Raw genomic sequence first — 53,400 nt, 5'->3', positions numbered from 1 at the left:
GGGCGGCATTCTTAAAATGTAGATAAACTACAGGAGGCGAAAGCCTATACCAGTTGGATCCGAATCCAATGAACAATTAGAGAATATCACACAGCATCCAAACAGCGAAGCTGGTCAATACTTGAATACATTTTTAATAATACGAGGAGGTAATCTCATGAGAATTCACGTTGTCATGCACAACAAGGAAACTGGAGAAGAATACTTAACCACTAAAAATCGGCGGAACAATCCAGACCGATTGAAGTTGATGAAGTATTCACCAAAGTTGAGAAAACGCGTTTTGTTTGAAGAAAAGAAAAGCTAGAGCGCAATGAAGCCCGGCTTTCTCTCGTATACGTTAAGGGCTGGGCAACGTTTATTCTGAATAACAGTGGTGCACAAAAAAGCCGGAACATAACTAACCAATCGTTATGTTCCGGCTTTTTTGACCGATATTCATTGATCGTCTTTGCTAATCAATCGAACCTTTGCTTAAACTGATGTGTAACCACCGTCAGCAACCAGTGTCGCACCAATAACAAACGAGGCATCATCACTAGCTAGGAATGCCACTGCTTTGGCAATCTCGGATGGCTTCCCTAATCTGCCAAGTGGATGAAGCTTTGCCAATCGCTCTTTAGCACCCGGGTTCACCTTATCCAGCAGTGGGGTATCGATGTAACCGGGCGCAATCGCGTTGACTCGGATTCCCTGCTTAGCGTATGTGGCTGCCAAGGTTTGGGTTAAGATCTTTACCCCACCTTTAGCTGCCCCATAAGCGGTCACATTCGGCAACCCAACCAAGCTGTGAATGGAGCCAGCATTGACGATGGCCCCGCCAGTCCCCTGCTTAATCATCTGCTCCAAGGCATACTTGTCGCTGAGAAAAATTCCGGTCAGGTTGATGTCGATCGTTCGCTGCCATTTATCCAGTGGTAACTCTGTAATATTGGCATCGTTGGCAATCCCGGCATTGGAAAACATAATGTCTAAATGCCCAAATGCATCCACCGTTTTGGCAATTAAATTCTTGATATCAGCCTCTTCAGTCACATTAGTTTTCACAAATAGAGCATTCCCACCAGCGTTTAAGTCAGCCACCACTTCGTCACCTTTTGGCGAAAAGTCACCGATAACTACTTTTGCGCCCTCATTCAAGAATAACTTAACGGTCTCTAAACCAATTCCCGATGCACCACCAGTAACGATCGCAACTTTATTATCAAATCTTGCCATGAATAACACGTCCTTTCTTCAACGAATCACTGCTTTTCTATAACCATTATTGTATCCGCTTACATATCGATTAGCAATTAACTTGGCTTTTCATTTTTCAACAAAAATAGCCCCAATATTACAATCCCCCCTTGACAGTTTTGGCAAAATTGGTTTATGATTCTAAATCGTAACTGTTACCATTTAAAGAGAAGGGGCTGATTGCTAACTTGGACAATAACTATCTCTTGCTCTGTACACTCGTCATGCTGCCGATGATACTATTCGTACCGGTTATGTACGCCAATCGGTATCCAAAGGCTGAACTCGATCACCATTTAACGACGATGATGGTTGCCGTTCTCATCGGGATTGCCAGTTGGCTTAGTTTTGGCAATGTGGAAGCCTTTCACTTGGTTTCTCACCAGTTATTCAATCTTGCCCAGCCGCTAGACATTAATTTAGTTGTGCAAATGGCCTTTTATCTGTATGCGGTGATTATGTTTACCGGAACGGTCCTTCAACGTCTGAACTGGCAGTTCTTCGCTGGCTTCGTACCACTATGGACACTGTTGGTCTACGCTCCGCTGGCAAATTTAATCTGGTCACCTCATGGCCTGTTAAACCAACTCGGCGCTTTAGATTTTCCGGCGGTTTGGTCGTCCATTTATCAGCGGGCATCACATCACTGATATTGGCAGCCTTAGTCAGAAATCAGCCGGTTGACGACGCTCTTGATCATCCCTACTTGGACTATGTTGCCACGCTATTTATTTTAACCGGCTGGTTAGGATTTAACTTGGCACCAGCTGGCAGCTTCAGGCATTTAGGTCCATTAATTATTGTCAATACCCTTACTGCCGTTCTGGGCGCAACCTGTGGCTGGCTGATACTGGCGAACCGAAACAAGCTGCGGATTACCGATATGAGTAATGGCATTATCTGCGGATTAGTCACCAGTACCGCGCTAGTTGGCTACGTCTCAACCAGCGCTATCTTGTTGGTTGCCCTTGTGAGTGGCGTCGTCTGCCACTGGAGCTGCAATTTGTTGGCGGGGTCCAGCAACCTGTATGACCCGGTTGATTCATTTGCCATTAACGGTGTCGGCGGCTTGATTGGCACAATTGGATTAACCTTATTTGCATCCCTTAACATTAATCCACAAGGGGCCAGTGGCTTAATCGCCGGTAATCTGCAGTTTACGGTGGCTGAATTAACCGCCATTCTGACCACAATCACCATCACAGTCGTTGGAACACTGATTAGCTATGGATTAATCAAGTCTATTTCAGTACTCGTTCCTCAATCTAGAAAGGATGAAGTATTTTGAACGATCGCTACTCAATTGTCATCATTGGTGCCGGCCCAGCAGGAATTGGCCTGGGGGCTGCCATGCAACATTATGGCCTTAGTAACTTTGTCATTTTGGATAAGGACGGCGTCGGAGCAACCTTTGATAAATGGAATCCAGAAACCCACTTCATTTCACCGTCGTTTACTTCCAATGGCTTCGGCTTCCCCGATCTAAACGCCATTACCCCTGACACTTCACCGGCATTTTCTCTGAACGCTGAGCACCCAAATGGCCATCAATACGCTGAATATCTCCGTCAGGTCGCCCTATTGAAACATCTGCCCGTGATTGGCAATGCAAATGTCATCAACGTTAAGCCCCAAAATGGCGGCTATGAACTGCTCCTCTCGTCTGGTGAACACATTGATGCTCAATACGTCTTCTTTGGCCTTCGTGATTATTCGTACCCGCTCCGGCCACAGATCCCCGGCAAGGATGATGGCCTCCACTACGCTGATATTCGAGATTATGGCACGTTTGCCAAACAGCCGCAAGCAATTATCGGCGGCAATGAGTCTGGAATTGACGTCGCCGTTAACTTGGCAAAACGAGGTATCCCATCGACAATCTATACGGAAACAACCGGTCTGCAATCAAATGATGCCGATCCAAGCAAACGACTTTCAACCTACACCATGAATCGCTTTTTAGCCCATGGTGAAATGATCCACGTCATTTCGAATAAACAAGTGGTTGCCGTTAAACGGACACTTTCAGACTACCAACTGAGATTTAGTGATGAGACAACGGCCACTTCCTTCACGAGACCAATCTTTGCCACCGGCTTTGCGGTCACTAAGAGTCCCCTAATCAACCGATTATTTAAGGTCGCTCATAATCGGCCCGTCCTAAATAACATGGATGAATCAACTATCAGTCCGAATGTCTTCTTAATCGGTCCTCAAGTCACCCATGATCAAGTCGTACTTTGCTACATTTACAAATATCGACAACGATTTGCCCAATTAGCTGAAGAGATGATTCGAAGAAAGGGTCTACAGCCGAATCCCGAAACGCGGATTGTTTATCAAAATGCCAATATGTACCTGGATGAATTTGATGACTGCGACGTTAACTGTGAGTGCTAATTGGATTACGACAATCATATTTGAAAGAAGGAATTTTAAAATGGAAAAACAAGACTTAGCTTCGGCATACCGGAGAATGAAAAGTCCAAATATCAAAACCCGAAAACGGGCGCTTAAAATTATCCACGAAATCAAACGGGCCAAACAAAGGAACTTATTAAAAGAAAAATAACCAGATCAAAAACGAGTTGGGATGATGAATTCCAACTCGTTTTTTGCAGTGCCACCATACTGATTGTTCTCATCAATTAATGGTTTGCTGAACAACTGGCAGTCTCAGTGTTAAGTCTGGCAATCTGCCAACGCCACCTTCAATCACACTGACCCATACTTTTAGGATTTTCCCGATTTCTGGTACTCCATGAATTGATACAGCAATAATTCCATAATCACAATCAAGGAAACATGAGAAGTCATATCCACACCACTGATCTTGAGTTCATCGGTAAACAAGTACAAATTCTCGTCACTCATATTTTGAATGGTATTGTTATTCGCACCCGTAATCGACACCAGCATGGCATAGCTGCGTTTGCTCTGCAAGTTTTGGATAATTTGAATTAATTCGTCATCCTCGCCCTCATAGTCAAAGACAAAGATCACGTCATCCGGCTGGACATTACGATAAGCCAATCGCCGCTGCTCGTGGTTTTTGGGAAAAATAACGATAAACCCGTTCAAGGTATATAGGTATTCGATGTATTCGGCTGAATATTTACTGAAACCCTTGGCAAAAAAATACAGCTTTGGTCGATGGTCCAAGACCTGGCAAATTTTCAGCAATTTACGTTCATCCAGTACCCGGACGGTCTCCTCGATATTCTTCAGATACTCGTTTCGATAGGCAGACTGTTCTTCAACGAATGGTTCCGTTTGATCTTCCGCCTTGTTGCTATTCAAAACCGTGTATTTGATCACGGTACTGAACTCACTGTAACCGGAAAAACCAATTTTACGGACAAAACGCAAAAAAGTGGTGGTCGAAACGTAACAGGCAGCCGCCACTTCGCGAATACTCTTATTCTGAATTTGAGTCATATTTTTGATAACGTAATCCAAAAGGCCGTACTCATTCTTATTCAATTTTTCAACATACGGTTTAATAATTTCAAAAAAGTTCATAGATAGCCTCTAATCCGGAACCCCAAGGACGATTGAGTGAATATCACCGCCGCCCAGTAACAGTTCACGGGCATAGATGGGTTCAATTTTTCGGTTGGGGAAAATTTGCTGATACTGCTCAATGGCCGCCTGGTCATGAACGTCGCCAAAGATTGGCAGAATCACCGCTCCGTTAGCTAGGTAACAGTTAATATAGGTCGCCATCAGCCGGTCACCAGCATACCTCGGCAGGCGCCCGTTGACCGGATCAACCCCCTCACTTTCCTGTTTGGTAATCAAGAGCGGTTTGGGCATTTGGACTTTGTAAATCGTCAGTGGCCGATTATGGGCGTCTTTTGCCGCACTCAAAATAGCCAGTGCTTCGTGGCAAATCTCATACATCGGATCGGTCTGGTCTTCGGTCCAGGTCAGGGCAACTTCGCCAGGGCGGACAAAATTCACCATGTTGTCAACGTCACCGTTAGTTTCATCCATGAAGTAGCCGCGTTTGAGCCAAATGATTGTAGAAACGTTCAAATAGCGTTTAAAAATCGCTTCAACAGCTTCCTTGTCAATTTGCCCGTTGCGACCCTCAGACAAGACGGATTCCTCAGTTGCAATTAACGTCCCCTCACCATCGGTTTGATAAGCCGATCCTTCCAGCACAAAATCGGCGTCGTAGTGGTCAATCCGATCCAGATCACTGACTTTTTCAGACACCAAGTTATCCTGATCCCAAGGAAAATACAGCCCATCAACCAGGCCACCCCAGGCATTGAACTGCCAATTGACTGCCCGGACGTCATGCTGGTTAACCAAGTAGGTTGGGCCAACATCTCTCATCCAGGCATCATTGTAACTCATTTCAACCACCCGAACCGATTCTGGCAGCGTATGAAGTGCGTGTTCGTATTGTTCGCGTGATACCAGCATGGTCAGCGGCTCGTACTTGCTAATCTTTCCGGCCACTTCGGCAAACACTTTCTGGGCAGGTTTGGCCCCGTCTCGCCAATTGTCGGTGCGCTCCGGCCACATCATATAGGCCTGCTGGTGTGCGTGCCATTCGGGAGCCACACGGTACTGATCCTGCTGTGGCGTCGTACCTTTTATTTCCATTCTTTACTTTACCTCGATATTTTCTCGTTCAATTATAACAGTTTTGATGTGAAAGCACTATCATGCTCATAACGTCAAAATTAACGAACGTGAAACGAGGCCCGGACAAAACCTTCGTTTCGTCCACGCCCCGTCGAATTCCCAACTATTTAACTGCTGCGACAACTGCGTCTTTGACGATTGTGGTGCCTTCGTTGCCTTCAATAATTTGTTCAACATCGGCCAAATCACCGATCACGGCTGGATTGCCGGTATTCCGGACAAAGGCAACCGCAGCCTGAACCTTTGGCATCATACTGCCCTTGGCAAATTCATTGGCGTCAATGTGCTTTTGAATATCATCAATGCCAACTTCTTTGAGTTCAACTTGATCAGGCTTACCGTAGTTGTAGTATACGCCGCCAGCAGAGGTCAAGATGATCAATTTATCAGCATCAATTAATTGAGCAATCTTTGAGGCACTAAAATCTTTATCAATCACGGCTTCTTTACCAATTAAGCGATTACCTTTTCTGACAACCGGAATGCCGCCGCCCCCAGAAACGATTGGGACAATCCCCGCATCAACGACCTTTTTGATCGCAGCGTATTCGTTAATTTCCAAAGGCTTTGGTGAGGCGACCACCCGCCGATAGCCACGGCCGGCGTCTTCTACGATTTCCCAGTCGGGATGCATCGATTTGATTTCCGGCAAATCAGCTTCCTTATAAAAGGGACCAATTGGCTTGGAAGGATTGTCAAAGGCTGGATCGTTTTCGTCAACAATCGTTTGGGTGACAATTGCCATCACATCCTTGTCAATGCCGCTATCCAAGAGCTCTTCCTTCATGGCATTTTGGAACCAATAGCCAATGCTTCCTTGCGTCATGGCACCACAGGTATCCAGTGGCATTGCCGGGTTAGCTTCACTGTCGGCAGCGTTTTGCTGAAGCAGTAAGTTACCGACCTGTGGACCATTCCCGTGCGTGATGATCAACTGATCACCGTTCTTGATAAATTTCACTAATTCTTTGGCGGTCTTTTTAACCGCCTTCATTTGGGCTTGGGCTGAAGCATCCTTTGAGAGGATTGCATTGCCGCCCAATGCAACTACAATTTTTGCCATTGCAATGTCTCCTATCTGCCAGCTGGCACTTGTTGCGTAATACAGTGAATATTACCACCACCGAGTAGGATTTCTCTGGCAGGAACGCCAACAATCTTTCGGTCAGGATATAAACGCTGCAAAGTTTCTTCTGCCTTGGCGTCGTTTGGATCGCCAAAGGTTGGGAAGACAATCCCGCCATTTGCGGTGTAGTAGTTGACATAGCTAGCTGCCAGTCGGTCACCTTCCTGACGTGGTAGTGTGCCGTCAACAGCATCCACGCCTTCACTTTCTTCTTTGGTGATTGTTACTGGCTTTGGCACGTAAAGCTTTTCAACTTGAATCTTTCTGCCCTTAGCATCGGTGGCGTTACTTAAAATGTCATAGTTTTCTTTAGAAATTTCATACTGGGGATAATTTTGATCATCCGTCCACGCGAGGGCAACGACGCCAGGTTTTACGAAGTTGGCAATGTTATCGACGTGCCCATTGGTTTCATCCAGGTAAATCCCGCGTTTGAGCCAGATAACTTTGTCCAAGTTAAGATATTCTTTCAAGACATTTTCAATCTGTTCTTTAGATAACTGGGAGTTGCGTCCCTTTGACAGCAGGCATTCTTCGGTCGTGATCAAAGTTCCTTCGCCATCAACATGGATTGAGCCGCCTTCGAGGATGAAATCATCCAGCCGGTAACGGTCGGCGTGTTCCATTTCAGTCACTTTTTGCGCAACCCGATCGTCCTTGTCCCACGGGAAGTAAAGACCGTCAACCAAGCCACCCCAGGCATTGAAGGTCCAGTCAACCCCACGCAGGTCTCCTTCATCATTGACGACAAAGGTTGGCCCACAGTCACGAATCCAGGAATCGTCACTGGAAATTTCAACCACTTCGACTTCGTCCGGCAGCATGTGCCGAGCATTCGCGTATTGGGCATCTGAAACACCAACGGTCACGTGTTCGAATTGGGAAATCGCTTTGGCGACGTTGACAAACGTATGCTGAGCAGGCTTGGCACCATTGCGCCAATTGTCCGGTCGCTCTGGCCAGAGAATGTAAACACCCTTATGATGTTCAAACTCGCCGGGCATCCTGTAGCCGTCTTTTTTAGGTGATGATTGTAAAGTTTTCATCGTATTTGCTCCTCTTGTGTGAATTAGTTCTTACTTAATGCTTCTGCTGTGTGGTGACTGCTCGCCTTTTGTTTTTTCTTCAAAGGATAATTCTTTTCGGCAGCTCTGATACAAAGTTCACCCAGCAAAACTGTGATAATTGTACCAACCAAAATTGGAATCTTGGTATTCAGTTCTTCTGCACTTCCATTTAAAGGAAAAGCGGATAAGATAGTTGTAATTGCCAGTAAAGCAACTGGAATCCAGGTCATCAGATTAATCATCAGTTTGTTTCCAGGTACTTTGAAAGGACGCTCAGTCTTAGGATCAGATTTGCGAAGTTTCCAAAACGATGGGAACATGAGCAGGTATGAGCCTAGAAGGGCAACGACGTTTAGTGAGAAGAATGCCCAGAAAATATTTTGATTAGGAATCAGAGGTGAGATAACCACCAGAACTGCCGCAATGCCACCATTTAGTAGATTTGCACCCGTTGGAAGGCCGGTCTTCTTGCTTTCAATTCCAAAAACTTTTGGCAAATCGTGATTCTTGGCAGCGTATGAGGCCACGTAGTTCACCCCTGCCGACCAGGAAATCAGGTTGGCAGCTAAAGTATACATGAACAGCAGTGCAATCAAGATTACAAACCAATTGTTACCGCCAATTAAGAGCAAAATGCTTTCCATCAAACCACTTGAAGTTGATAATTCGCTGCTTGGGATTGCCACGCCCATGCCAAATGCAGCAAAGACATAGAAGATGGCAATCAATATGCCACCCCAGATAATGGCTTGGGGAATTTGTTTCTTTGGATTTGGCATTTCGCTGGCCATTGAAGTCACAACTTCAAAGCCAAGGAAGTTGAATAAGATCACTGAAATGTATCCAAGGCTCTTAACATTCATTTGCGGCAGCATCGTCTTAACCGTGAAGTTGCTGGCAACGCCCTTGGTCATGGCAACGTAGATTCCTAAAGCTCCCAGGCTCACCATGATAATCACTTTGGCAATTGCTGCCAGATTCAAAATCCATTTGCTGTCAGCAACTGGAAATGAGGATATCAAAGTGACAATTCCGATGAAGATCAGCTGGATTAAAACGTTGGTCCAGGTCCCGAAATGGGTTGGGAACACTTGGCCAATGACGCCCGTGAACAGGACGGCCAGACTGGCCATCCAAATTGGGAAGTTGATCCAGTACAGCCAGGCTGCTCGACCACCCCAACGGCGGCCAAACGCTTTTCTAACCCAATCATAGATTCCACCGTCGCCGTCATATGTCGTTCCAAGCTCTGCGGAAATCAATCCATATGGCAGAAAGAAGAATATTAACAGCAGTGCCCACCAAAAGAACTGTGATGGGCCAATTGCAGCTGCCGGCGCAACTGATTCAACCACCAGAACCACGACCACCGACATTAGGACGGCATCAAATAATCTAAATTTTTTCTCGTCTTGCATTTCTTTCACCTGCACATCCGTTGCGTCAGCTCATTAATGAGTCGTGTCGTCAACTAAGTTTAAGATCATTGACTTCAATTTAGGATCGTTCAAGTCATCTAATTGCTTTTCGGTGTAGTTCATCCGTGGGGCCATCAAGTAGACCAGTAAGGCTCTCATTGCAGTCAAGCGGTTTTCGGCTTCGTCCCAGGCAATTGAATGTGGTGAATCAATCACGCTGTCGGTGACTTCTTCGCCGCGGTTGGCTGGTAGGCAGTGCATGAACATGGTGTGGGAGGTTCCCTTACTCATTAAATCGTCATTAACTTGGTACTTAGGATAGAAGATCTTCATCCGCTCGTCATATGAAAGTGGTGCCTCGTACAAGCCATACCAAACGTCGGTGTAGACAAAGTCGGCATCCTTCATGGCTGCATCAGCGTCTTCAGTGATTTCAACACTACCGCCTGATACTTCAGCGTTCTTCTTGCCAATTTCCAAGGTTTCCGGCTTGATTTGGTAACCTTTTGGTCCGAATTGAACGAACTTCATGCCCATCTTAGAAGCGATGAACATCAATGAAACACAGACCTGAGTGGCGTCACCGACAAAGACGACCTTGCAGTCTGAAAGCTTCTTGCCGGCTGGTAAATGCTCGGCCATGGTGATGATGTCACCGATTTCTTGGGTTGGATGGTTATAATCGCTCATCCCATTCAGAACTGGAACGGTGGCCGTTTCAGCCAACTTTTCAACGGTTGAGTGCTTAGCAACTCTGGCCATCAAGATATCAACCAAACGGGAAAGCACAATCGCTGTATCGCCTAATGATTCACTTTCAGCTGAGCCTAGATGAATTTGACCTGGTGCCAGGTATTGCGCATGACCACCAAGTTGCGTCATGGCAGTTTCAAATGATACCCGGGTTCTGGTTGAAGATTCTTCAAAAATCATGCCAAGCGTCCGGTGTGATAATAAATCAGGATAGTTACCGTTCTTAATATCGCGTTTAATTTGTAAACCTAAGTTGATCAGGTATTGAATTTCGTCTCGGGTGTAGGTGTTGGTATCGATAAAGTCTCGTTTCATAATTGGCATCTCCTATAAGTTTGTTTGTCGTTAATATCTCAGAAATTCTCGAGGATTTCTTTACGCTCTAAATATAACGGATGTAAGCGCTAAAATATAGTGTTTGAGGCCTTGTAGACGCCGACAGAACAACGATGGAGCTTGTTTCACCTTTGTTAACATGTTCCACTATCCCGGTGTAAACCGTTTTAGCCCACTTTTAAGTCAAAATAAGCCCGCAACCTGAGTAAAATGATTTACTCGAGATTGCAGGCTTGTTAACGTTTCACTTTATAACAACTGTTTGAGCTTGAATCGCTGCACCTTACCGCTGGCATTGGTGGGAAGTTTGTCAATTTTGATAAATCTCGTTGGTACCTTATAGTGGGCTAACTTCTGTCTGCCATAAGCGGTCAGGTCTGCTTGATCTAAGGGCGCATCGCTGACCACAAAGGCAGTCGGCACTTGACCCCATTTGGCATCATCTTGGCCGACCACGGCAATCTCGTCAATGTCTGGCCGATTGGCGTAAGCGGCTTCGACTTCATCTGGGAAGATGTTTTCACCACCGGAAATAATCATATCGTCGAGTCTGCCATCAATATATAAGAAGCCGTCTTCATCGAAATGACCAACATCGCCAGTCCGATACCAGCCGGTGTCATTTAGCTTACGTTGAAAAGCAGCCTGGCGGTTCAAGTAACCGGGGGTTAATGCCGGCGTTTTGATCAGGACTTCCTGATTAGCTTGGCTTAGCGTCAACTGGGTCAAAAATAATGGCTTGCCAACCGAACCAATTCGCTTGTCAGCATCCGCTGAGTTCAAGGCACTGATTTGTGAACAGGTTTCCGTCATCCCATATGACTGAACCACCGGGATTTGGCGTTGACGACATTGCTGAAGGGTTGGTCGATCAATGGGGCCACCACCCAGCAGCATGCACCGAAAGTTGGCCTGATAAGGGGTGTTATCAGCCGTTCGATATTTTAATAATTGCTTTAACATGTATGGAACAACCGAAATCGTCGAGATGGGCTCATGTTTCAATACGCGGTCAATCAATTCAGCATCGAAGTGGTCAACCAAGCGGTTCGCCATGCCATATATCAAGCCACGCATCATAATTGAAAAGCCGCTGATATGAAAAATCGGGACGGCGCAAAGCCACTCGTCACCCGGCATGACGCCAAGGTTAAAAGTGGAAGCGGTTGCTGACGCCAGGTGATTGCCAAAGGTCTGCATCACGCCTTTGGGTCTGCCAGTCGTCCCAGACGTATACATAATGCTGGCCACCGTTTGAGAGGGAAATTCGGGAACTAATGTGACCTGAACTGCCGTTTGATTTGTTATCGTGCTGAAGGGAATAAACTGTTGATCGAAGCTTTCTCGAAAGAGTTCGTCAGCTACCAAACAGGCCGCCGGTTCACTATCGGATAATTGACGCTTGATTTCATCATCAGATAAACGCCAATTAATCCAGACAATCGTCTTACCAGACCCTAGGACGGCCAGAGCCATCAGATAACCCAGCAAAGAATTCTTGGTCATAATGGCAACTCGATCGCCATCCAACACGGAGGCGGCCTTCAATTGTCCAGCCAGTTGAGAGACTTGTTGCTTGAGTTCCAAAAACGTCAGCTGGGTCTTGCCGTCATCAACTGCGAGCCGATCAGGGGCAGTTTCAGCCTGCTTTAAAATCCAATTATCCACTTTCATTAACCTTCTTAGGGGAATTTAGGGAATTGATCAAAATCTGGTTTTCGTTTTTGATTGAAGGCATCCCGACCTTCTTTGCCTTCATCGGTGGTGTAAAAGAGCATCGTCGCATCCCCACCCAACTGTTGAAGACCGGCCAAACCATCGGTATCAGCGTTCATGGCTGCCTTGATAAATCGAAGGGCGGTTGGCGATTTCTGGAGAATTTCGTTACACCAATCCAATGTGGCCGACTCAACTTCTGCCAGTGGCACGACTTTATTGATCCAGTTCATGTCATAAGCCTCTTTTGCACTGTAGAAATGGTTTAAGAACCAGACTTCTTTGGCACGTTTATGACCAATCAACCGGGCTAAATAACCGGAACCATAACCTGCATCAAAACTGCCTACTTTCGGCCCCGTCTGGCCAAATTGGGCGTTGTCAGCCGCAATCGTTAAATCACACACAAGTTGGAGAATATTGCCGCCGCCAACCGACCAGCCCTTGACCATCGCAATCACGGGTTTGGGGATGATGCGAATTAGATGCTGAAGATCCAGCACGTTTAGTCGGGCAATGTGGTCAGAACCCACATAGCCGCCATTTCCCCGAACTCCCTGATCACCGCCGGAAGAAAAGGCTTTGTCGCCAGCGCCGGTTAGAATAATCACGCCGATTGTGCTATCATCACGACAGATATTGAATGCGTCAATCATCTCCTGGATGGTCAATGGCGTAAAAGCGTTCATTTTTTCCGGCCGGTTCATCGTAATCTTTGCGATTTTATCAGCCCGTTCAAAAATAATTTCCTGGTAGTCTTTTACCGATTGCCATTTAACTGAAGTCATAATCTCGATCCTTTCAAAAATGGAGTGTGAAACCTTGTCTAATTTAATTAAGTTACTCGGCATTAAAACCGTCTCTGTCAGCCAAGCTGAAGTCATTATATCACTAGAAGTCACTGATGCCGTTAAACAGCCATATGGTTTGCTTCACGGCGGTATCAACTCGGTGCTGGCCGAAACGGCGGCTTCAATTGGCGCCAACAAGCAGCTGGATTCAAACCACTACGCGGTCGGCGTCGACCTCACCACGCAGCATTTATTGCCGGTAGCCCACGGCAAATTGGTGGCAACCGCCACGCCACTGCATGCCGGCCAGCGGCTTCAAACGTGGCGGGTTGCCATTCGCAATGGCGATCGTTTGACGAGTTTCAGTACGGTTACTTTGACCAACGTCGCTAAAGAATCTTAATTGCTTCGATAACCGATAAATTGCACCAAAAAAAGGAACCCATGTAGGTTCCTTTTTTTGGTGATTATTTGACTCTACTGTTCAGGCAGTGCTATATGCGCCGAATGGATGCCAACAAAAAAGTCATTGGGCTAAACCACTAATCGCCACTATTATTAAAAATCAGACCCGTTGCGTGTATTTAGGAGAAGTGGTGATTATCTGCCTTTACTGTACCAATATTATGCCACATCTCCCAATCAGAAGTCAATCAAAATTACCCCTTTTGAATTTTATGTGCCTATTTACTGACCCTCGTCATTGACGGTTCGCCTAGCAACACCCATACATTTAATGATCCAATACATGTTCCTTATCCTTAAGACTAATCTTCCCATCCAAAATCTCATAAGTCTTATTCGCAAAATCCAACAGCCGAAGATCATGGGTCACCACAACCACCGCCTTATTCCTGGTTCCCGCGAGATTCTTGAACAGTCGGCCGACCTCGGCAACCTTTTCACTATCAAGGGCTGCCGTCGGCTCATCAGCTAACACAATATCCGGGTTAGCGTACAGTGCTCTGGCGATCGCCACCCTTTGAGTTTGTCCACCCGACAGTTCACCGGGGTACTGGTTGACTAGCTGCGAGATTCCCAGCTGATCAAGCAAACCTGACAATTCGTTCTGGTCTAAATTACCCTCACGCTTGATTTTATCCACAAACTCAAATTGTTCTTTGACTTTCAGATACGGCACCAGATTGTATGATTGTAGGACAAAACCGATTTGATTTAACCGCAGCTTATCTCGTTGCGCTTTGGTCAGCGACTCAACTGCTTGGCCTTCAACTTCCACTGATCCGGAAGTTGGCGTCTGCAGGCCGCCGGCAATGGTCAAAAAGGTGCTTTTCCCTGATCCAGAGGGGCCGACCACGAGGATTAACTGTCCGCGATCCGCCGCAAAGTTGACGTCCTTTAACACGTGGACCTTACTAATGCCGGATCCAAAATACTTATTAATGTTTTTCAATTCAATAACTGACATAACTAACCTCCAATAACACTGACAGGGTCAACGGTCGCAATCTTCTGGGCCGGAATGGCAGCCCCAATCACACCCATAATCATCAGGCCAATTGATATCCAGGTCAGAACCGGAATATCAAACGCCATTGGGACGCCCACCGGCAAAAGCCAGCCGGTTAACGCCGCAATCAGGCCGCCAATGATGACTCCCGCCGCCATTAGGATGACTGATTGACTGGTAATCGTCGAAACCAGTGCCCTGGCTGGAATTCCCTGTGCTCGAAGCACCGCATAGGTCGGCAGTGCCTGCATGGTCAAAATGTACAGGAAAACTGCGATAATCACCAGTGAAATAATCATTAAGAAACCGATCATAAAACCAAAGGTGGTATTTTGTGCAGAGTACCCCGGCAATTTTTGAATGAATTCATTTGTTGAATAGGTTTTTAAATGCTGATTATGTTCGTTATAGGACGCATTTCGAGAAATAATCGCACTTCCAGCAACCGGTACGTTGTTCATGCCACGCAGATATTTCCAAGTCGGCAGCGTCCCGTAAATGACTGGCGCAATGTTTAACTTGGCATTCTTGGTAAAACCAACAATTTCATATTTGTCGTCAAATGAATTCATGGTGACCTTATCACCGAGCTTGTAGCCTTCGGTCTTGAACTTCTCATCAACGACCACTTGGTGATTAGTCTTGGCTTTATGGCCGGATGAAATTTTCAAGTCTTGATAGATAAATTGGTTGGACCTCAACCCAATAAAGCTGGCTGAAACCTTCTCTTTGCTTTTATCCTTGGCGACAACCGGGGTTGAACCAATCAAAGACTCCTTGCTGGTAAGGCGGTCATCCTTTGCCTGAGCATTGGTGATCGTTGATTGCGCCAAATTAATGTTGGAATCCTTATTCAATACCACACTTTTGGCATCCCATGAATTGATTGCCTGAGTATTTTCACCTGCAAGTCCAAAGGCTAAACTGGTTAAAATGAAAATCAGATAGGCAATCAGACTCACCATGGCAATAATCAAACCGTACCTCAATTTCTCGTGCTTAATTTCTTTCAGTGCTAAATACATTAAAACTTCCCCTTCCCTGCTAACAAGTCCAATGTTTCGGATAATCTGTTCATAACTGCTGGTTGATAATCTGGATTAATGATGATCTCTTTGATTGCCTCATGGCTCAGGATCATGGTCGCCCATTGCCTGCCACTAACGGTCGCCGGATTCACTGAACCTTGTGAGACCAGCGACTCATTTTTCATCAAATGCATTTTAATCAGGCCAAAGTATTCACTATTCTGGGCACCTTTGACAAAATTGGTGACTTGATTCAAGTAAAACTGGGGATCAAAGGTTTCACCGAGTTCATTGTCAATGTCGCTGTGAATATCCTGCATCGCCACCCCGTATAAATACTTGTAAGCATCTGTTAAATCATCAAAATACTTATAAAAAGCACCGCGGGCAATTCCGGCCGTCTTAACGATCGGTGCCACCTGTGCGGATGCCAGCGGCTGCTCCGAAAATTCCTTAAGCAATGCCTGGCGAATCGTTCTCTGCTTTTCAGCACTCAAATTTTTAAAGGTTGTTGATACCATCGTGTCCTCCTCTGGTGACGCCGTGTCATTAATCTATAAATCGAGTATAGCTCGTTGGTGACATCGTGTCAACAATTAAGCTTAAAAAATCTATTGTCAGTCATTATTCAATGACTGACAACAGATCAAATTGTGAACTACCATATGAATCTTTTTAGAAGAAGACATTTTTAATTATCCAAATAAGAACCACCATAACCAGGCAGAACGCGACACCTGTGAGCGTATCATAACCGCCACTCAGAGGATTGTTATTCAACAGCCAATCAAATATCTTTTCCTGATTGGGGTGCTGGTCAAAATATTTTTGGACTCTTTTATTGTAAGCTTCAAGTTTTTCGAAAACATACTTAGATAACTTTTGAAACATCGTTATTTAATTGATCCTGGCTGTATTGGCGTTGGAACAATAATGACTCCTTTCGTGTAAGTTCTACCTGTTATATAACCTTTATAGTGCTACACTTTTCCGTTCATGGGAAGCTTAACTGTCTTTGAGAAGCTCTTGGTTCCGGTAAACTTTCCCAAATTAATTGTGATAGCTTTACTTTTCCCATGTTTCTGAGTAAAAATAATGTGATAGCTCACCTTAACTGGCCCTTTATCCGTATCAATCATTACTCCATGTACTTTCACTTTTCCATTGCTTATTCTGTTAACATTGTATCCGCCTACTGCAGATGTCTTTACAACTTGTGGTTTCGCACCTGTCTGATTGGTGACCGACTCGGTTGTTATTGACGCTGACTTATTATTTCCCTTTTCTGAAGCGCTTGTTGAGGACACTGAACTTTTTGTATCCTGTTCAGAAGAATTGGTGTCAGGTGACTCTCCGGGCTTATTAACGGTAGACTGTCCTGACGCATCTTCTGAGCCATTTACTTGTGGTTCCATTCGACTATTATCAATAACTGTTTGTTGAGGATTACTTACAGTCGTAGCTGTAGTTCCTTCTGAGTTAGTGCTTACCGTAGTAGCCGTCCCGCTGGTGGAAACTGTACCTCCTCCATTATCGGTTCTTCCTCCAGGCCACGGTCCAGGATAGTTGTCGTTCCCGTTATTATTACCACCATTATTAGAATCATTATCACTATTAGCACTATTGCTGGCTGTTATATTATCCGAAGCATATGCGGAAGTTAAAAAGGCAGAATTTAAAGCGATGCCCATCAAAGTAACGAAAAGAAGTCCTAATCCCCAAAACACAATTTTTCTTTTTAACACAGTTTCATATCTCCCCAGATTTATTTATGAATTATAATAGATTGCGAATAGCTGTAATAACATTGGCAAGAGTACTTACGATTGCTGTTCCCTGACCAACAACATTTGAAACAGAACCCGTTAGGTAATACAAGAGTTGTCCTACATTGGATGCAGCAGCCGTCCCCGTATACCATGGCTGTAACCTTGTATTTGCCGATTGGGTGTCTTTATCGAGTTGTTGATTGAGCGAATCTGCTGATTGTTGGGAATTGTCAGAGTTAGTAGACGTAGCATTTCCTGTAGTATTCGTTGATGTTGAAGAACTACCCTGGCTGGTGGTTGAATTTTGGCTGGAAGTTAATGTATTGCCATTGTCAACTTGATCACTAGTGTTATCAGTTTTGGATTTATTATCAGCGTTTCCTTTATTTTCTCCGACTGAAGTAGTATCTTTCTTTGACGTAGTTGCTGGCTTCTTATTTGTCGCCTTGCTAGAATCCTTTGATGACTTTCCTTTCTTTTTAGTCAGAACATAAACGGTTTTTAATCCCTTTGTCCCTTTCTTTCCAACCTTTTTTTGAAGAATTGCCTGTACATCCTTCTTACTAGGAGCTTTAATACGTTTTAGCGTCTTATTCAGCTCTTTTTGACTCATAACCTTGGTTTTCTCATTGGTCTAAGCAGGCTTTTGTGGTGATAAGTTAGGTTTAGAGCTTTTGGCAGTCACCGCCTTGTTGTAAGTTGAACCGTCCTGTCTGCTATTCGTGACTCCTTCAGCACCGCTAATACGAACGCTTTCATTGTGTTGAGTACTGGCATCAGCCGACTGCGGAGAAAAAAGTAGCAATCCCCCAACAAGCAAAGCAACTCCGTAAAACCATAAATGTATTTTTCTTTCTTCCATTATGAATCCCCCTACATATAATTGGATCGCTTACGGACAATTACACATCGGTAAACCATCCATAATTAGGTTTACCACACGAAATTGGAGCCGTCAATACCACAAGCTCACTTTTTCACTAATACTTTCTTTCTGAAATTTATAACTCAATAATGATCGCTGAAATAAATCAGAAAAGTCATTATGATTCAAATGACTCCTAATTATACAAAAAGTGGCTACATTCAAGTAGCCACTTGGTTATTTATCCTAAAAATTAATTTCCGATAGAATGTTTGTTTCTTACAAAGCGAATTAGATGTCTATATATTTCTATCAGAGATTCTAATATACTTATTATACAATGGAGATTGTGATACTTAGCACATCTGTGGATATTAATATTTAAGAATATAAGATCCGCGTTTTGTTAATGCTAATTCACAAAATAAGCAGCTGACGCAAGCTCAGTAACTCTTTAGTGACCGCAATAATTCCGGATTCCGATTCGACAGCAACAGCGCGTGCCCGCTGCCGTCGAAAATCATACTCTCAAATTCGCGGTGGGAATTAAAGCGAGTGTACTTAATGTCACTTGGTCGCAAGGTGCCTCGGCCGTTGAGTTTCCGTGCCGGTAAGGTTTGAATTGAATCATCTGATACCAGATACAATCGACCATTGTGCGGATTGTAGCCCATGGCCTGCTGATGAGTCCCGGTCTGTTTTCGCAGCTGCTGCTTGGCGAGTCGAACATGAATCGAACGACTGCCAAGGCGACCCTTATAAATTTTAAAGTGACCGGATGAAATGCCCCACCAATAAGCGTTGCCAGCGTTATCGAAAGTAAGATCATGACCAGCCGGCACCATCGCACCATGATTGGTCATATGAAATTTGATTGCCTTATTTGGCTTCAGTGACGACATGCTGATTCGCTGAAGTGTTGACCAGGCAGTTGGCTTCATATCGGCTCGATCCCGCCACATCCAAATTGAATGCTGCTTCTTATTGTAAGCAAGCGATTGACCGTGACCCACGTTGAACATTGGTCCCACTTTCATCCCTGAGGTCTGCTTCGTTAATGAGTCCTGCGCCTTAGTTAAGCTCATGTGATCCAGCGTTCCGCGGTTGTATCGGACCACAAAGCCCTTCCCGTGAAACTGGTGAGGGGCATAAAGGACAAATAGATACTTGCCAGAAAAGGCTGCTGCTTGAGGATTGGTCACGTCACGACTGGACTTTCCCAAAGCCATATGCGTATTAGGCAGCAGATACTTAGTTTTGAGCGTCCAGTGTGTTCCATGGACACTCTTAATGGTTGTCCGCCCACTTGAATTAGGCGACCAGCCGTAATTGCTGCTGGCCTTTACAAATTGGATCTGAGGATTATTTAATAATCTCAGACTGGCACCGGAATACTGACTCAGTGCATTACTTCTCTGAACATAGGTTGCGGCATCAACCGTCCCCACAACTGACGTCCCCAACAAGATTGCTGCAGCAAAGCCTACCGTAAATCGACCAAATTTCATATGAACCCCTCCAACTAGTTGTATAACATAAGTGTACTGCTAATTTGGGGGAATGCCAGTTGAATTAGGATGTTTTTATGATGAAAACAAGATTAAGCGACTCTCTCGTACTTGTTATAAGCTGTTACTTAGCAGAATAGTGGTCAAACAAGCAGCTTCCGGCCATATAAGGACGTTATCCCAATATCCAAGCCCAGGATATCGGGATAACGTCCTTATATTCTGGAAGCTAACCGCTTGTTTGACCACACTGTCCTTTAGTATGCCATATCTGCCTGAAGCACCTCTGGGCAGTGATTAACCAATAAATTACCGCGAGAACTGCCATCATAAGCAATCCCTTCAAACTCACGCTTCGGGCCAAATTGGGTCCACTCGAAGCTGCGGTTGGTTAGATGCCCATGGCCCTTCAGCCGTTTAGCCGGGAAGCTGGCAATTGACGCGTCTGACAGCATCAACAATCGTTTCCTAACCGGGTTATACCCCATGCTCTGGATCCGAGTTCCCGGCAAATGCTTCAAGACTTGATGAGTCAGTCGAAAGTGCACGGAACGGTGGTGGATTTTGCCCTTGAAAACATAGGCACCCCAGCCCGGAAACGACCAGAAGTAGGCATTTTCCGAGCGGTCAAAGGTTAGATTGTGGCCGCCGGGTACCGACAGGCCATGGCTCCTTAACCTAAAACGAATGGCGTGATCAGGACGCAAGGTTGACGTCTTGATATGTTGAATATAGCCCCAATTATTCACTGGGACGCGGGGCGCCCGCTCTTTATCCCGCCACATGTAAAGGCCGTGGTCATGCCAGTTGTAGGCCAACGATTGCCCATGACCGGTGGTAAATAAGGGCCCTGCCTTGATATAGGAATGGATCTGTTTTTGAGTCTTTGTATACTTACCATGCCGTTTATGGTAAGCATCCCGCAACTCGGTTGGATGCAGCCGAATGCCCATCGCATCCAGCTTTCGAATGTTAAACCGCACAATTCGTCCGCGATTATGTAAGTCGGTCGGGCAATAAACAATATACATATAATGGCTGCCGGTCATGGCAATCGACTGGGGATTCCCCCAGTGTTGACCATTTTTGCCAGGGAACGGCAAGACGTAGCGCGTGTGGAAGCGGACCGTCTTCCCCCGTTTGGAGGCAATGACGTGTTCAGCATCGGTATTGGAAACGTGGTAGTACTTCTTGGGTACCTTAACGTAGTGAACTTTTTTGTTATTCAAGAAGCGTAGGCTACCCTTGTGAAGTGCGGACGAGCGCTGATGATAGACGTGAAATTTAGCCTGGGCAGTCACTGATCCCAGGGCGATGAAAGCGCCAATAGTCCAAAGCAAACTCAGACAGATGAGCTTTTTAACGAAATTCATACGATTCCCCCTCAGAAATGAATGAAAATTCAATATAAAATTAATAAGATACATAACTAATTCTAGCTTTCCACTTAACTAATGTAAACGAGAATAATGTTGATTTGGTAATAATTGTGCGTATTGTCCTCATACCGGCCGACTATCCCACCTGAAGCAGATTGGTGTTGTACTAAAACAATGCCAATATCTAGATGCGCGATATCAGACGTTAAACTTTTACTCCCATAGTGTCGCTCAACAGATGAATCACGGTCCGTTCGGCCTCTTACCGGGCTATTTTGATTGGGAAATAACTGATACTCGATCCTGCCCATCATTTTCACCCAAGCGACTTTAACATCAAATAGGCTAATGATTGTTATAATAAAGGCAACTTACGACAGAAATGAGGATGATTATATTGAGGGGAAATCAAATTATTCTGGCAACGGTCACAGGGTTGCTAGCTGGGAGTGTTGGCGCCGTGCTTCAAGTGGATACCGCTAAGGCTGCTTCACCGAAAACCGTCGTCAACGTTGCTTTTAAGCCAACAAACGAGACTGATTTAACCAACTACGTTTATAACACCGTCGATCCCACCAGCGGCGACTTTCACCACTACCTGACGCCAAGCGAATTTGCGGCCAAATTCGGCCAGTCCGCCAGTTATGTTCAAAGCTTTGAGGAGTATTTGAAGCCGTACCACGTTTCAGCTTACGTTTACCCCGGCAATTTGGCGATGAAGGTTGAGGGCTCTAAGACCAACTTGCGAAAAGCCTTTAAAGCGAAGTTTACCCAGCCGCACAAGAACCAAACACCGGTCACCAAGTATACCTTGCCTGGCAACCTCTCTGATAAAGTGGTCGCCGTGATTGGACTGTACACCGAAAAGCCGGCGAATAAGAAGTCCAAGGCAACTAAAAAGGCGACTGCTCATCAAAAGGCCGCTTTGATGACCCGCTATGACGCTGATGTCCCGAATAGCGACCAAAAACCGGACACCAGTCTGCCAAGTAACGCCTTTTCTGAAAAATTTGGCGCTGATAAGTTCACCAGTTCCTATAATTTAACGCCACTTCTTAATAAGGTGCTTCAAGGACAGGGCCAGCGAATTGGGATTATTTCAGGCAGTGATGTTAAGGATAGTGATCTGACAACCTATTGGAACCAAGTTGGCGTCGATACCAATTTGAACCAAATTCACCGAATATATACCGCCGATGACCAAGCTAACGTTGAAAAAGTCCTTAAGCTCGGATTAACGCCAACCCAAATTGAGTCCACCCTGGATGTTCAATCAGCCACAGCGGTCGCGCCAAAAGCGGACATCGATTTGTACATCGGCGAGTCAATCGACACAACTACCTCAACATCGGCACAGTACGGCGCCTTTATGCAGGCCATCGCCGATAACGTCGACAAGCAGCTCACCAGCAGTTTTTCTTCATCGATTGAAATGGCGGCCTACTGGAATGACCAAAGTGCCACCATGATCAATATAATGAAGCGTTTAACTTAATGCTCGAGCAGGCGGCTGCTCAAGGCATCACGGTCTTTCGAGCAAGTGGCGACAACGGTCCCTGGATCAAGTCGACTGCTAAGGAAAACCACATGGCATCCACTTCTCCTTATCAAGTCATGGTTGGCGGCACCACGCTTCCTTACCAAAAAATTATTGATAGCAAACTCATCACGGTGCCAAAAGAACGTGCCTGGGGCGATACTCACTCCGGCAAAGCATCGGACGGCGAATTTCCTGGCAGCGGTGGCGGCTTCTCGGCGCTTAACCCAACCCCACGGTACCAGCAGGGTGTCTCCGGCGTGAACACTTTCCGAGCCGAAAACTTCTTGAACTTTAAGAATGGAAAACATACGATCAATCCTCACCCGCACCTAATCTTTGGGACTGGCAATTCCCGCAACCTGCCTGACGTTTCTGGAAACGCCGATCCACAAACTGGTTACGCAACTTACGTCTCCGGCGATCGGGTTTCCGTCAAGGGCGAAAAGATTATCCGCAAACCAATGAAGATTTGGATGGTCAGCGGCGGAACCAGTTACACCTCCCCACAGATGGCCGCTGCCAACGCCGTTATCAATAGTGGCAGGCAGACGCCGGTTGGTTTCTGGAATCCACAAATTTACAAATTTGCTCAAGAATCCGATAGCCCGTTTACCGTCCTCGACGACGCCGATAACAATAACAATCTCTACTACACCGGCCAACCGGGCAAACTGTATAACCAGGCAACCGGTCTGGGAACCATTGACTTTGATCAATTGGCCGCCAAGTTTGCCAGCGAGGATTAACCGTGACGTCGGTTTCATTTTAAAAGGGTGATGAAAATGAAGAAGAAATCATTTGTTTTATTAGCATTGAGCTTTGTCTTAGCGCTTGGCGGAACCCTTGGAACAACCGCAGACGCCAAAAAAGCCAAGATGAAGTCAATTCCACTGGCCGATTCCCGTCAGGTGGTCACGGTTTCACTCAAGTCCACTGATGAAAATGCCCTGACTCAGTATGCGTATGGAACCGTTAATCCATCCTCTGCAGATTTTCACCAATATCTGAGCCCGACTCAGTTTGCGACAAAATTTGGTCAGCCTGACAGTTACGTGGCTGATTTCAAAACCTACATGGCAAAATATCATGTTAAGGCCAATCCTTTCCCTGGTAATTTGGCAATCAAGCTCACTGGAACCATCGGCAATCTGAATAAGGCATTTAAAGCCAGGCTCGCCAACAGCAGTCTCCAAAGCTCAACGAAATATAGACTCCCGGGTAAACTCTCTAACCAAGTCGTTGCGGTCGTCGGCCTCTATGCCATCGATCAGTCTAAGAAAACGACCAAAAAGCCGGCAGCTAAGCTCACCAGTCAGGCACAGGCAGCTTCAAATCCAACTCAAGCTGCCATAAAAAAGCCTAATACCGCACTTTCTCCAGCCAATTTTTCTGAAGAATATGGGGCAATGAAGTTCGCCAACACCTAGCCAACATTGGTGGTGCCGCGGTCAGTTGAGCTGACAAAAAGCGGTGAGTTGACGAACCCCACCACCTTAAATGTCTTGGTTTTTAGACCGGCAGTTGCCGGCAAACGGTAGCGGTCACCAATCTGATAACTTTTGGCTTTTTGATCCAGTACAATCTGATCAGCTTTTTGCGGCAAGTGACCAGAAACCAGCTTGAGTTGGTTTAATTTTGCAGATTTAACATACGAATAGACCTGGACCACTTGGTTGGGCGATTTCTTCACCGTCACCATATGGCTGGGTTCGGCAGTCTGCACCTGGGCATCAGCATGAATCAAGCTGAGATCCCGATTGCTCAATCCCAACGTTGACGTCAGCGTCAGATCACCAAGATTTTGATGAGCAAAGTATTGATCAGCAGAATTGTCCAAATCAGGTCCGGTCGCTCGAATTCCAACGTAAAGCAGCGATCCCAATAAAATAATCAGGACAATCGAAATGAACTTGCCCCATGAGTAAGTGATTTCTCGGATAGTGGCTTTGAAATAGGTCGTATTCAACTTACCACCTTCTTACAAAACATTTTTCTGATTGAGGGCGGTATAAATAGCCTCTTCCATGGATTCGGGCTTGGTAATTGGTGCGAATCGATGGATCAGGGTTCCATCCTTACCAACTAAGAATTTGGTGTAGTTCCACTTAATTTTGCCGTGACCAGATTCTTCTTTAAGATGGGCGAACAGCGGATCCTCGTCATCCCCATTAACAGCAACTCGCTTGGTCATCGGGAAAGTGACGCCATAATGAATGCGGCAATAATCATCCGCCTCTTGATCGGTGCCCAATTCCTGGTGAAATTGATTGGAAGGCAGCCCCAAAACCACCAGGCCCTCATCCTTATACTTCTTGTATAATTTTTCCAGGCCTTCCAATTGAGGAGCTAAGCCGCATTTACTGGCAGTATTTACAATTAAAACAACCTTACCCTGATAGTCACTCAAATTAATGGGTTTACCGCTCATTTCAGTTTCTTGATAATCATAAATTGTCTTCATTAAATGTCACCCGTTTTCTGTATTTATGATCAGTGTAAACTAAAATGTCCGAAAACAAAACGCCTAAATATTTAAGCGCAATCCATCGTATGTAAATAGCATGAGAACCCGGTTCGATCGCCTAACAAGTAAGGAGGTGAATTCAATAAAACCAAAGTACACATATCCACAGATGATTGAACATATGAAGGACAAGGGGATCAAGTTCGAATTGGTATCCGAAGAAGAAGCAATCCAGATGCTTGCAACTAAAAATTATTATTTCAAATTAACGTCCTACCGAAAGAATTTTCATAAGGTTGGAGGCCAATATGAGCATCTTGACTTTGCATATTTGACCGACTTGGCATCGATTGATATGCAGCTTCGAGGATACTTGCTTAGAATCTCATTGGATATTGAACATGGAATTAAAACACGGATAATTGATCTCATAACCAAGGATCCACGTGAAGACGGCTATTCAGTCGTGAAGGACTTTAGTAAGTTTAATCAACGAGGATATGACCAAACCATGAAGTACTTGAGACGAAATGACTATTTACATGATATGTATATAAAGCACCGGAATCACCCTTCAATTTGGATGTTTCTTGAAGTCGCAACATTTGGGGTGCTTTCAAGGTTTGTTGACTTTTATTATGAACGTTCTAGGAATAAAGATGTTAAGGTTGCGCATACCTTGTTGAAGTATGCAAAACACATTCGAAATGCATCAGCACATAATAATGCCATCATGGTTAATCTGTTTACTATTAAAGAACAAGTAAAGCATCGAAACACAATGGTCGTTATGTATGCAACTAGGATGGGAATTGATGCTTCTATATTAACTGATATGAAAGTAAACGACCTCGTTAGCTTGTACTCCTTGCATAGACGGTTTTCAAGTATAAGGGCACAAGCATTGACCAAAAAAGAAGGAAAAAAAATTACTACACAGAGCTAAGAAACACGCAAATTACTATATTCATGAGCCGGTGCTGGTTACTTTTTATCAACTGCTTTACAGATTAATTAACAGTCAGTAAATGTTTGACAAGAGGTTCAAAACTTTATATATTATTAACAAGGAAAGGACGGTTCGACCGTTCGCTAAAGCTCTAGCTCGTCTATTGCTTTTGTTACGTAGTCACGAAAAACCCGAGTCAGTCTCAGAACTGAAGCGGGGTTTTCTTTTTTTGAGAAGCAAAAAACATTTATCATCCCAAAAATCGATTGATTGACAATTCGACCATTTTCAGATATTGTTAAAACCATGAAAGGACGGTTCGACCGTTCGCCAAAGCTCTAGCTCGTCTATTGCTTTCGTTATTGGAGTGAGAAAACCCCGACTCAGCATTTGTGCTGGGCCGGGGTTTTCTTTTGTTTTGATATTTTTTTGAAGTAACAAGTAGATGATTTAGATAAAGAGAGCAGGGCCGAACCCAAAAGTTTAAACAAAGTCCGCTTAGGAACCGCCTCTACCAGGTTGAACCAAAAGCACGTTTGTTAGCTTCTTCTGTGCTCCCTTCGGCCTTTAAAATACGCTCCGACGGGCCAGAGGCCAACTTCTGTGGGCGATGACTAAGGATGTTCGCTGCTCCATCAAATTTTCCAACGCGTGCTGAATGGTCTTTTCCGACTCATTATCCAGCGAGGCGGTGGCTTCATCTAGGACAACAATTTGGGCGTCTTTCAGCAGCGCTCTGGCAATGGCAATCCGTTGCTTTTGCCCACCGGATAGGCGAATTCCCCGCTCACCAACTTGGGTCTTCATTTGATCAGGTAACCCCTTAATGAAAGTATCAATATCGGCCAGCTTGGCAACCTCCCAAAGCTGATCAGTCGTTTCTCCTGGTGTGCCATAACGGATATTATCGGCAATCGTGCCGTCGATGATGAAGATATCCTGTGACACAATCGCGATGTTTTGTCGCAGAGACTTGAGCTTAATATGCTTGATGGGGATACCATCAAATAAAATGTTACCGCTGTTGACATCGTACAGACGATCAAGCAAATCAGTGATCGTTGATTTGCCCGCACCTGAGTGGCCAACCAAGGCAGTCTGTTTGCCAAATGGAATATCAAAGGTGACGTCTTGAATCGCCGCCTTGTGCGGGGATTGCGGTTCATCAGATGCGTAGGAGAAAGTCACGTGCTCGAATTGTACGCCCGACTTAATCTGTGGAAATGCCACGGCATCGTTCTGGTCAACAATTGCCGGTTTCAAGCCCATAATGCTGACAATTCGCCCATAAGAAACCAGTGACTGCTGGAATTGGTTAAGCAATCTTGAAAAAGCGCTGATTGGGCTTTGCAAGATCCCCACGTAGCTGAGATAGGCAACCAATTGCCCAATGGTTAACTGATTTTTGAATACGAACAACGTCCCTAAGAATAGGACAATCGCCGTTCCCAAATACTCAATGAAGGTCACCAGCGGCGAAAAGATGGCCTGGTTGCGAGTGGCTTCAATAATGTTGTTTTTGTTCATGTTGGCCAATTTATCAAACCGGCTGGATTCCAGATCCTCAGTCGTGTAACTCTTAATCAACTGAATTTGGGTCAAGGTGTTCTGCAGCTGATTGGTCATCAAGGCTTGAGACTGACGGGCCTTTTGATACGAATTTCGAATCCGTGTTCTGAAAATTCGGACCACAAGAAAAATCAGTGGAAATGTCAAACTGACGACTAGTGCCATTTCCCAGTTAACAAAGAAAATGAACCCTAACACCCCGACAAACGTGAACAAACTGCCAATCAGGGACAGCATGTTCGGTGAAATCAGGTTTTGCAAGTTGTTAATATCTGATGTCAATCGCACCATCAAATCACCCGTTTTACTGGATTCAAAGAAATGCGTATCTAACCTGATCAAATATTGATACAGCTGGTTTCGCAAGTTGGTGATGGCCCCTTGACTCATGACCCCCATGTAATAGGTAGAAACGTAGGTGAAAATGCCGGAAATTGTGACTGTCAGCAATAGCAGTCCAACAACCACAGCCAGTTGTGCCGTACTTTTATTCGGAATAACGTGGTCAATGATGTATTGGTTGAATTGTGGCAGTAAGAAATCCATCAAGGATAGAATTGTCAAAACGACGACGTTGACAATCAAAATCCACGGCCGTTTAAGAACGGTGCCGAAAACGAATTTGAACATCCCCATCATGTTCACACCGCTCTGTTCCCCGCTGTTTTTGTGCTGATTTGGTGCTTGATTCATGTGTTCACCCCCGGTAACTTGTCGCATTACTTATAACGCCATATTATTCCACGAATGGTCAGTGTAGGTCAACGGATTAGCTCAGCTGGTCGCATAACGATAACCAGCAGTCTAGATTGCACAACGATGGAATGCAAAAAGAGTTCTAGCTCATATGCTAGAACCCCAAAACAAACCAATCATATCTAATCAATCCGAGTCTTCTCCAGCAGCAAGTCCGCCAGCTCATCAGCTGAAACATCGCCCAGGTTGGCCTTAATGTCCACTTGGTTCAAAGAAGCAACCAAGGCATCTTTACTAAGCTCAACGCCCTTCAATGCTTTTTCAATCAGAGAAATATCGCCACCGGTAATAAAATCACCGTAAATTTTGATGTCAGAAATCAGATTTCCGCTCAGTGAATAATTGAAGCTAACCGTGCCAATGTCATAATGCTTTGAAACGTAGTAATCAAAACCGGGGTTCTTCCCATAATTCCACTCATCGGTATCGTACTTCCCCTTCAACCGCTCATCAATAATTGACCAATCGTGATCGTTCAAATGGTAGGTTTCAATATCATCGAGTGACTTGGCATTAAACAATCTCAGCAGCAGCGCTTTCTTGAAGCCCTCGATATCCAACCCCTGGAATTCCGGCTTCAAGAATGGCTTAACGTTAGTGACTCGACTTTCAACCGACTTAACACCTTTTGATTCCAATTTATCCTTTTCAGGCGTCAAAACCTCGGTGGCGACATCCATATCCAGATCAAACATCAACGTCCCACCAGCCGCATAGGACTTGCCAACCTTGAACATCGTCATCCCGGAGAATTTCTGATTACCAATCACCATGTCGTTTCTGCCGCGCATCTCGGCATCAGTTGCCCCCATGTCATGCAGGGCATCGATGATGGGTTGGGCAAAGTAGTTGAAATCGCCAAAGTGTTCGTCATCATTGATGACAATGTTTTCAAAGATAATGTTGCCGTAATCGTGATACACGGCGCCGCCACCAGAAGTCCGGCGAACCAGCTTAATGCCCTTTTGCTTCAAATAGGGCATGTTAACTTCCGCGTAGGCATTTTGATTAACCCCAATAATCACGGCCGGTTGGTTGACGTACATGATCAAACCGTGGCCGGGAAGTTTTAAATCATTCACTAAATAATTATCCAAAGATTGGTTCACAATCGGATCGTAGACAGGTTTGCCATTTCGAGACGTATCAATAAAGAACATACAAGATCCCTCTTTCATATTTACTAGTTCTGGAACCGTTACCATCATGATAGAACGAAAGTTGGTGAATGTATATGCCGTTGGTGAATTAATGAATCTTTTGTGAATTTTGTGTGAAATAAGTCTGAACATTTCTGAATTACGATTGTTTTCAACCCTCAAAATCGCTATGCTGGAGACATTGTTTACTAAAATGATTATTCAGCGAAAGGAATTGACAGACACAATTGAGAAAGCTCAAAGCCCTAAGCAAAAAAGAATTGGACCAACAGCTCCACGCCGATGCGATCTACTTAGTGTTGTTTATCCTGACAATCCTCTGCTTCTCCATCTCCTGGGCTCAATATACCGCTTATAAAAATGATTCAAGCAATTTGATTCAAATTCAACAGCGTGATAAACGGGATGGTGCCAATGTTGATCAGATACTAGCAGGTGGCTCGTCGACCTTTAATAGCAGTGAGGGAGCCCCAATTGTCAAGAAACTAAAGGATGCTGGTGAAAAGGTCAAACAAGATCTGATCGAGATGGCTCCTCGAAACAACTTCGATCACATTCTCGGATCATCAATGTTCATCATCTTTCCGATTACCATGGTAATCTATACGATCAGTTATGCTTATCGCGAGCTCAAAAATAATCAACTCAAAATTAAAGCCCGCATGAACGGCATTCAAAGTGTCATCCTTTCAAAAATGATTAGTTTGGGAGTAATTACTTTCTTGAGTCTGCTCTTTATCTGTCTATCATCGCTTATCTTCCAGTTGGGGTTCAATAATTTTATCCATATTCCAAATAAACTGGCGTTGACCCGCTACTTGGCAGATGGTCAGTCCTACTTGTCTCAAGCACCCGTGCAGTTTTTGTCAGTGTTTGGCTTGTCACTAATCGCCGTTATTGTCAGTTATTACCTAACCTTACTACTCAAGCGGCGATGGCTGGTGGGTATTCTGATGTTTGGCTACTTTTTCGGTGTTCCAGTCTTGGGGCCTTTTGATTTCAAACAAAATGCATTGCGACTATATTCAACCTTATTCCATCAAAGTGGGACGTTTACGCCGGTTCAGATTAACGGTAACTTTACGATAATCGGGTTCGTCGGGTGTTGTCTGATTACCGGCTTGATTGCCAGCGCAATTGACTATATTGTGACCCGGAATCATTATTTGACTCATCCATTGTAATGTTCAATGATTTTAAAAGTGTTAATCTTAAATTAAAAGAAGGTAATCCAAATGAGTATGCAGCAGCTCCGTGATCGAATGATTCAGTATCTGACAATCACCGTACCATTAGCTGGGCTAATCGTTTCCATCCCTGGCATGGGCTACTTTGTGTGGTGGGATGGCGATCATTCCACTGGCGCCTTGATTTATAGCCTGATTCCGTTTGCGATGGGCGTCTTGATTTCCATCCCAGGGTGGATTTGGAAACGTGCCGCTCACAAACATGATCATATGTAGCATTAAGAGACCAATACAGGCTTTCACGCCCTGTATCGGTCTCTTATTTGTTTGTCGCTATTTCGTATTTCTAAAATACCGTTAGTCAAGTTGTGAGGGTCGGAAAGCACGTTTGTTAGGTTCTGATGTGGTCCCTTCTGGTTTGAAAAAACGCTCCGACGGGCCAGAGGCTAACTTCCAAGGGTACTTTGATTAAAGCCCCTGGGTTTTGGGGCTTTAATCAAAGTACCCTTGGAAACCGCCTCTTCCGGCCCTCGTCACGCTCTAGTTGAATTCCGGATCATCCCCGCCATGCGCCTTGGCCGTGAATTGCTTAACGGTGATCTTAATAATCCCAACATACTCAATGGTCTTATCCGACACTTCAAACTCACTCAACTTCTGCCCTGTTTCGTGTGCCAAAATTACTTGGAGCGCGTGCTTCTTGATCTCTGAATCTTCAATCAATTCGGCATCCCCATAACCCATTACACTACGATAGGCAAAACTGGGGGTATTTTGCTTCGGATCCTTGGGCACCATCAGTGGGCCGCCATCATCAATTTCAAAGCCCATCCGGCCGTCTTGCTTGATCAATTCACGCTTATGACCGACGGGAGCGCCATGGATATATAACGTCAATTGGTCATCGTCGTCAAACTCATAGCCAAAATTAGTGGGAACAACATAGGGATAATCAGCCGTTCTAAACCCACTGTGAATCACGTGAGAATCCTTTAAAATTTGTTTGATTTCATCAATATTTGTGACTTCCCGATCTTTTCTGCGCATCCTATCAGCTCCTCGTATTTGCTTTAAGTATAGCCATTTCGTCCGATTACGTACATAGACATTTTCGAATCGGCATCGATTTTCAAACCAATTCGTTGCACGCAACTTGTTTACAGGTTACGATTTTATTAGTTCAAGATGTAATCGTTTCCGAACAGAATACACGGGAGGTATCTCTATGGCAAATTATGATTATGACGTCTTATACATTGGCAGCGGGCACGGAACTTTTGATGGTGCAATTCCACTAGCGGCCCGCGGCAAGAAAGTCGGCGTGATTGAATCCGGCTTAATTGGTGGCACCTGTCCCAATCGCGGCTGTAACGCTAAAATTACCTTGGATGCGCCAGTTGCTTTGACTCGTTTAACTGAAAAAATGCAGGGAATTGTTAACGGCAGCTTGGTGATTAACTGGACTGCCAACGAAAAACATAAGCAAGAAGTGATCGAAGGACTGCCAGACATGATCGGCGGTTTGATGAAGTCCGTCAATATCGACATTATCAACGGTCACGGGACCTTTCAGGATGCTCATACAGTGATGGTCGACGGGAAAGCCAAAACTGCTGAAAACATTGTCATCTCCACTGGTCAGCATCCACATCGTTTGGATATCCCCGGGACTAAGCTGGCTCATGTCAGTACCGATTTCATGAATCTCACCCACTTACCAGCCAATATTACAATTATTGGGGCGGGCTACATTAGTTTAGAATTCGCAACTATCGCAAACGCAGCCGGCGCCAAGGTGACTGTGATTACCCATGGCGACAAAGTCTTACGCAAGTTCTACCAACCATACGTTAAGCAAATTGTGGCCGATCTGAAATCCCGTGGCGTTGACTTTGTCAATAACACCGAGATTACCGACTTCGAGCAGGATGGCCATAGCTTCATCGTCAACTACAAGGGCGGTCAAGTGAAGACCAACTGGATTCTGGATGCTACCGGTAGAGAGCCAAACGTCGACGACATCGGTCTTGATAAGGTTGGTGTCAGCTACAGTCAAAAAGGCATTCAAGTCAACGACCATCTGCAAACCAACGTTGATAACATCTATGCTTCAGGTGATGTCATTGATAAAGAGCAGCCAAAGCTCACCCCAACGGCAATCTTTGAGTCAACCTACTTGATGCACACCTTCGCAGGTGACACTACGGCCCCAATTGATTACCCGACAATTCCAGCGGTTGTTTTCACTTCACCAAGGATTGCCAAGGTTGGTGTTTCAGTAGAAGATGCCAAAGAACAAGGCTTCACAACAAAAGAAAATCATTTGCCAAACGACTGGTATCGTCAAGTCACTAAGGAAAAGATTGGTGATAACACGCTGGTTTATGACAAGCAAAATCATTTAGTTGGTGCCACAGAAATCAGTGATCAGGCAGAAGATGCAATCAATGCCCTGCTGCCGGCAATTACGTTCAAGTTGGATCCAGCACAGCGAGAACGATTGGTAACCTTGTTCCCAACGATTGCGGCGGATGCGTGGGGATCAATTTAGAGCGCGACGAGACCTGGGTGACCCCAGAACATAAGGCAGAAAATTTAGTAGCGAACGTTTCTTGTTCGCTACTGAATTTTTTGTCTTATGTGGCCGGGGTCAGGGTCGTCGGAGCGTATTTTCAAGGCCGCAGGAACCTCAAGAAATCCTAACAAACGTGTCCTTGTGCAAAATACCGCCAAATAGCCCCGAACCACAAGAAAAAGCCCACCAAATTGGCGGGCTTTTTGCATCCTTTAGTGATCCATCTTCCGAAGGCGACTTTCAATCACCCAACTAATCAGCAGTATATAAACCAACAAAATAACAACGTTGCTCGTTATCGAGAGGGAAACAAACAAATTAATCACTACCAAAACTACTTGGCAGGCAATGCCCCATGAATAAAACCATTTTTGGGACGCCTGCCACTTTTCTTTGGTGCTCCGGCTTTGCGGCGTCCTATAGCCAACAATTCTGGAGGGCTCTCGGCTGCCGAAATAATAGTAGATGGCAGCACCAATAAAGATTAGTAAAATTAATCCCGCAAACTCGATTCCCATGGTTCATCACTTCCTCAAAGACTGATTATTTCTAGCCGACTTCATGAGGACTCTTTTGGCCATTCAAAATCGTCACAACATCATTCAAAGCAATTTCCACCATGTTTGAAACGGCAACTTCAGTATAAAAACCAATGTGCGGTGTCACATTAACGTTGGGCATGGCCAAGAGCTTTTCTAAATTAGGATTGTCAATCTGCTTACCGGTTAAGTCTTGGCCGACAATCGTATTCTCACCTTCAAAGGTATCGATGGCAGCCGCAGAAATTTCTTGATTTTCAAGCGCATCAACTAAAGCACCGGTATCAACCACTTGGCCGCGAGACGCATTGATAAAGATCGCTGACGGCTTCATTTCTTTGAAGACATCGGCATTCATCATTTGGTTGGTCTCGTCAGTCAATGGCGTGTGCATCGTCACGATATCGGCCGTTTTGAAGACCGTCTCGTGGTCAACGTAGGTTAAGGTATCATTGAGTTCAGGGCGATGAATCGGGTCGGCAGCAATCACCGTCGCACCCAATGCCCTAAAAATTCGGGCAACCGCGCTGCCAATCTTGCCGGCACCGATAATGCCAACCGTCAGTGTGTGGATCTCGCGGGCTTCAACACCCTTCCAGCTGAAATCACCGTGCTTTTCACGTTCGCCAACTTCACCAATGTGTCGAAGCAGGCTCATGACGTCAGCCAGTACCAATTCACTGACAGACCGAGGTGAGTACGCCGGCACGTTGGTGACCACCAAATCATTCTCCTTGGCCTGATCAAAATCAATAATTTCATATCCAGTAATCCGCAGCGTGATCTGCTTGATGCCAAATGAATGAAGCTTCTCATAAATTGTCGGATCAGAAACCGGTCCGTGCTGCTGGATGACAATCCCATCGTATCCTTTGGCAAGATCAACTGTGTCAGCAGTCAACGGGACGGAATTAGTATCCACTTGGACGCCGTTTTTCTTAACCCAGCCATCCAGCGGCTTTTGTTCATCTGGTCGAACGTTGTACATTAAAATTTTCAAAATAATTCAAGCTCCCTTTATTTGACTGATTGTTTATCAACGTATGTTTGAATCCGGCTTACCGCTTCTTGGATGTTCTCCTCGCTGGCCGCGTAGCTAATCCGAACGTAGCCTTCACCGCCCGGCAAGAAGTATGACCCCGGAATTAAAGCAACTTTGGCTTCTTTAGCCAAGTCATAACAGAATGCCTCACTGTTTTGATTCAATCCAGCTGGAATCTTAGCGAACACGTAGAAGGCCCCATTAGGATTAGGACAACTGAAGCCGGCTTTTTCCAAACCAGCCACCAACAGGTCTCGGCGTTTCATGTACTCCTGCTTCATTGGCAGGGCATCGTCCATGCCATTTTTGAAAGCTTCTTCAGCAGCGGCCTGGGCGTTGGCGGTCAACGAGGTAATCGTGAATTCACTGACCTTGGCAATTTCATTGATGATCTCTTCAGGCCCACAAATCATCCCAACTCTCCAGCCAGTCATCGCGTGAGATTTGGAAACCCCGTTCATGACTAAGGTTTGTTCCGGCAGGATGGACCCCATCGAAACGTGGGTCCCGTCGTAAGTCAACTCACTGTAGATTTCATCACTTAAACAAATAATGTCGTGCTTTGAAATCACATCCGCCAACTTCTGCAGGTCATCTCTGTGGTAGGTGACACCGGTTGGATTATTGGGGAAGTTAAGGATAACTGCCTTAACCGTATCCTGGTTGGCATCAATTGCCGCCGATAATTTTTCTGGTGACAATACAAACCCATTATCCGAGGTGTCCACAAAGACTGGTTTGGCACCGGCCAGCATCAAAATTGGCACGTAAAGTGGGAAAATCGGGGTTGGCACGATCACTGTATCACCGGGATTAATCATGGCGGTTAACGCCGAGTAGATGGCACCGGTGGCCCCTTCCGTCATAATGACCTGTTTATCGGGATCGTAATTCAATCCGTACTTGGTGTTCAAGAAATGGGCTGTAGCTTGACGGAGTCCCTCAGTTCCTCGCGAGTTGGTGTAGTGGCTCTCGTTATCATCGATCGCCTTAATTGCCGCCTGCTTGACGTGCTCGGGGGTGTTAAAGTCAGGTTCGCCCAAAGTTAACTTAACAATGTCTGGAATTGTTGAAATTTTCTGGTTAAAGGTTAGAATAGCGGCCGGTGTTAACGCTGCCACCCGTTTGTTCATCTTATCTGATAATTTGCTCATACTGTTTTCCTCCTCAAAATAATAGGGTCCTCAAAGTCAACGAACTGACTGTGAGGACCCACCATTGGTCTGATTCCGCACAGTCAACTCAGTGATCTGTGCGGCCTTAATCTGCATTACGAAATGCTTTTGGCTTATTCACAGATCACACTCGGAAAAACCAAAAGTAATATCGGCAACTATTCATTTGGATGTTTAAATTAGTTATCATAATTAAAAACTCCTTAGAATATGTTAAACACATGATAACGTTTTTAATCTTGTGAATCAAGGGGCAGTTTATCAGGGCTTCGTCCCTAGGTGAAATGCCGCTGCCCCAAAGGTGAATGGTCGATAGGAAACATCAACCAGACCGGCGTTTTGAAACATTGTGACCAACTGTTGAGCTGACACAAATTCGGCTGTTGTTTTTTGTAAATAAGCATATTCCCGGTACCGATTCACAGCTACTTTTGCCATTAATGGTACCAAATCAAAGTAAATCTGCCAGCCTAATTTGATAACCGGATTAGTTGGCTTGGAGGTTTCTAAGCAGGCAACCTGACCTCGGGCGTGGACAACCCGGCTCATCTCATGGAGCACTTGATCAGCATCCGGAACGTTTCGCAGGCCAAAGCCAATGGTGGCAAGATCAAACTGGCCATTCTCGTAGGGCAGCTTCATGGCATCCCCCTTAACCAGTGTGACCCGATCTGACAATCCGGCCGCCCGAACTTTTTTATCAGCAATTTTCAGCATCTCGTCACTAAAATCAAGTCCAACTACCTGGCCGGATGGGCCAACCGCCTTGGCCAGGGCAATCGTCCAATCGCCAGTTCCACAGCATAGGTCAATCGCAAAACTGCCTGGCTGAACGTTTAACTGTTTCATGACCAGTTTGCGCCAGTGCTGATGATTACCCAAACTAATCAGGGAGTTCATCCCATCATAATTGTCGGCAATCTGATCGAATAATGATTCCACTTTTGTTTCCGGCGTCTTATTTGTCAGCGTCATTTTCCCGCTCCTTTGGTATAATTAAACTATATTTTTGAACAAATGAATCATTTTTGGAGGTCAAGATGAGTTTATCAACTTTTACAGAGTTAGTCGAGCTAAGAGCCAAGGCTGCCAGCATCTTCCCATTTTTCACGGGACTATTCTTTAGCTGGTACGTCTTGGGATCGGCAAATGGCCTGTATGCCGTGCTCTTTTTTATTGCAATGCTTTTATTTAACATGACGGTGGACACGCTGGACAACTACAACGATTATATGCATTCCAGCGAAGATAAGAGGAAGTCCGGTACCAACATTATCGGCCGCAAGCACATTTCGCTCAACCTCATTCGAACACTGATTGTCGGCATGATTGTGCCATCGGCTTTGATCGGAATCTACCTGGTCTTTCAAGTGGGCTTACCGTTGCTGTGGATGGGCCTGATCTGTTTTGCCATTGGCATCATGTATTCATCGGAGCCTCGTCCCATCTCCAGCACCCCATTTGGTGAAGTTGCATCCGGGTTTGCGATGGGAGTCATGATCACCTTAATCTCAGTGTATGTTAATTCCTATCAGCTATTTGCCTGGGATACATCCTTATTGGCTCAAATTCTGCTGGCATCGTCACCGCTCTTCTTCTGGATCGCTAATATTATGCTCGCTAATAATATTTGTGATGCACAGGAGGATGAAGTCAATCATCGATGGACAATTGTCCATTACATCGGTGTCAAAAATGCGTTGTTGATGTTCAATGCCGCCAATGTTTTGGCCGTCCTGCTGGTGTTTTATGCCATGTACGTCGGCGTCTTCCCACTGGCACTGTTCTCAATTCTATTGGCAGTCCCGTTGATCATCAAAGAATCATTAATTTTTAATCACGAGCAGATTAAAACCAAAACCTTTGTCTGCGCCGTTCAGATCATGATTTTCGGATCTTTGAGTTTGTGTGTTGGTTTCCTTGGATACTGGCTTTATTCTCTGATCATCCATTAGTTAAACAACTGATCGCTGTCCTTGTTAAATCGCGCACCAACAAAAATAATCAATAAGAAAACAAGGACCATTTGGAGAGCCGGCAGATAGATAATTGCCACAATCGAAGCAACTATCTGTCCACTTACCCATTTCCAACTACCCATAAATCGATAAATGGCCATTGACCGAATGCTCTTTGCAGCTTCCGGCCGGTAGTCTTTTTCATTTGCCTTCACAAGCATGACAGAAAGAATGAAATACGCCACCGACCAGAGCAAATAAACCAGAAAGTAAAAAGTTTCAAAACCTTGCTGGTTCAATCCTTTGCCGACCCAAGCCGTTGCGACCGGTAAAAATGGCGTCGCAAACATCCAAAAGTTGTTTGCCCAGTAAACATTTCGACTGATCCACCTGGTCTTTGAGAACATATAGTGATGATTGTACCAGGCAACGCCGATAAATAAATAACCAATTGCATAGGAAATCAAGTATGGCACCTGATCCAAAACTGCACTAATCGCAAATGATTCCGGTGTTTTAAATTCCAAAATCATAATCGTCAAAATAATGGCTAAAACGGCATCCGTGAACGCTTCAACTCTTCCCTTGTTCATCCTCTCACCCCTTAGAACTCGTTACTCATAATATACAGCATTTGCCCTTGAGAAGTGCATAAAAGACCCGTAACTAAAAAGAGTGAGAAATAAAGCGGTTAGTTTCCAGAATATAAGCCGGCAATCCGAATATCCTGAGCCTGGATATTTTGATTGCCGGCTTATATGGCCAGAAACTACTTTATTTCTCACCTTTCTGCAAGTGGTTATTCAAAATGATAAAGTCCGGATGAGACGAAAACTATTTTTGTCTCAGCCCTTTCTAAAACACTATGTGTGATTGATTGTTCGACTGTTCTATGTGAAAGATCCTTATTCGGTCGCGAAGTCCTTGGCTTTTGACTCTTCGAACTTCTCTTTAATGATGTTGGCACAGTTTTGCAGCTTAGCTAATTCTTCATCTGTTAAGTCAAGTTGGAGCTGCTGGACAATGCCATCCCGACCAACGATAGCTGGATAGGATAAGTATGAATCGAGTTCTTCACGGTAGTTAGATACCGGCAGTTCTGCTCGTGCATCGTTTAAAATAACGTTGGCTAGCCGAACAGCCGCACTGGCAATCGCATAGTTGGTATACCCCTTACCACGGAAGACAACAAAGCCACCCATCCGGGCATCCTCGTCAATTTTATCAAGGTCCAAGCCTTCCTTGTCGGCTAACTCAGTGATTGGTTTGCCCAACACCCGGACAGTTGACCAAGCAGTAAATTGAGAATTCCCATGTTCACCAAGATTATAGCCAGCCACGGAACGCGGATCAATATGTAATTTTTTGGCCACGGCCCGTTTCATTCGTGACGAATCCAGCAATGTGCCGGTTCCAATCACATGCTTCTTAGGTAGCCCAGTGACCGCCTGATAAATTGACGTGATCGCGTCAACTGGATTGGTAATGACGATTAAAATCCCATTGAAGCCGGAATCCTTGATCTTACCGGCAACTGATGCCGCAGCCTTTTGGGTATATGGATACTCGATGAATCGATCATTGCTGGGATTATCGCGCTGCAGCTGGAGTTTGCCAATCGCAGAAATCACAATATCGGCGTCAGCCAGCTCACGATAATCATTCACAGCGATGTTAGTATGGGTTGGTAAGTTGGCCATCGCATCTTCAAAGTCTAAGGCGTCGGCTTTAACCTTTTTCTCATTAATATCAATCAGTACCAAATCATCGGCAAAGCCGCCAGATACGATATAGTGAGCAACCGTAGCGCCCACACTTCCCATTCCAATCACACCAATTTTTCTTGTCATTTAATCACCTCAAAAATTTTTAATGGTAACAGCATACCACTTTGAGATGTTAGTTCAACAGTGAATTTTCATTTAATGAGATTTGTTCAAATAAAGCAGCATTATATTTGCTTGCTGATAGCGGATCTGATATCATGAAGATATGAAAAAATTAGTCTTTGACTATTATGACTGGGCCGAGTTCCAACGATTTCTGGATTCATTACCAAGCAAAGATGCTGTAAAGCTAACTAAGCTAATCTCCAAGATTGAGATCTACGGATTGGCTGTTGCTCAGCGCCAAGAATGGACGAAAAAGCTCGAAGATAATTTATTTGAAATCCGTTCGCAGTTTGGTTCCAACATCCAAAGAGCAATTTATTTCCATGTAAGTAGGAATCAATATTTAATTACACATGGTTTCACCAAGAAAAGGAACAAAACGCCTGAGTCTGAGAAGAAGCGTGGCCGCGGTCGCCGCAATACATATTTTCATGAGAGGAGAAATGATGATGAGCAAAATTGATGATTACATCAAAGAGCGCAGTAGACGTGACCCAGAGTTTGCTGCGAAGGCCAAACAAGAAGATTTTAATTTAGATGCTGCGGTGGCGGTTAGTGACTTACGTGAAAGCATGCATTTGAATCAACGCGACTTTGCAAAATTGGTTGGTAAACCTCAGTCCACAATCTCAAGAATTGAACATGGTTCAATGAACGTTTCAACACAGCTGCTTAGTCAGATTGCGGAGGCATCTCATAAGAAACTAAGAATCGAATTCGTATAATGGAGCACGACGCATTTTAATCCCAGAATTTAAGCAAACAATCCAGTTATTCCTGCTTTTTGGAATAACTGGATTGTTTGCCTGATTGGCAAGGTCAGCCGATTGCCTCGCGTTTAAGCTAGATAATAGTGGGGCAACGCATGACTGACAAATAGTTAAGCTGCTGCTTTTAATTCAAGGTATTCTGCCAAACCTCCTCAGTCAAATATGGCAACTGGCGAGCCCGTTTCTGGACTTCCTTAAGCCGATATGTCAGCATCCGGTTAAATGAACGCCGAAAGTCTTTCCCATCCGTCGCGTAATCGGTACCGGGGAATCGCTGAACACCACTATTATCACGGTATTCAATTGAAACATCCCGCATCAGCCATTCGTGACTTTTCATATAGCGCATAACTGCAGTTGGTGATGAGACCGTTAATTTGATGCGAGTGAGAAATTGCCGCTCTCCTGCCCGGTCTCGATAATATTCAGCTTCTCGGGCAGAAATATAGTCAGTGTTGGCCACCAGCAGCTGATTATCCAACAGCGATTGAAACTTGTCAGTGACTGTCAGTTTTCGGGTGTGATCAGGGTCTACGTATGCAATCCGGCTCAGTTCATATTCCTGTTGAGCATTCAGTTGTTGGATAATCTGTTGTTTGGTGCCAGCTTCTCCAAGCATCTGGACATGAAAATTGTTCATCATTAACGGCATATCCAACGTTAAGCTGATTTCAGAAATCTGTGGCCTCACCATAAGGGGCAGCATTTCCAACGCAACCAACCCAATCAGAGGTTCTTCCAGTACATTGACAAAACGGTTGGGGTTAATGGTTAAAGTCACCTTGATCTCGTGATTTGGCCCTCCTGCCGGTTCACTTGTGACCACAATCATTTGACTGACAGTGTAACCAAACCCCACTGGGCTGCGAACAACATACTGCGTCAAATCGAATAATTGATAATCGTGATATAAAATCAGGCTCTGGTAATCATCCTTACCAATCACGGGGGCTGGCCCACGACGCTGCCTTTTGGGAAATGATTCCACCAAGCTTTGGAATTTGAGATATTGCTGCTGGGTCATGGTGCTGGTGAGCTTAACGGTTTCAATTTCAAATTGAAGTTTCTTAGCCGGATAGTCAATTCGGCGGTGGGAGAATAATTCGGTCATTTTATCCTGATAGGCATAATTTAAGCTGCGATATTCGGGAGAATTGTAGTTATTTGAATGAAACACTGATTCACCATTTATCAAAATTGATTACCCCAATCATTGTTTATTGGCTCAATTTTAAGTCGAACCTGCCAACCAGTCAAACTCGAATATCTTTTTCAGGCAACGTTGACAAATCGGATTTGGGGCGTTATAATATAAGTATATTAACAATTCGAGTTAGATAAATAGGTTTTAACCACCGGCCGTTCGTTGCTGGTGGTTATTTTTTTACCCCAAAAAATCAGCCTGCCGAGTATTCGGTAGGCTGATTTTTAGTAGTCAGAAATGGCTGAGCTTCGGTCAATCATGCGTGTTACTCTTTAAGATGGTGATTTAAAAAGGCCACAATAATCTTGACAACTTCAGGTTGCATGAACAGTTCGTCCATATGTTGACCCCCTTCAAGCACGTAGTAATCTGCATCCACTCCATGGGAAATCAGGTCGTCATACAACTTTCGACTGTCCTCAACGGGAACGACTTCATCATCGGAACCATGTAGTATTAAGAACGGTATCGTCTGATCATTGATAAAAGTATGCGGATCCGCCTGAGCAACTAATTCGGGGTGGTCTTCAGGTTTAGCCCCCAATAAGTTCCGATACACAAAGTCAAAGTCATCACTGGCACTATTTTGTTTGGCAGAAAGTGGATTGACTACCCCGTACCAAGGAATCGCCAACTGAATATCGCTTGATTGATCCAGATAATCACCAACATCAAACTGTTTTTGCCCATTTGTGACTGCCGCCATACTGGCAAGGTGGCCGCCGGCAGACTCGCCCATAAGGGCCACTCGACTAGGGTCGATCTGGTATTTTTCGGCATGGGCTTTGATGTATCTGATGGCAGCTTTTGCATCAATGAGCTGAGCAGGCCACACTGCCTGGTTGCTGTTGCGGTATTGAACACTGACAACTACATAGCCAGCTCTGACAAAATCCACCAAATTGGGAAGATGCACATTATGATCAACCGTCATCCACCCACCGCCGCCAAACCAAAAGATAACCGGCAACGCGTGCGGTTGACCCTCAAATTGCCGTAATACGGTTAATTCCAGATTCAACGTTGAATGTCCAAGCCAACCGGGGACTTGTGCATAGGTCACATTGGTATCCTGCCAAAGTCCAGGACGCGTGTTGGCAACTGAAATTGCTTTTTTCATTATTCGACACCTTTCTGTTATCAGACGATTAACTGCCGCTTTTGAGATCCACAGAATATCAACTGCGGATATCTATTGATGAATTATACGGAATATCTTTAACCAGAGTGAGAATTAAAGCGGTTAGTTTCCAGAATATAAGCAAGCAATCTGAATATCCCGGGTTTGGATATTTAGATTGCTTGCTTATATGGCCGGAAACTGCTTTAATTCCCACGTTTCGGCAATGTCATATTCAAAGTAACGAAGTACAAGTGGAGGCACTAAATAGTTTCTTTATTCGAGCCAAATGATGGGAATTTTGCTGCCTATTGCATACTCTCTTTAAACTTCGTCTTAATATAATCAGCTGAAATCTGTAGTTTCTTCTTTTCCTCGTCAGTCAATTGTAACTGAACCTGCTCAATGATCCCATCGCGGCCAACAACTGCTGGGTAAGACAAGTAAGTGCCCAGTTCCTCACGATAATTGGAAACAGCCAGTTCGGTATGGGCATCACTCATCACCGTATTAGCCAACCGAACAGCAGCAGTTGCCACCCCGTAGTTGGTGTACTTTTTACCATGGAACACGTTAAAGCCGCCTTCCCTGGCTGCTTTATCCAGCGCATTCAGATCCAAACCACGTTCTTCGGCAACCTCAGTAATCGGCCGGCTCAAAACGCGAACCGTTGACCAGGCAGTGAACTGGGAGTTCCCGTGCTCACCTAAATTAAAGCCGGTAACAGAACGTGGATCCAAATGCAGTTCGTCAGCGACCGCCCGCTTCATCCGTGAAGAATCCAAGAGGGTCCCGGTTCCAATAACGTGTTTTTTGGGCAGTCCAGTAATTTCTTGGTAAATCGAGGTAATCACATCAACCGGGTTGGTGATGGCGACAATGATGCCATTGAACCCGGAATCTTTAATCTTTTGGGCAACCGATTTAACGGCTTTGCTGGTAAAGGGCAGTTCGGCAAACCGATCGTCGTTGGGGTTATCCTGAAGCTTAATATTTCCCAAGGCTGAAATAATCACATCGGCATCTTGGAGCGCAGAATAATCATTCACTGTAATGTTGGTGTGGACGGGCAAATTCGACATTGCATCCTCAAAATCAATTGCGTCAGCTTTGACTTTGTCTTCATTGATATCAATCAACACCAAATCGTCCGCGAAGCCGTTTGCAACAATGTAATGAGCAGCTGTCGAGCCAACGTGGCCCATTCCTATAACACCAATTTTTCTTGTCATCTAATATCACCTCAAAAATATTTGTTGCCAAAAGTGTACCATGTTTAGTGAGGTCACGGTGAGAAATCTCACATTTAATTGCCATGAGTTCTTTATTTGCTGAAGGATTCTGCCAGTGTGAGCCCCCTGGTATCAAAAAGGACCTTCAACCACTGTCAAAGATCCTTCATGCAAATAATTATTTGATATAAGCGGTCTTATAACTCCACTGAGTTCCAGCAGTGTTATGAACGATTCCTTTCACATCAGGCTTCTGCAGGTAAGAAGTAACCTGTTGATAAAGTGGGGTCATCCCCTGATCGGCATTAAACAGCTTAGCCGCCTTCACCAAGTCACCCCAGCGCTTTTCAGGATTGTTGGCATCTCGATTTTGGGCTCGTTTGATTAATTGATCATAGGTTGGGTTACTGTATTTGCCGCTATTATAGGCAGTCCCCGTTTCAGGAATCTGCAGAAATGAGATTGGGTCATTGAAGTCGGCGCCCCAGCCGGAAAGCGAGAGGTCAAAATCGCCCTTTAAGACTTCTTGATTGGCGGCTTGAGCAGGCACGTTTCTGATATTCAGCTTAAAGCCAGGAAGGTCACGCTGCAGTTCGGATTTTAGATACTGAGTAATCGGATTACTGGTTGGATCATCGTTAGATGCCGTGAGCGTCAAGGTAACGTTCTTGGTTCCCAAGGCTTTCAAGCCTTTTTCCCAGTGCTGTCTGGCAAGTTTGACGTTATAATCAACCGAATTTGGAACGGCTTGCTGTTTAGCAAAGTCAACGCCCGTCTTTGGATCTTTGGCGAGACCGGCAGCCACAAATCCAGTTGGAGTGTCGGAACCGTCTCCGAGGACCTTTTTGGTGAGCTGCTGGCGGTCAATTGCTAACGAAATCGCCAATCGAATATCTTTATTACTCATCGCCTTGCGTTTAGCTTGAGAAGCATCTTTAAAGTTATATTTGAGGTAGCCAACATACGAGTATGGATACTGTTGGAACTCCTTATTCTTCTTGTAATGCTTGACCTGTTCATTAGAAAGTGGCGTCAAATCAAGCTTACCCTGTTGATACAATTCGAGACCGGTGGTTGGGCTGAAAACCACCGTGTAATTGATTTTGTTTAATTTCACGGCCCCCTTGTCCCAATACTGATTATTCTTCACAAATTGCCACTTACTGCCAGTTCCATTCCAATTTTGAACTTTAAATGGCCCTGAATAAACCATGTACTTGGAATTAGTACCATACTTCTTGCCATATTTATCGACAACTTTCTGGTTTTGAGGTCCAAATAATGGATAGGCCATCAGTACCTTAAAGTAGGCAATTGGCTTTTCAAGTTGAACCTGAACCGTCTTATCGTTCAATGCTTTAATGCCGATCTTATTCGGTGAGAGCTTACCAGCATTGACTTGATCGGCGTTTTTGATGCCGCTAAATAAATAAGCGTAAGTCGATTTAGTGCTTGGCTTCAGTGTCCGGCGCCAGGAATAAACAAAGTCTTGAGCAGTGATTGGATCGCCATTACTCCATTTGGCGTTGCGCAGGGTAAAGGTCCAGGTCTTGCCGTCCTTGGATACTTTACCGCTCTTGGCTAGGGCTGCAGTCGGCTTGCCGTCTTTTCCCAAGCGATAAAAGCTTTCGAAGACGTTACCAGTCTGGCCGTACCCGGTGGATTTGGAAATATCGATGGTGTCCAAAGGTGCAGTCGTACTGAGATTCAAAGTTTGTTTTGGATTATTGGACTTGTTTGCAGATTTACCACAAGCAGCCAAAGTCACCACCAAAATGGCGCTTAAAGTTAACAATAAGAGTGATCTAAGTTTTCGCATGAATGATTCCTCCAAAGAATTTAGTTTGTCATATTTCTTCGATCAACATCTGACTACACACTGCAACCGCCACCTTTAATTGTTGTGATCAAACAAAAGAGATCTGCCAGGACATAAAAAGAGTGCCTCACTTCAGCTATGACGCTGAAATGAAACACTCTTGGTGTTGATGATTCTTGAAAAGATGGGCTGTCAATTATCAGCTCACAGCTTTTCCCCAAAATCCAATCGTTTACCAAAGAAGCCACGATCAGCGCTAACCTGAGCTTGACACATTGAACAACACATGAATTTAGCAGCTGATTGTTGCATGAATGGCTTCCTCCTCTTTCGTTACTTGATGCCATTTAATATACCCAATTGAATTTCATTTGTCAATTAATTTAAAAATGAGAATTAACCACTCGATTGTAATAACGCAGATAATATGACTGCGTATCTGCCTGCAAAGTAATCCGGGTCACGCTGGTATTATCAGGTTCTTCAACCACCATCATGTCGTTTGGTCGCCCAATGGCCGCTAACACCGCTGCTTTAATCGTGAAACCGTGCGTCACCAGAATAATCTTGTCATTAGAATATTTTGCCGCAACGTCCTGCATGAATTCATCGATACGATCAATCACATGGTCAAAAGGCTCCCCATTTGCAGTATCAGCGTACGTGGGAAGGACATCATTCAGCGTCAAATCAAAAAGCTGGGGATATTTGGCCATCAGATCGGTATTTTTTTCGCCATCCCAATCACCATAAGAGATTTCGAGAAGGCGTTTGTCGTAAGTTACCGGCAAGTTCGCGCTCTGATTCAATATAGCCGCAGTGTCTTTTGTCCGCTGCAGTGGGCTTGCGACAATCCGATCCGCAAACGAGATATCGAAACCTTTCCGCAAACTTTCCACCTGTTGCTTTCCGGTTTCCGATAGGTAAGTGATTGCCGAGTTGATGGTCCCCTGCTTTAGTCCGGCGGCATTGGCCGCAGTCTGACCATGGCGAACAAAATAAAAATCAGTCATATTCTTTCCTCCACTTAATCCATTATTCATTGAACTTACCATGTTCTTGATGCACATGCAAACATTGTCATGACACTTTATTTGAAAATGGGTGTTGCTTTTATCTGTGAGTTCTGTTAGATTTTAGTTATAAGAAATGGAGGTTGTTCACATGAACATGCAATTAGCTGATTTTACAACAACATCATCCTCCTGGTCTACAGTCACATCTGTGTAGGCCATCTTTTGATACATGCGATTCAACAAAAGGCCTTGCATAGATGAAATCTTTTTAATCACTGTGAGACCGCTAAAAACGTCAGTTAGAAACTCTCACAGTTATTCTGTGGGAGCTTTTTAATTTAGATAAAGGAGTTTTTGGTCATGACGGTATATAATTTTGCGGCGGGTCCGGCAACACTGCCTGATCCAGTTATCAAACAGATCCAGGCTGAACTGCCTTCAATTAACAGCAGCGGGATGAGCATTATGGAAATTTCCCATCGTTCCAAACTATTTGACGACATTATCAACGAGGCAGAGCAGGACGTCAGAGATTTAATGCACGTCCCTGATAATTATCACGTTCTCTTCTTCCAAGGTGGTGGTACCGGTCAGTTTGCCGCCGTTCCGATGAATCTGGCGACGAAACACAAACGGATTGCCTTGCTGGACAGTGGTCATTGGGCGACTCGAGCTGGTGATGAAGCAGCCAACCTCGGCTACCAAGTGGATGTTTTGGCTTCGACCAAGGATCAGCATTATCACGCCCTCCCCCAGCTTGACAAAGCCATCTCGGCCAATGATTACGATTATTTACACATCACGACGAACAACACCATTGAAGGGACCGCTTATCACCAGCTGCCGGAACACGGCGATGTGACTTTGGTTGGCGATCTGTCTTCCAACTTCATGGCCGAGCAATACAACGTCAGTGACTTTGGTTTAATTTTTGGCGGTGTCCAAAAAAATCTCGGGCCGGCTGGGGTCACTTTGGTCATTGTTCGGGATGACTTGGTTCAGCCAGTCGACCATATTCCAAGCATTCTCAATTACAATTTATTCGTCAAAAAGAATTCCATGTATAACACCCCACCCGTTTTCAACATCTACGCCACCGGATTGGTACTGAAGTGGCTGAAGGATCAAGGCGGGATTGCCGGGATTGAAAAGGTGAACCGGCAAAAGGCAGCTCTCCTATACGACTTCTTGGACGAATCTACATTATTCGCCAACCATATCAAGGCGTCTGACCGTTCATTGACCAATATCCCATTTAGCACTGGCAACGCGGATTTGGACACTCAGGTAATCAATTCAGCTAAAGAAGCCGGCTTGATGAATCTCAAGGGTCACCGGAGTGTCGGCGGTCTGCGTGCTAGCCTTTACAACGCGATGCCACTTGCAGGTGTCCAAGCGTTGGTTGATCTATTACACAATTTTGAAAAACAACATTAGGGGGAACTCATATGTATCAAGTAAAAACTTACAATGCAATTGCTCAAGCTGGATTAGACCGGTTCTCCGACAACTACCAAATTAATAAAACCGATGACGCTGACGCCTACCTAATTCGATCCGTAAACCTTCACGACCAGGACTTTCCAAAGAATTTGAAAGTCATCGCCAGAGCCGGCGCCGGGTTTAACAACATCCCCTTAGACAAGGCGACTGCCAACGGAACGGCAGTCTTCAACACTCCCGGAAGTAATGCCAACGCGGTGAAAGAACTCATTATCGCACTCCTGATTGCTTCATCGCGGAACTTATTCGCTGCGGCCGATTACGCTGCTCACAACAGCGGGGCCGATATTTCCCTGCGAACTGAAAAGGACAAAACTAAGTTCAAAGGAACCGAACTGATTGGCCGGACACTAGCCGTGATTGGTGTCGGCCACGTTGGTTCCCTGGTTGCGAATGCGGCCAGCGCCTTAGGTATGAAGGTAATCGGCTATGATCCTTACCTGTCAGCTGACGCAGCTTGGCACATTTCGACGACGATTACCCGGGCGAAAACCCTTGGCGATGCGCTTCAACAAGCCGATTATGTTACCGTCCACGTCCCGAAGAATGAAGAAACCACTGGATTAATCGGTTCTGAGCAAATGGCAATTATGAAGGATGGCGTGAAGCTGTTTAACTATTCACGAGATGGCATTGTCGATAACGCGGCCGCAGTTGATTATTTGGACGCTCGTAAAATTCGGACGTACTACACTGACTTTGGTGAAAATAACCTATTAAACCGAGACGACGTGGTGGTTACGCCCCATATTGGCGGGTCGACGCTTGAAGCCGAAGCCAACGGCGCCACTCAAGGAGCCAATACAATCATGACTTATTTGGAGACTGGCAATATCGAAAACTCGGTGAACCTCCCCAACCTCCAAGTCCCCTTTAACACCCCTTATCGTTTGACACTGATCCACAAGAACATTCCAAATATGGTTGGTCAAATTGCCACCCTGTTGGCCGATGCGGGCATCAATATCGAAAGTATAAGTAACGCCGCTCGTAAGGAAGTTGCCTATACCATCGTCGACCTGGACAACTTGAAGAACGAAGAGCAACACCAATTGGTTGAGCGCCTTGCGCAGATTGATGCGGTGTATAGAGTTCGAGTGTTGCAGAAGTAAATTCCCTTTCAATTCCAAATGTGCTACACTAATAACAACTTCATATTCGACTGCCACCGGGCAGCAACTTCAGGTACTTTTTACAATTCCGTTAGGTCATAGAAGGAATTGTGAGGGGTACCCTTTTTCTTTAGGAGGATTTTTATGAATTGGATATTTTTGATTATTGCAGGGCTCTTTGAGGTTGTTTGGGCAACGGCGATGAAATATAGTCACGGCTTTACCAACTTGATGCCATCGATTGTCACCATTGTCGGCATGCTGATCAGCTTTTTCCTGCTGGCACATGCCACCAAAACGTTGCCATTGAGCATCGCCTATCCGGTATGGACGGGGATTGGCGCCGTTGGAACTGTGATTGCCGGTACTATTCTGTTTGGGGACAAAATTTCACCAATTACTTGGGGCTTTGTCATTCTGCTGCTGGTAAGTATTGTTGGAATTAAGATGACGAGTTGACCGTCTCTGTGACCTTGATGAGCACCCAAATGATGATAGAATAATTGCTGTAATGAATCGTCTTTTCACACCAGCCTTATTCAGTGAGTATAGAAGACAAAGGAGATAATCAGTTGTTCAAAACATGGCACCACCCAGGCAAGGTTTTTGACCGGAAAAACGTCTATACTGGTCGCGTCTTTTCAGTTGACCAACTACACATCCAAACGCCGGACGGTTTAAAAATCGAACGTGATCTTATCAAGACCGACCCCACCATCACCATCTTGGCCATTTCACCGGATGACCAGGTCGTGATGAGCAGTGAGTATCGGGCTGGCGTCAACAGCGATTCGGTCTCACTGCCAGCCGGCATTGTCAATCCTGGTGAAACCAGCGAGCAGGCGGCAGCCCGCGAATTGCGTGAAGAAACTGGCTACGTTGCCAAATCAGTCACTAAGATGACTCGAATTACCTCTTCGGAAGGCTTCATGGATCAATTTGCCGATTTGATGTTGATTCAATTTGATCCCAGCGAACGCGTCGAACGCCACTTTGATAAAGATGAGTTCGTCAACAGTGAATTAGTGCCGCTTCAACAAGTCGTCGATTGGATTCATGAAGGCAAAGTCAACACAGCCCAAGCAGTTTCGTCAGTTGGCTATTACACCATGTTTCTCAAATAACTAAAATGCTGCAGTCCATCAAGAGTTAGGCCTCTCGGTGAGCTGCAGCATTTTTATTCTTATTGATTAAAAATATGTTTTTATATGATCATTTTACGATCTTTTATAGGCAACGTCGCCATCAACCAAGGTCATGACCGTATCTCCATAGACTGATTCGCCGGTAAACGGTGAGTTCTTGCCTTTTGACAGATAGTCACTCTCTTTGATCTCATGTTCGTGGTCCAAATCAAAGATGGCAATATCAGCGGGTTGGCCGACTGTCAGTGTTCCGGCGCCTCTCATCTTGAAGACAGTTGCCGGTTGTTTGGTCATCCAGTCAATCAATTGAGTTAGGGTGAACCGACCGGTCTTAACAAATCGGGTGTACAGCATACTGAACGCTGTTTCACTCCCCGTGATGCCAAAAGCAGCGGTGGCAATTGACTGATCCTTATCCGCTTTGGTATGAGGCGCGTGGTCGGTGGCAATCATGTCAATCGTGCCATCAAGCAAGCCCTGAATCAAGGCTTGGCGATCGTCCTCGCCTCGCAACTGCGGGTTCATTTTATACATCGCGTTGTCTTCTTTGATAAACGCATCTGACAACAATAGATGATGGGGTGAAACTTCGGCGGTAACGTTAATTCCAGCCTGTTTAGCAGCTCGGATAATGTTAACGGTATGTTTGGATGAAGCGTGGCAGACATGGTAGTGCACGCCAGTAGCTTCTGCTAAAATGACATCCCTGGCAACTTGAGCCGACTCACTAACCCAGGGCATTTCTTTCATCCCTAGTCGTTGAGCAGCCCCACCGTTCAAGACACCACCATAGGTTAAGGCGTCATCTTGGACGTGTTCAACAATTGCCATATTCAGCTTGGCAGCCTGCTGCATTGCTTCATACATGGTACTGCTCTTTTGAATACCGTTGCCGTCGTTGCTAAACGCAAAAGCGCCGGCATCCTTTAACGCCTTGAAATCAACCAACTCATCACCGCCACGATTGGTGGTAATCGTCGCATATTGCTTGATGTGAACGACACCGTCTCTATGGTTCAATTTAATTAAAGCTTCCATATTATTAACTGAGTCAGGTGCCGGAGTGACATTTGGCATCGCACACACAGTGGTAAAGCCACCGTGGGCTGCGGCCATGCTGCCCGTCTTGATGGTCTCTTTTTGTACCTGCCCAGGTTGGCGGTAGTGCACGTGGACATCGATTAGGCCGGCAGAGACAAAGTTTTCCTTGGCATCAACAACCTCTTCGACGCCATCAGTGGAAATGTCTTCAGCAATTTCAGCCACCCGACCATTCTCGATTAAAATATCGCGTTTAACCAATTCACCACGATCAAGTATTTTCCCATTAGCAATTATGCGTTTCATCAGTCGAAATTCTCCTCGCTATTAATATTCTTCCTTAATCAGGTCACGATTGCGAAGCATGCTGGTCATGATTGCCATTCTAACAAAGACACCGTTGTGCATCTGTTCGAAGATTCGAGATTTGTCGCATTCAACCAATTCGTCAGCAATTTCCACGCCGCGGTTAACGGGTGCCGGATGCATGATGATTGACCGTTGTGGCATTCTGGACTCACGTTCAGCGGTTAAACCATATTGTGCATGATATTTTTCAGCAGAGAAACTGCCGTTTTCGTCGTCAGCAATTCGTTCGTGTTGAACCCGGAGGAACATCATGACGTCCATTTCTTCAACCAAATCATCGATCGGCATCCATTCGCCATATTTGGCAAATTCTTCGGTGTACCACTTCTTTGGTCCGCCAAAGTAGACGTGGGCGCCAAGCATGGTCAATACTTTCATGTTGGAACGGGCAACTCGTGAGTGGGTTAAATCACCGACAATGGCAACCTTCAATCCTTCAAAATGACCGAACTCTTCATATATAGTCATCATATCAAGCAGTGATTGTGATGGATGTTGGCCGGAACCGTCACCACCATTGGCAATGCCAACGTGAACGTTTGGATCAGCAATTAAGTCCTTATAGTATTCGTTCTGCTTATCACGGATGGCAACCAAATCAACACCGATTGCTTGGAAGGTCTTAACCGTGTCACTCATTGATTCACCCTTGCTTAATGAACTGTTGGAAGGATCAAAGTTAACAACTTGAAGGCCTAATTTACGTTCAGCCATTTCAAAGCTGGTGTGGGTTCTCGTGCTGCTTTCAAAGAAAAGGTTAGCGGCATACACTGGCCGCTTTAAGGCAATCTGCTTGCCGGCTTTAAAATCTTGTGCTTCATGGATGAATGATAAAACGTCTTCTGCCGAAAGGTCTTCCATACTTACAACATTTTCAAAACTTACCGGTTTAGTAATTTGCATCATTGTGATTTCCTCCTAAAATTAAAAGCGCCTTGCCATGTTCGCAAAGCGCTCCTTGTGTGTTGGGAACCACATTCCAGGACGTTTTGCTCTCACGGGAACAGTTAAATCGTCAATAAGAATGGGTCTAGAATTTTTGGTGTTGGAAAGTATTTCCATTCCAAAAGTACTAGGCCCTTTTTGATAACAAAAAAAGGCATCTAAGCCTCCCTAGTTCTATGCTTTAAGCGACGAA

The 53,400-nt window shown here is 45.0% G+C and carries 53 protein-coding genes and 1 pseudogene; 19 read left to right on the top strand and 35 right to left on the bottom strand.

Annotation, left to right across the window (positions count from 1 at the left end):
• Nucleotides 1-157 precede the first annotated feature (157 nt).
• On the top strand, nt 158-307 hold the full coding sequence (gene rpmG, locus LPKJCM_RS10475) for a 50S ribosomal protein L33 (protein WP_013727157.1): 150 nt from the start codon (nt 158-160) through the stop codon (nt 305-307).
• A gap of 167 nt (nt 308-474) precedes the next feature.
• Here the strand turns inward: rpmG and LPKJCM_RS10470 are convergent, their stop codons facing one another.
• Entirely contained in the window at nt 475-1,218 is a 744-nt protein-coding gene (locus LPKJCM_RS10470) for an SDR family NAD(P)-dependent oxidoreductase (RefSeq protein ID WP_057961521.1), read from the bottom strand.
• A 245-nt stretch (nt 1,219-1,463) separates the two neighbouring features.
• On the opposite strand from LPKJCM_RS10470, the pseudogene LPKJCM_RS13960 reads away from it, so the two are divergent.
• The 3 genes and pseudogenes from LPKJCM_RS13960 to LPKJCM_RS10455 all read left to right on the top strand — a co-directional run bounded on the left by LPKJCM_RS13960 (nt 1,464) and on the right by LPKJCM_RS10455 (nt 3,811).
• Nucleotides 1,464-2,527, top strand: a pseudogene (locus LPKJCM_RS13960) (ammonium transporter family protein).
• The gene (locus tag LPKJCM_RS10460; protein ID WP_057961518.1) at nt 2,524-3,639 is read left to right on the top strand and encodes an NAD(P)/FAD-dependent oxidoreductase; all 1,116 of its coding nucleotides are present in this window, start codon (nt 2,524-2,526) and stop codon (nt 3,637-3,639) included. The pseudogene LPKJCM_RS13960 and the gene LPKJCM_RS10460 overlap by 4 nt, the downstream one beginning before the upstream one ends.
• Nucleotides 3,640-3,679: 40 nt before the next feature.
• Nucleotides 3,680-3,811 carry a putative metal homeostasis protein gene (locus LPKJCM_RS10455; RefSeq protein ID WP_087069634.1) on the top strand — a complete coding sequence of 44 codons (132 nt, stop codon included), beginning with the start codon at nt 3,680-3,682 and terminating at the stop codon, nt 3,809-3,811.
• Nucleotides 3,812-3,972: 161 nt separating this feature from the next.
• Here LPKJCM_RS10455 and LPKJCM_RS10450 read toward each other — a convergent pair whose 3' ends face one another.
• From LPKJCM_RS10450 to menB, 8 genes are all read right to left on the bottom strand, one after another.
• Entirely contained in the window at nt 3,973-4,761 is a 789-nt protein-coding gene (locus LPKJCM_RS10450) for a MurR/RpiR family transcriptional regulator (protein WP_057961517.1), read from the bottom strand.
• Nucleotides 4,762-4,770: 9 nt separating this feature from the next.
• Nucleotides 4,771-5,856 (bottom strand): agmatine deiminase, encoded by a 1,086-nt coding sequence (gene aguA / locus LPKJCM_RS10445; protein WP_057961516.1) that lies wholly within the window; start codon nt 5,854-5,856, stop codon nt 4,771-4,773.
• A gap of 145 nt (nt 5,857-6,001) precedes the next feature.
• Nucleotides 6,002-6,961 carry a carbamate kinase gene (arcC, locus tag LPKJCM_RS10440; RefSeq protein WP_057961515.1) on the bottom strand — a complete coding sequence of 320 codons (960 nt, stop codon included), beginning with the start codon at nt 6,959-6,961 and terminating at the stop codon, nt 6,002-6,004.
• A gap of 11 nt (nt 6,962-6,972) precedes the next feature.
• The gene (gene aguA, locus LPKJCM_RS10435; protein WP_057961514.1) at nt 6,973-8,070 is read right to left on the bottom strand and encodes an agmatine deiminase; all 1,098 of its coding nucleotides are present in this window, start codon (nt 8,068-8,070) and stop codon (nt 6,973-6,975) included.
• 23 nt (nt 8,071-8,093) lie between these two features.
• Nucleotides 8,094-9,509, bottom strand: a complete 1,416-nt coding sequence (locus tag LPKJCM_RS10430; protein ID WP_057961513.1) for an APC family permease — start codon at nt 9,507-9,509, stop codon at nt 8,094-8,096.
• Between the two features lie 33 nt (nt 9,510-9,542).
• Complete coding sequence (gene ptcA / locus LPKJCM_RS10425; protein ID WP_057961512.1) at nt 9,543-10,577, bottom strand: putrescine carbamoyltransferase; 1,035 nt, start codon at nt 10,575-10,577, stop codon at nt 9,543-9,545.
• Nucleotides 10,578-10,847: 270 nt separating this feature from the next.
• Nucleotides 10,848-12,272: an o-succinylbenzoate--CoA ligase gene (locus LPKJCM_RS10420; protein WP_057961511.1), complete on the bottom strand. Its 1,425-nt coding sequence runs from the start codon at nt 12,270-12,272 to the stop codon at nt 10,848-10,850.
• A gap of 8 nt (nt 12,273-12,280) precedes the next feature.
• On the bottom strand, nt 12,281-13,102 hold the full coding sequence (gene menB, locus LPKJCM_RS10415; protein ID WP_057961523.1) for a 1,4-dihydroxy-2-naphthoyl-CoA synthase: 822 nt from the start codon (nt 13,100-13,102) through the stop codon (nt 12,281-12,283).
• 34 nt (nt 13,103-13,136) lie between these two features.
• On the opposite strand from menB, the gene LPKJCM_RS10410 reads away from it, so the two are divergent.
• Nucleotides 13,137-13,508 carry a PaaI family thioesterase gene (locus tag LPKJCM_RS10410; protein ID WP_057961510.1) on the top strand — a complete coding sequence of 124 codons (372 nt, stop codon included), beginning with the start codon at nt 13,137-13,139 and terminating at the stop codon, nt 13,506-13,508.
• A 330-nt stretch (nt 13,509-13,838) separates the two neighbouring features.
• Here LPKJCM_RS10410 and LPKJCM_RS10405 read toward each other — a convergent pair whose 3' ends face one another.
• The 8 genes from LPKJCM_RS10405 to LPKJCM_RS10365 form a co-directional block, all read right to left on the bottom strand.
• A complete protein-coding gene (locus LPKJCM_RS10405; protein WP_057961509.1) occupies nt 13,839-14,534 on the bottom strand; it encodes an ABC transporter ATP-binding protein in 696 nt (231 codons plus the stop codon).
• Nucleotides 14,535-14,536: 2 nt separating this feature from the next.
• Complete coding sequence (locus tag LPKJCM_RS10400) at nt 14,537-15,601, bottom strand: ABC transporter permease (protein WP_057961508.1); 1,065 nt, start codon at nt 15,599-15,601, stop codon at nt 14,537-14,539.
• Nucleotides 15,601-16,125, bottom strand: coding sequence for a TetR/AcrR family transcriptional regulator (locus tag LPKJCM_RS10395; RefSeq protein WP_057961507.1), 525 nt, complete (start codon nt 16,123-16,125; stop codon nt 15,601-15,603). Before LPKJCM_RS10395 ends, LPKJCM_RS10400 begins: the two co-directional genes overlap by 1 nt.
• Nucleotides 16,126-16,584: 459 nt before the next feature.
• Nucleotides 16,585-17,349 carry a hypothetical protein gene (locus LPKJCM_RS10385; protein WP_057961505.1) on the bottom strand — a complete coding sequence of 255 codons (765 nt, stop codon included), beginning with the start codon at nt 17,347-17,349 and terminating at the stop codon, nt 16,585-16,587.
• Nucleotides 17,350-17,380: 31 nt separating this feature from the next.
• Entirely contained in the window at nt 17,381-17,986 is a 606-nt protein-coding gene (locus tag LPKJCM_RS10380; protein ID WP_057961504.1) for a hypothetical protein, read from the bottom strand.
• Nucleotides 17,987-18,007: 21 nt separating this feature from the next.
• Nucleotides 18,008-18,235 carry a hypothetical protein gene (locus LPKJCM_RS10375; protein ID WP_057961503.1) on the bottom strand — a complete coding sequence of 76 codons (228 nt, stop codon included), beginning with the start codon at nt 18,233-18,235 and terminating at the stop codon, nt 18,008-18,010.
• A 446-nt stretch (nt 18,236-18,681) separates the two neighbouring features.
• Nucleotides 18,682-19,746: a hypothetical protein gene (locus tag LPKJCM_RS10370; protein WP_057961502.1), complete on the bottom strand. Its 1,065-nt coding sequence runs from the start codon at nt 19,744-19,746 to the stop codon at nt 18,682-18,684.
• A 257-nt stretch (nt 19,747-20,003) separates the two neighbouring features.
• Nucleotides 20,004-21,119 carry a hypothetical protein gene (locus LPKJCM_RS10365; protein ID WP_094193571.1) on the bottom strand — a complete coding sequence of 372 codons (1,116 nt, stop codon included), beginning with the start codon at nt 21,117-21,119 and terminating at the stop codon, nt 20,004-20,006.
• Between the two features lie 403 nt (nt 21,120-21,522).
• Here LPKJCM_RS10365 and LPKJCM_RS13955 point away from each other — a divergent pair, with 403 nt between their 5' ends.
• From LPKJCM_RS13955 to LPKJCM_RS10355, 3 genes are read left to right on the top strand one after another with little or no spacing between them, the layout of a single operon-like run.
• Nucleotides 21,523-22,620, top strand: a complete 1,098-nt coding sequence (locus tag LPKJCM_RS13955; protein WP_338068358.1) for a protease pro-enzyme activation domain-containing protein — start codon at nt 21,523-21,525, stop codon at nt 22,618-22,620.
• The gene (locus LPKJCM_RS13950) at nt 22,620-23,411 is read left to right on the top strand and encodes a S8/S53 family peptidase (protein ID WP_338068359.1); all 792 of its coding nucleotides are present in this window, start codon (nt 22,620-22,622) and stop codon (nt 23,409-23,411) included. The genes LPKJCM_RS13955 and LPKJCM_RS13950 overlap by 1 nt, the downstream gene beginning before the upstream one ends.
• A 36-nt stretch (nt 23,412-23,447) precedes the next feature.
• Nucleotides 23,448-24,092 carry a protease pro-enzyme activation domain-containing protein gene (locus LPKJCM_RS10355; RefSeq protein ID WP_057961501.1) on the top strand — a complete coding sequence of 215 codons (645 nt, stop codon included), beginning with the start codon at nt 23,448-23,450 and terminating at the stop codon, nt 24,090-24,092.
• Here LPKJCM_RS10355 and LPKJCM_RS10350 read toward each other — a convergent pair.
• Complete coding sequence (locus LPKJCM_RS10350; RefSeq protein ID WP_057961500.1) at nt 24,089-24,631, bottom strand: hypothetical protein; 543 nt, start codon at nt 24,629-24,631, stop codon at nt 24,089-24,091. The genes LPKJCM_RS10355 and LPKJCM_RS10350 overlap by 4 nt on opposite strands.
• A 12-nt stretch (nt 24,632-24,643) precedes the next feature.
• Nucleotides 24,644-25,126 (bottom strand): glutathione peroxidase, encoded by a 483-nt coding sequence (locus tag LPKJCM_RS10345; RefSeq protein WP_057961499.1) that lies wholly within the window; start codon nt 25,124-25,126, stop codon nt 24,644-24,646.
• 136 nt (nt 25,127-25,262) lie between these two features.
• Between LPKJCM_RS10345 and LPKJCM_RS10340 the strand changes: the two genes are divergently transcribed.
• Nucleotides 25,263-26,075, top strand: a complete 813-nt coding sequence (locus tag LPKJCM_RS10340) for an Abi family protein (RefSeq protein WP_165758601.1) — start codon at nt 25,263-25,265, stop codon at nt 26,073-26,075.
• Between the two features lie 570 nt (nt 26,076-26,645).
• Here the strand turns inward: LPKJCM_RS10340 and LPKJCM_RS10335 are convergent.
• Nucleotides 26,646-28,340, bottom strand: a complete 1,695-nt coding sequence (locus LPKJCM_RS10335; RefSeq protein WP_225364180.1) for an ABC transporter ATP-binding protein — start codon at nt 28,338-28,340, stop codon at nt 26,646-26,648.
• Between the two features lie 185 nt (nt 28,341-28,525).
• Entirely contained in the window at nt 28,526-29,563 is a 1,038-nt protein-coding gene (gene lplA / locus LPKJCM_RS10330; RefSeq protein WP_057961498.1) for a lipoate--protein ligase, read from the bottom strand.
• 227 nt (nt 29,564-29,790) lie between these two features.
• On the opposite strand from lplA, the gene LPKJCM_RS10325 reads away from it, so the two are divergent.
• Entirely contained in the window at nt 29,791-30,747 is a 957-nt protein-coding gene (locus LPKJCM_RS10325) for an ABC transporter permease (protein ID WP_057961497.1), read from the top strand.
• A gap of 51 nt (nt 30,748-30,798) precedes the next feature.
• Entirely contained in the window at nt 30,799-31,026 is a 228-nt protein-coding gene (locus tag LPKJCM_RS10320; protein ID WP_057961496.1) for a hypothetical protein, read from the top strand.
• A 264-nt stretch (nt 31,027-31,290) separates the two neighbouring features.
• Here the strand turns inward: LPKJCM_RS10320 and LPKJCM_RS10315 are convergent, their stop codons facing one another.
• On the bottom strand, nt 31,291-31,797 hold the full coding sequence (locus LPKJCM_RS10315) for a pyridoxamine 5'-phosphate oxidase family protein (protein WP_057961495.1): 507 nt from the start codon (nt 31,795-31,797) through the stop codon (nt 31,291-31,293).
• A gap of 178 nt (nt 31,798-31,975) precedes the next feature.
• Between LPKJCM_RS10315 and LPKJCM_RS10310 the strand changes: the two genes are divergently transcribed.
• Nucleotides 31,976-33,301: a dihydrolipoyl dehydrogenase family protein gene (locus LPKJCM_RS10310; protein WP_057961494.1), complete on the top strand. Its 1,326-nt coding sequence runs from the start codon at nt 31,976-31,978 to the stop codon at nt 33,299-33,301.
• A 236-nt stretch (nt 33,302-33,537) separates the two neighbouring features.
• Here LPKJCM_RS10310 and LPKJCM_RS10305 read toward each other — a convergent pair whose 3' ends face one another.
• From LPKJCM_RS10305 to LPKJCM_RS10290, 4 genes are all read right to left on the bottom strand, one after another.
• Nucleotides 33,538-33,843, bottom strand: coding sequence for an SdpI family protein (locus tag LPKJCM_RS10305; protein WP_057961493.1), 306 nt, complete (start codon nt 33,841-33,843; stop codon nt 33,538-33,540).
• Nucleotides 33,844-33,874: 31 nt separating this feature from the next.
• A complete protein-coding gene (locus LPKJCM_RS10300) occupies nt 33,875-34,867 on the bottom strand; it encodes a D-2-hydroxyacid dehydrogenase (RefSeq protein WP_174659032.1) in 993 nt (330 codons plus the stop codon).
• A 14-nt stretch (nt 34,868-34,881) separates the two neighbouring features.
• On the bottom strand, nt 34,882-36,060 hold the full coding sequence (locus tag LPKJCM_RS10295) for an aminotransferase class I/II-fold pyridoxal phosphate-dependent enzyme (protein ID WP_057961491.1): 1,179 nt from the start codon (nt 36,058-36,060) through the stop codon (nt 34,882-34,884).
• A gap of 282 nt (nt 36,061-36,342) precedes the next feature.
• A complete protein-coding gene (locus tag LPKJCM_RS10290; RefSeq protein WP_057961490.1) occupies nt 36,343-37,056 on the bottom strand; it encodes a demethylmenaquinone methyltransferase in 714 nt (237 codons plus the stop codon).
• A 65-nt stretch (nt 37,057-37,121) separates the two neighbouring features.
• On the opposite strand from LPKJCM_RS10290, the gene LPKJCM_RS10285 reads away from it, so the two are divergent.
• Nucleotides 37,122-38,036: a 1,4-dihydroxy-2-naphthoate polyprenyltransferase gene (locus LPKJCM_RS10285; protein WP_057961489.1), complete on the top strand. Its 915-nt coding sequence runs from the start codon at nt 37,122-37,124 to the stop codon at nt 38,034-38,036.
• Here the strand turns inward: LPKJCM_RS10285 and LPKJCM_RS10280 are convergent.
• Nucleotides 38,033-38,632: a TMEM175 family protein gene (locus LPKJCM_RS10280; RefSeq protein WP_057961488.1), complete on the bottom strand. Its 600-nt coding sequence runs from the start codon at nt 38,630-38,632 to the stop codon at nt 38,033-38,035. The two genes, LPKJCM_RS10285 and LPKJCM_RS10280, sit on opposite strands and share 4 nt — an antisense overlap.
• Nucleotides 38,633-38,944: 312 nt before the next feature.
• A complete protein-coding gene (locus LPKJCM_RS10275; protein WP_057961487.1) occupies nt 38,945-39,889 on the bottom strand; it encodes an L-lactate dehydrogenase in 945 nt (314 codons plus the stop codon).
• A 142-nt stretch (nt 39,890-40,031) separates the two neighbouring features.
• On the opposite strand from LPKJCM_RS10275, the gene LPKJCM_RS10270 reads away from it, so the two are divergent.
• Nucleotides 40,032-40,394 (top strand): type II toxin-antitoxin system RelE/ParE family toxin, encoded by a 363-nt coding sequence (locus tag LPKJCM_RS10270; protein WP_057961486.1) that lies wholly within the window; start codon nt 40,032-40,034, stop codon nt 40,392-40,394.
• The gene (locus LPKJCM_RS10265; protein WP_057961485.1) at nt 40,381-40,656 is read left to right on the top strand and encodes a helix-turn-helix domain-containing protein; all 276 of its coding nucleotides are present in this window, start codon (nt 40,381-40,383) and stop codon (nt 40,654-40,656) included. The genes LPKJCM_RS10270 and LPKJCM_RS10265 overlap by 14 nt, the downstream gene beginning before the upstream one ends.
• 169 nt (nt 40,657-40,825) lie before the next feature.
• Here the strand turns inward: LPKJCM_RS10265 and LPKJCM_RS10260 are convergent, their stop codons facing one another.
• The 5 genes from LPKJCM_RS10260 to LPKJCM_RS10240 form a co-directional block, all read right to left on the bottom strand.
• A complete protein-coding gene (locus LPKJCM_RS10260) occupies nt 40,826-41,896 on the bottom strand; it encodes a hypothetical protein (RefSeq protein WP_057961484.1) in 1,071 nt (356 codons plus the stop codon).
• Between the two features lie 274 nt (nt 41,897-42,170).
• Nucleotides 42,171-43,025, bottom strand: a complete 855-nt coding sequence (locus LPKJCM_RS10255; RefSeq protein ID WP_057961483.1) for an alpha/beta hydrolase — start codon at nt 43,023-43,025, stop codon at nt 42,171-42,173.
• A gap of 308 nt (nt 43,026-43,333) precedes the next feature.
• Complete coding sequence (locus LPKJCM_RS10250; protein ID WP_057961482.1) at nt 43,334-44,257, bottom strand: L-lactate dehydrogenase; 924 nt, start codon at nt 44,255-44,257, stop codon at nt 43,334-43,336.
• A 178-nt stretch (nt 44,258-44,435) separates the two neighbouring features.
• Nucleotides 44,436-46,076: a peptide ABC transporter substrate-binding protein gene (locus LPKJCM_RS10245; RefSeq protein ID WP_057961481.1), complete on the bottom strand. Its 1,641-nt coding sequence runs from the start codon at nt 46,074-46,076 to the stop codon at nt 44,436-44,438.
• Nucleotides 46,077-46,459: 383 nt separating this feature from the next.
• A complete protein-coding gene (locus tag LPKJCM_RS10240; RefSeq protein ID WP_057961480.1) occupies nt 46,460-47,089 on the bottom strand; it encodes a histidine phosphatase family protein in 630 nt (209 codons plus the stop codon).
• 363 nt (nt 47,090-47,452) lie between these two features.
• Here LPKJCM_RS10240 and serC point away from each other — a divergent pair, with 363 nt between their 5' ends.
• From serC to LPKJCM_RS10220, 4 genes are all read left to right on the top strand, one after another.
• Complete coding sequence (serC, locus tag LPKJCM_RS10235) at nt 47,453-48,529, top strand: 3-phosphoserine/phosphohydroxythreonine transaminase (protein WP_057961479.1); 1,077 nt, start codon at nt 47,453-47,455, stop codon at nt 48,527-48,529.
• Between the two features lie 11 nt (nt 48,530-48,540).
• Nucleotides 48,541-49,707 carry a phosphoglycerate dehydrogenase gene (locus tag LPKJCM_RS10230; protein ID WP_057961478.1) on the top strand — a complete coding sequence of 389 codons (1,167 nt, stop codon included), beginning with the start codon at nt 48,541-48,543 and terminating at the stop codon, nt 49,705-49,707.
• A 144-nt stretch (nt 49,708-49,851) separates the two neighbouring features.
• Nucleotides 49,852-50,166: a DMT family transporter gene (locus LPKJCM_RS10225; RefSeq protein ID WP_057961477.1), complete on the top strand. Its 315-nt coding sequence runs from the start codon at nt 49,852-49,854 to the stop codon at nt 50,164-50,166.
• 113 nt (nt 50,167-50,279) lie between these two features.
• Complete coding sequence (locus LPKJCM_RS10220; RefSeq protein WP_057961476.1) at nt 50,280-50,831, top strand: NUDIX hydrolase; 552 nt, start codon at nt 50,280-50,282, stop codon at nt 50,829-50,831.
• Between the two features lie 93 nt (nt 50,832-50,924).
• Here the strand turns inward: LPKJCM_RS10220 and pyrC are convergent, their stop codons facing one another.
• Together pyrC and LPKJCM_RS10210 are read right to left on the bottom strand one after the other, a co-directional pair.
• Nucleotides 50,925-52,199: a dihydroorotase gene (gene pyrC, locus LPKJCM_RS10215; protein ID WP_057961475.1), complete on the bottom strand. Its 1,275-nt coding sequence runs from the start codon at nt 52,197-52,199 to the stop codon at nt 50,925-50,927.
• 21 nt (nt 52,200-52,220) lie between these two features.
• Nucleotides 52,221-53,168, bottom strand: coding sequence for an aspartate carbamoyltransferase catalytic subunit (locus tag LPKJCM_RS10210; RefSeq protein ID WP_057961474.1), 948 nt, complete (start codon nt 53,166-53,168; stop codon nt 52,221-52,223).
• Nucleotides 53,169-53,400 lie beyond the last annotated feature (232 nt).

Origin of the sequence: Lentilactobacillus parakefiri (assembly GCF_002157585.1) — a bacterium.
Taxonomy (GTDB): Bacteria; Bacillota; Bacilli; order Lactobacillales; family Lactobacillaceae; genus Lentilactobacillus; species Lentilactobacillus parakefiri.
Note: the sequence above shows the minus strand (reverse complement) of the source record. Positions and strands in the feature narration are given on the sequence as shown.

Bases quoted from the DNA above. Each gene is read 5' to 3' on its own strand.
- aguA (WP_057961516.1), bottom strand. From the start codon at position 5,856: ATGGAAATAAAAGGTACGACGCCACAGCAGGATCAGTACCGTGTGGCT.
- LPKJCM_RS10295 (WP_057961491.1), bottom strand. From the start codon at position 36,060: ATGAGCAAATTATCAGATAAGATGAACAAACGGGTGGCAGCGTTAACA.
- LPKJCM_RS10345 (WP_057961499.1), bottom strand. From the start codon at position 25,126: ATGAAGACAATTTATGATTATCAAGAAACTGAAATGAGCGGTAAACCC.
- LPKJCM_RS10430 (WP_057961513.1), bottom strand. From the start codon at position 9,509: ATGCAAGACGAGAAAAAATTTAGATTATTTGATGCCGTCCTAATGTCG.
- ptcA (WP_057961512.1), bottom strand. From the start codon at position 10,577: ATGAAACGAGACTTTATCGATACCAACACCTACACCCGAGACGAAATT.
- pyrC (WP_057961475.1), bottom strand. From the start codon at position 52,199: ATGAAACGCATAATTGCTAATGGGAAAATACTTGATCGTGGTGAATTG.
- LPKJCM_RS10305 (WP_057961493.1), bottom strand. From the start codon at position 33,843: ATGGGAATCGAGTTTGCGGGATTAATTTTACTAATCTTTATTGGTGCT.
- arcC (WP_057961515.1), bottom strand. From the start codon at position 6,961: ATGGCAAAAATTGTAGTTGCATTGGGCGGCAATGCAATCCTCTCAAAG.
- LPKJCM_RS10365 (WP_094193571.1), bottom strand. From the start codon at position 21,119: ATGAATTTCGTTAAAAAGCTCATCTGTCTGAGTTTGCTTTGGACTATT.
- LPKJCM_RS10420 (WP_057961511.1), bottom strand. From the start codon at position 12,272: ATGAAAGTGGATAATTGGATTTTAAAGCAGGCTGAAACTGCCCCTGAT.
- LPKJCM_RS10265 (WP_057961485.1), top strand. From the start codon at position 40,381: ATGAGCAAAATTGATGATTACATCAAAGAGCGCAGTAGACGTGACCCA.
- LPKJCM_RS10315 (WP_057961495.1), bottom strand. From the start codon at position 31,797: ATGCGCAGAAAAGATCGGGAAGTCACAAATATTGATGAAATCAAACAA.
- rpmG (WP_013727157.1), top strand. From the start codon at position 158: ATGAGAATTCACGTTGTCATGCACAACAAGGAAACTGGAGAAGAATAC.
- lplA (WP_057961498.1), bottom strand. From the start codon at position 29,563: ATGTTCTTTATTGATACGTCTCGAAATGGCAAACCTGTCTACGATCCG.
- LPKJCM_RS10335 (WP_225364180.1), bottom strand. From the start codon at position 28,340: ATGAATCAAGCACCAAATCAGCACAAAAACAGCGGGGAACAGAGCGGT.
- LPKJCM_RS10355 (WP_057961501.1), top strand. From the start codon at position 23,448: ATGAAGAAGAAATCATTTGTTTTATTAGCATTGAGCTTTGTCTTAGCG.
- serC (WP_057961479.1), top strand. From the start codon at position 47,453: ATGACGGTATATAATTTTGCGGCGGGTCCGGCAACACTGCCTGATCCA.
- LPKJCM_RS10290 (WP_057961490.1), bottom strand. From the start codon at position 37,056: ATGACGCTGACAAATAAGACGCCGGAAACAAAAGTGGAATCATTATTC.
- LPKJCM_RS10470 (WP_057961521.1), bottom strand. From the start codon at position 1,218: ATGGCAAGATTTGATAATAAAGTTGCGATCGTTACTGGTGGTGCATCG.
- menB (WP_057961523.1), bottom strand. From the start codon at position 13,102: ATGACTTCAGTTAAATGGCAATCGGTAAAAGACTACCAGGAAATTATT.
- LPKJCM_RS10400 (WP_057961508.1), bottom strand. From the start codon at position 15,601: ATGTATTTAGCACTGAAAGAAATTAAGCACGAGAAATTGAGGTACGGT.
- LPKJCM_RS10230 (WP_057961478.1), top strand. From the start codon at position 48,541: ATGTATCAAGTAAAAACTTACAATGCAATTGCTCAAGCTGGATTAGAC.
- LPKJCM_RS10320 (WP_057961496.1), top strand. From the start codon at position 30,799: ATGAGTATGCAGCAGCTCCGTGATCGAATGATTCAGTATCTGACAATC.
- LPKJCM_RS10285 (WP_057961489.1), top strand. From the start codon at position 37,122: ATGAGTTTATCAACTTTTACAGAGTTAGTCGAGCTAAGAGCCAAGGCT.
- LPKJCM_RS10455 (WP_087069634.1), top strand. From the start codon at position 3,680: ATGGAAAAACAAGACTTAGCTTCGGCATACCGGAGAATGAAAAGTCCA.
- LPKJCM_RS10310 (WP_057961494.1), top strand. From the start codon at position 31,976: ATGGCAAATTATGATTATGACGTCTTATACATTGGCAGCGGGCACGGA.
- LPKJCM_RS10240 (WP_057961480.1), bottom strand. From the start codon at position 47,089: ATGACTGATTTTTATTTTGTTCGCCATGGTCAGACTGCGGCCAATGCC.
- LPKJCM_RS10245 (WP_057961481.1), bottom strand. From the start codon at position 46,076: ATGCGAAAACTTAGATCACTCTTATTGTTAACTTTAAGCGCCATTTTG.
- LPKJCM_RS10375 (WP_057961503.1), bottom strand. From the start codon at position 18,235: ATGGAAGAAAGAAAAATACATTTATGGTTTTACGGAGTTGCTTTGCTT.
- LPKJCM_RS10275 (WP_057961487.1), bottom strand. From the start codon at position 39,889: ATGACAAGAAAAATTGGTGTGATTGGAATGGGAAGTGTGGGCGCTACG.
- LPKJCM_RS10395 (WP_057961507.1), bottom strand. From the start codon at position 16,125: ATGGTATCAACAACCTTTAAAAATTTGAGTGCTGAAAAGCAGAGAACG.
- LPKJCM_RS10370 (WP_057961502.1), bottom strand. From the start codon at position 19,746: ATGAAATTTGGTCGATTTACGGTAGGCTTTGCTGCAGCAATCTTGTTG.
- LPKJCM_RS10280 (WP_057961488.1), bottom strand. From the start codon at position 38,632: ATGAACAAGGGAAGAGTTGAAGCGTTCACGGATGCCGTTTTAGCCATT.
- LPKJCM_RS10255 (WP_057961483.1), bottom strand. From the start codon at position 43,025: ATGAAAAAAGCAATTTCAGTTGCCAACACGCGTCCTGGACTTTGGCAG.
- LPKJCM_RS10450 (WP_057961517.1), bottom strand. From the start codon at position 4,761: ATGAACTTTTTTGAAATTATTAAACCGTATGTTGAAAAATTGAATAAG.
- LPKJCM_RS13950 (WP_338068359.1), top strand. From the start codon at position 22,620: ATGCTCGAGCAGGCGGCTGCTCAAGGCATCACGGTCTTTCGAGCAAGT.
- aguA (WP_057961514.1), bottom strand. From the start codon at position 8,070: ATGAAAACTTTACAATCATCACCTAAAAAAGACGGCTACAGGATGCCC.
- LPKJCM_RS10270 (WP_057961486.1), top strand. From the start codon at position 40,032: ATGAAAAAATTAGTCTTTGACTATTATGACTGGGCCGAGTTCCAACGA.
- LPKJCM_RS10380 (WP_057961504.1), bottom strand. From the start codon at position 17,986: ATGAGTCAAAAAGAGCTGAATAAGACGCTAAAACGTATTAAAGCTCCT.
- LPKJCM_RS10250 (WP_057961482.1), bottom strand. From the start codon at position 44,257: ATGACAAGAAAAATTGGTGTTATAGGAATGGGCCACGTTGGCTCGACA.
- LPKJCM_RS10405 (WP_057961509.1), bottom strand. From the start codon at position 14,534: ATGTCAGTTATTGAATTGAAAAACATTAATAAGTATTTTGGATCCGGC.
- LPKJCM_RS10210 (WP_057961474.1), bottom strand. From the start codon at position 53,168: ATGATGCAAATTACTAAACCGGTAAGTTTTGAAAATGTTGTAAGTATG.
- LPKJCM_RS10225 (WP_057961477.1), top strand. From the start codon at position 49,852: ATGAATTGGATATTTTTGATTATTGCAGGGCTCTTTGAGGTTGTTTGG.